We start from the raw sequence: 52,983 nt of genomic DNA, 5'->3' as shown, positions 1-52,983 counted from the left end.
CGTGGCAGGGCCACAAGAACCGCCGGCCCCCGTCGCAGGAGCCGGGCACGGACTACCCGTGCGCCTACGGGTCGAGCATCGTCGCCCCCTTCGACGGCACCGTCGCCGAAGTGAAGACCTCGAGCAGTGGGGCAACCGGCCGATTCGTCACGATCGACTTCGTCGACGGACGCCGCGCCCGCGCACTGCACCTTTCCCGGGTGCTGGTCAGCGCCGGGCAGAAGGTCACGCGCGGCCAGGAGATCGCGAAGTCCGGTGCCTCGGCGAACGGGCGCGACTGGGGCGTCGGCGCTCACGTGCATGAGACGCTCTTCCCCTCACACCGGTACGTGTTCGGGCCGAACGGGACGCTCGACTTCGAGCGGTACGTCGGCGCCGGCGGATCCGCATCGTTCGTCCAGGTCGTCGCCGACCGGCAAAACTATCTCAACGCGGCGCGGGGTGAGCGGCTCGTCGTCGACGGGCTGTTCGGCGCGGCCACCCGCGACGCGATCAAGCGCTACCAGACGTACCTCAAGAGCCGCGGCTGGTACACCGGCGCGATCGATGGCGACTGGGGTGCAGGCACGCAGGCCGGGCACGACAACGCGTACGCCGAGTGGGTGCGCGCCACGCAGGCGCCGCCCGCACCGCAGTTCCACACGGCGACCGTCGCGGACATCGCATCCCTGCCGAACACCCGCGGCCTGCAGAAGATCGCCCGGCTCTACGGCTACAAGGGCGCCTTCGACAACCAGTTCGGGGCCAGTTCGCGGGCGGGCATGCAGGCGTTCCTGAACCACAACTACGGTGGGTCGCTCGCCGCCTGGCTCCGCGCCAAGTGGGGCTACGTCGGCAACGACCAGTGGGGGCCGGTCATGGCCGCCGCTGCGACCCGCGCCGACACCGCGAACTGGGCGGCGCTCTGATGCGCCGCGGCAACATCCAGCACGGGCGGAAGCGGCGGATGCCGTGGAGCGTGCGCGCGCCGATCATCATCCTTGCTCTTCTGATCCCGGTCCTGGTCTGGGAGCTGACGCTGTTCGGGGGTGCCTGATGGGTCGACTGTGGCGTGCGTCGATCTGGCACCCGGATGCCATCCCGCCTGACGAGTGGAAGTACCGCTCGCTGAAGCGCATCTGGCTCCCGGTGTATGACCTGATCGCGATCGGCGCGGGAATCTGGGCTGCCCTGTTCGGATCTCCCGTGCTCCACGAGCTCTTCGACGAGCCACTCATCGACACCATGGGGATCCTCCTCGCGGTCGTGTCGACGGTCTGCCTGCTGGGCGTCGCGTTCCCGCGGCTCTGGCAGTGGGAGATCTGCGGGAAGGCGCTGCTCGTCGGGCTCCTCGCGGCCTACGCGGGGGCGGTGGTGCTGTTCCGCGCGAACCCCACCGCGTCCGCAGGCTTCGTCGCCTTCATCATCGTTCTCGCGCTGCCTCTCCCGATCTTCCGCCTGGCGCTGCTGGGTGAGGAGATCAAGGAGCGGCGAGAGGAGGGCGCCTGAATGGATGCGCAGACGATCATCGCCATCATCGGCGCCGCTGCGCTCGTGTTCGGCGGCATTCTGACCTTCCTCGCCACCCGCGGAAAGACGAAGACCGACGCGAAGACGGCCCTCGACGCACGCATCGACGCACGTGTGAGCGAGCAGCTCGAAGGCGCATGGACCGAGATCACCACGCTGAAGGCCGACGTGGCGACGCTCACCGAGAAAGACCGCCTCAAGTCCTCCGCGTTCGCGCGCATCCTGCGCGCCATCGCCCGCCAGTGGCCCACCGACCACGGCCCCGACCTCGACCCGTCCGACATCGCACTGATCGAAGACACCATCCCGCCGACGTGGCTGCGCCGGCCCCGCACCACCATCGAAGGAGAACCCACCCCATGAACAAGATTTGGTTCCCGCTGCAGCGGGCCATCCGCACTGCTGTGCAGGTGATCGTCGGCGGCGCGGCCGTGCTCGCGACGGTCGTGATCGTCGCGCCACAGATCATCGACGCCGTCGCCGACGTCGTGCCCGGCCCCGTCATCGCCTGGGCGACCGCCGCGATCGCGACCCTCGCCGCGGTCAGCGCCGCGATCGCGCGCGTGATGGCGATCCCCACCGTCGACGAGTGGCTCCGCAAGTTCGGCGCCGGCTCCGCACCCACCGGCGCAGTCGCCTTCCGCGGCCCTGACGGAAACGCCACCGGCCTCACCCGTCGACAGTGGCGCGCGATGCTCGACGGCGCAGACACCGGCACCGACGACGCTGCACAGCTCCGCAACGCGATCTCTGACCACAACGGTCGCATCGGACTCTGAAACGAAGAACCCCCACCCGGCTTCGGTCGGGTGGGGGTTCTTCGTCGTTTCAGGCGGTTCGGACGTAGAGCATCTGCCAGCCTTCCGGGACTTGCGCCTCGAGCGCGGCCATGTCGGCGGCTTCGATCTCCCGGAAGCCGTCGCGGCGTTCGAACTTCCCCTCGACGGAGCGCACGGACTCACCGGTCTTCATCGTGGGCTTGGCGGACACGAGGTCCCACCCATCAGGTGCCTGTGCGTGGAGCTGTGCACGGACGTCCGCGATGTCTTCGCCTTCGAGCGTGATGGCGTGCTTCTCGACGGGGCGGATGAGTCCAATGAGCATCAGGCCAGCCTAGGACGCGGCGCTGCTGTGCAGGAGCACGCCGGGCGTCGTGTGGTGGGGTGCTACGCGGCGGCGTTGCCCGAGTGCGATCGCATCCGCCATGTCGAGAGGGAGGGCGCGGAGCGCCTCCGTGAGCGTGCTCGTGTACTCGTCTTCGTAGTAGCCGATCCAGCTACCAGCCTCGGCCGCGAGGAGATCCAGGCGGTCTCCGGCTGTGGCGTAGAGCTCGGCGATCACCGGGTCCGGGTCGTCGGTGTAACGGTTCCTTGACATGACGGTGCTGATGTCGATGCTGAGTATGACGTCGGGGTGCAGGCCTCGTGAGGGCATGGCCGGGTGTTCCTTCCCCCGGCCGAGAGGTTCGATTCTATGTCGCGGCATCCGACATCGCTGTCGGTGGTCGGTGGCAGGATCGGTGACCGTGACGCCTGCTGACATCCTCGCCTTCGAAGCTGCCCACCCTGTTCACACGCCCTCGAAGGAGGAGCGGATCCGCCGAGAGCTCGGCATCACCCCGACGCGCTACGTCGTGTTGCTCGGGCGCGCTGCTGCCTCGGCCGACGGGATCAGGGCGGACGCGATCACTGCTCGACGCGTCCGCGATCGGGCGACGACGCGCGCTGCCGAGCGGGTGCGCAGGACTGCGGCCTGATCCGCAGAACCGCCTCGTGGATCCATGGTTTAGTCATGGTTTTGAAGACGTACATACCTGTACCTGGATGTACCGCTTCGACGGAAATCACGCGAAAGGTGCATGCAAGTACAGGCACGTACAAGGCATCCTTCAAACGGGGGTTACGGGTTCGAGTCCCGTAGTCGGCTCCGCACACGAAGGCCTGCACCCCTTGGAAACACTGGGGATGCGGGCCTTTGTCGTATCTAGGCGAGGAGTGCCGCCCACGATTTGCCCACACTCTGCGCCGGGCTGCGGCCTCGAGGTTCGCAGAGACGGAGCTTGGGGAATTGCGAAGGACGTCGGTGAGCCTAGAGTCGCGGTGTGACAATGACGGTGCCGTTTACTTCACTCCCCCTCTCGCAATCTGACGTCTCATATGGCTACGGACCCGATTCGGTTCCGCGTCCTGGAGTCGCTCCTGGTGTAGTAGAGGAACTACTGCTCGAGAACAGCGAACGGTTCCCTGGCACTCAGCGGAAGATCTGGATACATTCCCCCGCTGGCCACTCGCGAGACATGTCCAGTGCTGTGATGTTCTTCAACGACGGCTGGTGGTACCTAGATCCAGAGGCAGCGGTGCGGGCTGCGATCGCTCTGGACAACCTTGCCGCGGACGGCTCAGTGCCGCCGATGATCAGCGTTTTCGTGGACCCTGGGACGATCGACGTAGACGGGGCGGTCACACCGCTGGCGTATCGTTGGCTCCGTGCAGCCCCGACGTGAACCCCGAGGATGGGTGGTTTCTCTGCCCCTCCTGCTCGGCATTCCTGTCGGCAGTCTTCTCGGCATGGGGATCGGCGCTGCTGCCGGCGACCCGGGCCTCGGTGCCGCGATCGGGTGCCCTGCGGGCTTGATGATCGGCTTGATCTGGACCATCATCTGGGAGCAGTTGCGCCGCCGCGAGAGGGTCTGACGCCTCTACGCCTTCCTGCTTCACCGACACCACGGATTGGCGTCGCGTCGGCACGCGAGCACGTCGTCGGCGTGCGTACGCTGCGAGGGGAGAAGCGACGAGCAGTCTCCGGAATGGCCTAGCTGATTCCCAGGCCGTAGGTGAACCAGACCATCATCCCGAGGGCGAAGAACAGCACGGGGCCGCCGATCAGCAGACACAGTGTGACGATCGCGGGGCGCTTGCGCTCGCGACGCACCAACGAAGCAATCGCGAGACCAGCCCCGATGAGGTACGAGCCGACGCCGAGCACTCGGGCGGCGACGGAGGCGAACGCACCGCCGACCAGTCCGCCGCTGAAGGTGAAGAACAGGACCAGCGCCCACATCGCGACGACCGTGATGAGCGCGGCACGTCCCAGTCGGGGTCGTGGTCCCAGCGGCTTCAAGGGGAGGTCGACCATGCGCTCACACTATCAACGTGTTCGGAAGGTGACGGTGGCCGCTTCGATCTCCTCGCGGAGGCCTTCCAGGGCGATCACGTCGTCTTCTGATCCTGGATGGGGCGCCATGAACCACCGCGCATACTCCTCGATCTCCACCAGCCGCCACTCCAGGTCGAAGAGCTCGAGCAGGTCCGTATCGACCGTGAAATCCGTTCGCACGCTCTCCGGTAGATCGCGAAGGTCTCTTTCCGGAGGAGCGATGGCGAGCGTCTCCCAGTCGACGAGACGCAGCTCGTGATCGTCGAGGAACTGGTTCGCATGGTGGGGTTCCCCGTGGGTGGGCACCCAGCGGTCGCGTCGGCTGCGTGCGTGGGCGATCAGCTCGGCATACCGCTTCTCCCAGTCGTGGAGGTCGGCACGAGCACCGGAGATCGTTCGGTGGGCATCGCTGGACAGGGGGCCGGCCGTCCACGGCGCGGCGAGTCGGGTCGACAGTCGTTCGGCGAATCCGGGTGCGACCCGGGGGAACCACTTCGGCGCGCTGGGAGGCACCGGGCTTCGATGCAGTTCCGCTAGTAGGGCGGCGACCCGGTGCGCATGAGGCGAAGCGCACGCTTCCGTCTCGTCCGGTGACCGTCCCTCCAGCCATGGCGTCACGCTCAGCAGCCCGCTGCCCGTAGACACCGCGACCTCTCCTGAGCGGGTGAGACGGGGGAGGACTGCGCCGCCGAAGCCCCCTTCGGCGAGCTCGAGGACACCTCGATAGGCAGCCCGGATCAGCGGCGCGGTGCGAAACCCCGATGGCACGTCGAGCGTGGCGAACAGCACCGGGCCGGACGATCCGTCGATGCGCCAGTGGTGGGCACCGAAGCCGACCGGAAGGTATGTCGCCTGCGCGGCATCGGGCGCCCATGTCGACCGGACCGCCTGAAGCACCTCGTCGGCGCTCGGGCCCTCCGGCGGTGTGTGCATCCTGTCATCCTGCCACGGGCGGATTCAGAACAATCGTGAGTGCCGGAAGCATCAGCGATGGCGAAGGGCTCCTCCGAAAGCGTCCGATCGCGCAAGGCCAGGTTCGCGCCTCGCGGCGGATGTCGCAACGATCAGCACGCGTTCCGTGGAGGGCGGGACCTACGGCGTATCGAGGACTTCATCGATCAGGCTGATGCCGCCCGTCGAGCTCGCCGAGTGCATCAGGTCCTGAATCCACTTCGGGTTCAGTTGCGGAGCCTCCGGATCTTCGAACGTGAAGCGGAGCGGAATCGAGGGGTGCAGCCAGATCGTGGAACGTCCGGCCCGCTCACCCTCGGGATGCCGCCAGGACAGTGTGAAGCTCTCGTTGCGACGGAGCTTCGTGGCGATGACGACCTTCAGGTGTGCGAGTGCACGGTCTTCGATATGGATCTCGTCGCCGTTGCCGTACTGGATCGTTCCCATATCAGAACACTATCCGGACCCGGCAGTGGCCGACGGGTGGGTGACCGCGCGAGAGCGGCGAGAGCATTCCGATGTATCGCGCTAGGCGGTGATATGTTACTAGGCATACGGTTTCCTGGTGGATTCAAGGCGGGTCGCACCAGGTCGAAGACGGCGCAGGTGGCCGACTCCCCGCCAGCGGCCACCTGCGCTTCCCACCTCGCGCGGGGTCTCGGAGCACCCTGGAGGAGCACAGTATGAGCAGCTCGCCCGACATCGCAATGGCCACGCCGGCGTGGCAGCACGACTATCCGTACACCACGAAGCTCTCGCGAACGGCGTACGAACGCGAGAAGCGGTTGCTGCAGATCGAGCTCCTCAAGCTCCAAGCCCACATCAAGCAGTCGTCGGAGCGCGTGCTCATTCTCTTCGAAGGGCGCGATGCCGCGGGGAAGGGCGGCGCGATCAAGCGGTTCATGGAGCACCTGAATCCACGGGGCGCGCGGGTCGTCGCGCTCGACAAACCCACGGATACCGAGCGGACGCAGTGGTACTTCCAGCGGTATGTCGCGCATCTTCCGTCCGGTGGCGAGATCGTGCTGATGGACCGATCCTGGTACAACAGAGCCGGGGTCGAACGGGTCATGGGCTACTGCTCGTCCGTCGAGTACGACGAGTTCATGCAGACGGCGCCGGAATTCGAGCGGATGCTGGTCGGCTCCGGCATCCGGCTCATCAAGCTCTGGTTCTCGGTAGGGGAGGCAGAGCAGCGGCGCCGCTTCACGCGTCGCAGCGAGGATCCGGTCAAGCAGTGGAAGCTCAGCCCCACCGACCTCGCGAGCGTCGATCGTTGGGCTGACTACACGGCGGCGAAGGAGGCGATGTTCTTCCACACGGACACGCCGGCTCACCCGTGGATCGTCATCAAGTCGAACGACAAGAAGCGCGCGCGGCTCGAAGCGATGCGATGCGTCCTCGCGCGCTTCGACTATCCGGGCAAGGACCCGATGATCGCCCATGCTCCGGACGCGCGGCTCGTCGGTCGCCCTTCGCAGATCTACGACGAAGGCGAGACGCCGAACTAGAGCGCGGGAAGTCGAAATGCGACGTCATGCGGGAATGCCGGGGGCGCGACCCGCGGTTGTGTTCGACATGACTCGTATCGGCACCAGTGACCTTGATGTCCTCCCGCTCGCGCTCGGCGGCAATGTGTTCGGCTGGACGGCCGATCGCGACGCCTCCTTCGCGGTTCTCGACGCTTTCGTGGACGGGGGCGGCGACTTCATCGACACCGCCGATTCCTACAGCTCCTGGGTGCCCGGCAACGAGGGCGGGGAGAGCGAGACGATCGTGGGGGAGTGGCTGGCCTCCCGCAAGCCTTCCGGAGTCGTCGTCGCGACCAAGGTGAGCCAGCACCCGCAGTTCCGCGGACTCGCCGCGTCGAACGTGCGCAGGGCCGCCGAGGCCTCGCTCGCCCGCCTGGGCGTCGAGGAGATCGACCTCTATTACGCGCATTTCGATGACGAGAGCGTTCCGCTGGAGGAGACGGTCGGCGCATTCGGTCAGCTCGTGGAAGACGGTCTCGTGCGGCACGTGGCCATCTCGAACTATTCTGCCGAGCGCATCCGGGAATGGGTCGAGATCGCTCATCGCATCGATACAGCGCTGCCCGTGGCGGTGCAGCCGCACTACAACCTCGTGCATCGGAACGACGTCGAAGACACGATCATCCCCGTCGCCGAGGAGTTCGAGCTCGGACTCATCCCGTACTACTCGCTGGCGAGCGGATTCCTGACCGGCAAATACCGGTCCACGGATGCCGAGGGGCAGAGCTCGCCGCGAGCCCAGGGGGCTGCGAAGTACGCCACGCCCGCGGGGCTGCGGATCATCGATGCGCTCGAGGAGATCGGTCATGCCCACGGCGCTTCCGTCGCGGCGACCTCGCTCGCCTGGCTCCGCGCGCAGCCCACGGTGGTCGCGCCGATCGCGAGCGCCCGGACGATCGAGCAGGTCCCCGATCTACTCGCCGGTGCCCGTCTCGAACTCTCTGCCGATGAGGTGCAGACACTCGATCGCGTCTCGGAATGGACCCCCGCGCGAGCGTGACGCCGCGGAGCTAGTCTCCGACCACGCCGAGTCGATGCGCCACGATCACCGCGTGGATGCGATCGCGGGCGCCGAGTTTCGCCAGGACCCGACCGACATGGGTCTTCACCGTGGACTCTCCCACGTACAGCGTCTGGGCGATCTCGGCGTTGGTCAGGCCGCGCCCGATCGCGACGAAGACGTCGCGCTCCCGGTCGGTGAGCGACGCGAGCGCCGCCGTCTCCGCCGCGGCCGGGCCGGAGGAAGGACTCTCGAGCCGAGGGCTCACGTGCTCCAGCAGCATCCTCGTGATCCGCGGAGAGAGTGCGGCGTCGCCGCGGTGCACGGCGCGCACCGCGGAGATCATCTCGTGGCGCTGCGCATCCTTCAGAAGGAAACCGCTCGCACCCGCACGGATCGCGCCGAACGCGTACTCGTCGAGATCGAAGGTGGTCAGCACGAGCACCTTGGTCTGGGGACGATCGCGGATGATCGCTTCGGTGGCGGCGATCCCGTCCAGCTCCGGCATCCGGATGTCCATGAGAACCAGATCGGGGGCGAGGACGGCGCTCTGGGCGATGGCGGCTCTCCCGTCACCGGCCTCTCCGACCACGACGATGTCGTCCTCGGCCTCGAGCACCATCCGGAAGCCGACGCGGATCAGCTCCTGATCGTCGACCAGGAGCACTCGTATCGCCTGTGTCATCGCTTGTTCTCCCTGGTCGCGTCGAACGGAGTGGGGGCGCTTCCCCTCGAGGGGAGCACCGCGCGGAGTATCCATCGCCCGCCATCGGCCGGCGCGGAGCGCAGTGTGCCGTGCACGTGGGCGGCGCGCTCGGACAGTCCGCGCACCCCGAAGCCATCCGATCCGATCTCGCCCGAGATGCCGTCGTTCACGATCTCGATCGTCACCGTCTGGGGCGTGTATTCCAGACGCACCGTGATCGTGCTCGCCGTCGGCGCATGGCGCATGGCGTTCGTGACGCCTTCCTGCACGATGCGTCCGATCGCATGGGCGACAGCGGGGGAGACATCGGACTGTCCGACGACCGTCAGCAGGGCCGGATATCCGGCCCGTTGTGCGGCTTCGACCGTATCGCGGGGCGGCACGGGCTGCAGCGGAGCCAGTGGCAACGGCGACTCGTCGTCTCGGAGCACTCCCAGCATCGACCGCATCTCGGTGAGTGCCGACCTGGCGGTGTCGGCGACCGAGGTCACAGCCTTGCGGGCCTGCTCGCGGTCGGGGGTCGCCGCCGCCCCCTCGGACAGAGCGACGATCACGGTCAGGGAGTGCGAGACGATGTCGTGCATCTCGCGAGCGATGCGGGCGCGCTCAGAGGCGGCGGCGAGCTGGGCCTGTTGATCGCGCTCGATCAGCAGCTGACGGGAGCGGTCGATGACGGCAGCGAGGTAGCGTTTGCGTTCGCCGACGTTCACCCCGACGAGCGTGCCGATCAGGCCGAGAGCGACATAGCTGAGTGCGGTGTCGAGTCCGATCTGCTGAGCCGTCGCACCGGTCAGCGTGGATGAGCGGACGAGCATGAGCAACCCGGTCAGGCTGAGGAACCAGGCGGCACCGATCCCGTAGAACACCCACGCCGTGCGCGATGACTTGTACACCGCCAGGCCGTAGCAGGCGACGAGAAGGAGGACGACGCCACCAGACAGGCCGGTGAACAGGCCGACCGTCCCCAGGACGACCGACGCGATGAAGGGGCCCATCGGTGCCCGTCGGCGCCACAGGAGCGTGCTGCATCCGGCGACGACCATCGTCAGGCTCGCGACATTGAGTGCGATGTACGTGGCTTCGGGCATCGTCGAATTCGAGATGGCCGAGGCCGGAGAGAGCGAGAGGACGAGACAGAGCAGGGTGAGAAGCACGTCGGCGAGGAACGGATGGCGCGCCCAGAACCGCCGGAACAGTCCTGGGGCACGCGGAAGCCGCAGCTCCTCGTCCTCACGGATCGAGTCACTGCGGCTTCGCGTTCTGCTCACAGAGCGACTTTACGCGTCACGGGTGCGCAGCACGCCCCAGGCAGCGAGCGCCCCACCCGCGACCCAGCAGGCGAGGGTCAGGAATGCCACGGGAGCGTCGAGCGCTGCACCGGCGCCGGGCATGATCGCGCTGCGCGCGGCTGCATCCGGGAGGTAGGCAGCGGCCTCCAGGACCCAGGCCCACGCCTCACCGCCGAGGGAGAAGAAGTTCGTCACGATCGGAAGGACGAACAGGACGCCGATGGTCGCGGCGATCGCGCCGGCCCCGGAGCGCAGGATGAACCCGAACGAGACGCCGATCAGGGCGAAGACGGCCATGGACAGGGACGCCACCACGACCGGCAGGATCGACGCCGTAGGATCCGACCAGTCGATTCCCTGATCGCGCGGCGCGACGATGATCGAGACGGCGACCGCGGAGACGAAGAAGATCACCAGCGACGAGACGAACAGGAACAGTGCGAGCACGATCGACTTCGCCGCCAGCACCGAACCGCGGATCGGGTTGGCCGTGAGAGTCGAGCGGATCATTCCCGTCGAGTACTCGCCGGTGACCGAGATCGCGCCGATGATGCCGGCGAGAAGCATGGTGAACTGGATCGGCATGACGACGGCCTGGATCGGGTCGAAGTCCGGCACGTCGACCGCGAAGGCGATGAGCACGGCGATCCCGACGGTGAGGGCGGCGGCGACGCCGATCGACCACCATGTCGAGCGCAGAGTGGCGAGCTTGATCCACTCGCCGCGCAGCGCGCGCACGAACGTCAGCCGTCGACCGGTGTCGACGCGCGGACGCGTGGCGGCGGGAGCCTGTGTCGTGGTCATGAGATCTCCTTGGTGCGGTACTCGACGGAGTCGCCGGTGAGTGCGAGGTAGGCGTCTTCGAGCGAACCGGTCGTCGGTGTGAGCTCGTGCAGCGCGATGCCGCGTTCGGCCGCGAGGTCGCCGATGCGTGCAGCGGGCAGCCCGACGATGTCGAGCAGATCGGGGGCAGAGCTCACGATCTCGACGTCCGGACCGCCGACGGCGGCAGCCAGGTCGGTCGGCCGCGGCGTGCGCACCCGCACGGTGTTCCGCGTCCAGGAGCGCACCAGCTCGGCCAGCGGAGCATCCGCGAGCACTCGGCCTCGGCCCATCACGATGACATGATCGGCGGTCTGCGCCATCTCGCTCATCAGATGGCTCGAGAGGAGCACGGTGCGTCCCTCGGACGCCGCGTGACGGACGAACTGGCGGACCCAGCGGACGCCCTCGGGATCGAGTCCGTTCACGGGCTCATCGAGGATCAGCGTGTGCGGGTCGCCGAGCAGAGCCGACGCGATGCCGAGGCGCTGGCCCATGCCGAGTGAGAAACCTCCCGCGCGCTTGCGGGCCACGGATCCGATGCCCGCGAGGTCGATGACCTCGTCGACGCGGGACGAGGGGATTCCGTGGGTCGCGGCCATCGCGCGGAGGTGGTTGCGTGCGGTGCGGCCGGTGTGGACCGCCTTCGCGTCGAGAAGCACGCCGACCTCGGTGAGCGGTGCGCGGAGCTTGCGGTACTCGCGTCCGGCGATGGTGGCGCGCCCGGACGTCGGGCGGTCGAGGCCGACGATCATCCGCATCGTGGTCGACTTCCCGGCACCGTTGGGGCCGAGGAAGCCGGTGACGCTGCCCGGCTTCACCGTGAACGACACGTCATCGACGGCCGTCTTGTCTCCGAACCTCTTCGTGAGGCCTTCTGCTGTGATCATGGGGTCAACGTTACGGAGCGACCCCGGCGTCGCGCGTCCTCCTCAGGTACACATCTGCGAGCACGACGTCCGACCGGCGACGGATATCCGCGGCTCAGGCCCGCGGACGGGCCCGCACGCGCGAGGCCATCTCATCGGAGGCGAGGATGGCCTCGTCGATGATCTCTCGCGACGCCGGTGCCGTCAGCCAGTCGTGACTCAACGAGGCGGGGACCAGCAGCGGCATCCGATCGTGCAGATCCACGAGGTGCGCGGGGGCCGGGCGCATCACGATCGAGTAGCACGTGAACCACTCACCGTCGGCGGTGCGGCCACGTTGCGTGACCGCCGCCATGCCGAACAGGGTGCCGTCGTCGATGATGAACTCGTTCCACTGCCGCGACGGCTTCTGCATCTCGTACCAGCTCGTCGCGGGGACGATCGCGCGCGCCTTGGCCCCGCCCGGACGCTCCTGCAGACGCTCGGAGCGGGTGTTGATGGACGGGAACTTCGCGGGCTCGCCGTTCACCAGGAAGCCCCACCACGCAGGTTCCAGGGTCGGTGCGGCATCGGGCTGCACGACCAGGGGATTGAGGTTTCTCAGGTTCTTGCCGGTCGGGCGGACGGTCTCGCCCGCGTTCTCCTGTGCCCACGCACGCAGGCCCTCGAGGACCGCGTCGTCGGCCGCGGCGAGGAGTTCCGCATCGGTGAACCGGGGATCGAGACCATAGCTCGCGCACATGCCGCCAGCGTAGCCCCGGGGGCCGACATCCGTCCCGCGCGGGAGGCCGCAGCCACTCGGATAGGGTCGACAGGTGCCAGAGCCCCGTCGTCTTCCTGCCCCCGTCGCCCTGGGCGGAGCTGTGGCGATCGGCGTCATGACAGCGGTCCAGGCGCGGATCAACGGCGTGCTCGGTGTGCGCGTCGACGACGGGATCGTCGCCGGACTCATCTCCTTCTCCGTCGGACTCGTGGCACTGGCGATCGTGATCTCGTGCCTCCCGTCGGCCCGTCGAGGAGCAGCGCGGCTGTGGAGCGGTATCCGACAGCACACGATTCCGTTCTGGATGCTCCTCGGTGGCGCCTGCGGCGCGCTCACGGTGTCCACGCAGGGGATCACCGCCGGAGTGCTCGGCGTCTCGCTTTTCACCGTCGGGGTTGTGGCCGGGCAGACCCTGCACGGCCTGGTGCTCGATCGGATCGGGTTCGGTCCGGCCGGCGTCGTCGCGGTCACTCCGGGCCGCGTCCTCGGCGGCCTGCTCGCGCTCGCCGCCGTCGGCATCTCGCTCTCGGGCGACGTGCTGGCTTCCGCGCCGTTGTGGATGCTGCTGCTGCCGTTCGCGGCCGGTGTCGGCATCGCGTGGCAGGCGGCGACCAACGGGCGTCTCGCGCAGCGGGTGCGATCCCCGCTCGCCGCGACCCTGATGAGCTTCATCGCCGGCACCGTGGTCCTCGCGCTGGCGACAGGCGTGAGCGTCGCGTTCCGCGGTGCGCCCGATGCGTTGCCCGTCGAACCCTGGCTCTACTTCGGCGGCTTCCTCGGCGCCGCCTACATCCTCCTCGGCGCGTTCATCGTGGCGCAGACCGGCGTGCTGCTGATGGGGCTGGGATCCGTGCTCGGGCAGCTGGTGACCTCGGTCGTCATCGACCTCATGTGGCCGCCTGCGGCAGGGCCCGCGCTCTGGCAGGTGCTCGCGATGGTCGTCGTCGCGGTGGCGTCGGTCGTCGTCGCCGTGCCGTGGCGTCGACGGCGCTGACGACCTACTTCTTCGCCTTCTTCGCGCCGGCCTTGGGCATGCGGGTGACGAGCTTGCGTGCGTCCACGGCTTTGCGACGGCCCGGCTTCTTCCCCTCGGGCTTCGCGCCCACGTAGAGCCAGCCGAGGAGTTCCTCGTTCTTGCCGAGACCATGGGCCTTCGCGACGGCCTTGGTGCGCGTGTGATGGCCGGTGCGCCAGATGACACCCCACCCGGCCTCGTCGAGGAGCAGGCTCAGCGTGTGCGCGACACCGGACGCGACGGCCTCCTGCTCCCATCGCGGTACCTTCTCGCTCTTCTGGTAGCTGGCGACGACGGCGATGAGCAGCGGTGCGCGCAGCGGCTTCGACGACGGCGAGGAATCGCCCTGCGCCTTGGCGATGGCAGCGCCGAGCACCTCGCGATCGGCGCCGCGCAGTTCGATCAGCCGCCACGGGCGCAGCGACGAGTGATCGGCGACGCGGCCGGCCGCGGCGACGAGCGTGAGCAATTCATCGCGGGTGGGCGCCGTGTCTCCGACCTTCGACCAGGACTGACGTGAGCGGACGGCGTCGAGGGCACTCACGAGGCGTCGGGGGTGAAGTTCAGCGCGATCGAGTTCATGCAGTAGCGGTCCCCGGTCGGAGTCCCGAACCCGTCGGGGAAGACATGGCCCAGGTGCGAGCCGCAGTTGGCGCATCGCACCTCGGTGCGCACCATCCCGAGGCTGTCGTCTTCGATCAGCTCGACCGCGTCGGGGCGGACCGACTCGTAGAAGCTCGGCCATCCGCATCCGGAATCGAACTTCGTCCCGCTCTTGAAGAGCTCGGCGTCGCACGCACCGCAGGTGTAGAGCCCCGCGCGCTCCTCGTCGAGCAGTTCACCGGTCCAGGCCCGTTCGGTCGCGGCCTGACGCAGCACGGCGTACTGCTCCTCACCGAGCTCCTCGCGCCATTCGTCTTCGGTCTTGTCCACGCTGTACGACATGTGTCCTCCTGAGTCGCCTCCATTCTCCCTCGTGCGACGAGGTCACGGGTGCTCCGGGTCAGAATGGACGGATGACGGATGCTGTGCAGGAGCGCTACGCACGATTCGCCCGTGACGAGGCGCCAGGCCGCAGCGCGCTCTACGCGGAGTGGGCGGCCGGGGTGGCAGCCGACGGCGAGGTGCGAGACATCCTGCAGCGGATCCCCGAGACGCGGAGGCAGCCGCCCCTCGTGTTCGCCGTGACGCGCATGCTCGGCGCCACGTCGTCCGGCTATCCGGTCTGGCGTCGCTTCGTGATCCGGAACGCGGAGGCCGTGGTCGCGGAGTGCGCGAACCGGAGCCTGCAGACGAACGAGCCGCTCCGACTCGCTGCGCTGCTTCCGGGGCTGTCCGAGATCGAGGGGCCGATCGCGCTGCTCGAGCTCGGGGCGTCTGCCGGGCTCTGCCTCTATCCCGACCGGTACTCGTATCGGTTCGTGGGCGAGGACGGCTCCCTTCGCCTCGCGGTCGATCCCGTGGACGGCCCGTCGACCGTCGTGCTGGAGAGTCGAGTGATCGGCCCGCTGCCGCCGCTGCGGATCCCCGAGGTCGTGTGGAGGGCCGGCATCGATCTGGCACCGCTCGATGCCGCGGACGAACAGGATCGACGGTGGCTGCGCGGCCTCGTGTGGCCGGGGGAGACCGGGCGCGAAGAGCGTATCGATGCCGCTCTCGACATCGCGGCGTCGGATCCGCCTCTTCTCGTGGCGGGCGACGCCCTCGCGCACCTCGAGGCCGTCGCCGCCGCAGCGCCGCAGGACGCCACGCTCGTGGTCACGACTCCCGGCGTTCTGGTGCACATTCCGCGAGCGGAGCGGAGCGCGCTCGTCGAGAGGATCATGCGCCTCCAGGCTCGTTGGATCACGATCGATCCGCCGGGTGCGCTCGATGTCTGGGAGCCGGCGGTTGATGCGAACGGCGGGGAGGGGTTCGTCGTCGCGATCGACGGACGTGTGCGTTCCGCAGCGGATCCGCTCGGGCGCTGGTGGGAGTGGCGCGCGGCCGTCCCGCCGGATGCGTCCTAACCTGGATCCATGCTCGGAGACCTCACGGAGCGCGATCGCGCGATCCTCGCCCTGGAGGCCGCATGGCCGCGCCACGGCGGGGCGAAGGAAGAGGTCATCCGGGTCCAGCTCGGCATGAGCGCCGCCCGCTACTACCAGCTCCTCGGGCGGCTAATCGAGTCGGACGTCGCGCTGGAGTACGACCCGATGCTGGTGCGCAGGCTGCGCCGGATCCGCGACACGCGAGCACGGAGGCGGTCGGCGCGCACGCCGGGTTTCGTCGGCTGAGACCGTCGGGTCGAGCCGAGGCGGTGGTTCCGCCCGCGCCGCGGAACGGATTGACAGGAACGTGCCGCTAGCATCGAGGGGTGTCCAAGCCCTCCCGTGATCGCTTCGATGACGTTCCCCGTTCCTCCGGACGTGTCGGAGCGCACCGCGCCGAAGCCCCGGGAATGAACGGCTGGGTCGTGCTCCTGTGGTCGTTCGTCGCCGCACTCGTGCTCATCATCGCCGGAATCTTCGGCTCGCTCGTCGTCATGGGGCGCATCTCGCTCTTCCCCGAGACGGCGCCGAGCGTCGTGCCGACGCCGGTGGAGACCGGGGTGGTCGACACCAACTACTCCGTCATGATCCTGAATGCGACGCCCGAGGAGGGCCTCGACGCCCAGATGAGCGACACCCTCGTCAACAACGGCTGGGCCGCTGACACCGTCTTCGCGAGCGACAGCGAGAGCGAGGACTTCGCCACGACGACGGTGTACTACGTCGATGCCGAGGACGAACTCGCCGCGATCGGCCTCGCTGGCGTGATCGGCGGTGCGGAAGTGCGCCAGAGCGACTTCTACGCCGAGCTCAACGACACCGGAGCCAAGCAGCTGACGATCGTGATCGGCCTCGACCGAACCGCGTCAGCGCCCGAGACGTCGGATGAGGCTCCCGCCTCCTGACGACGGTGTGCGCCGCGTGTCGGGCGGCTTGCACTCGAAGGTGTCGAGTGCCAGAATGGCGTTAGCACTCTCATACTCTGAGTGCTAAACCCAACGTCTACGTCCAGGAGGGACGAAAAAACTCATGGCAAAGATCATTGCTTTCGATGAGGAGGCCCGCCGCGGCCTCGAGCGCGGCCTCAACATCCTGGCCGACGCGGTCAAGGTGACCCTCGGCCCGCGCGGTCGCAACGTCGTCCTCGAGAAGAAGTGGGGCGCCCCCACGATCACGAACGACGGTGTCTCCATCGCCAAGGAGATCGAGCTGGACGACCCGTACGAGAAGATCGGCGCGGAGCTCGTCAAGGAGGTCGCCAAGAAGACCGACGACGTCGCGGGCGATGGCACCACCACCGCCACGGTGCTCGCTCAGGCACTGGTCCGCGAGGGTCTGCGCAACGTCGCAGCCGGCGCCGACCCGATCTCGCTCAAGCGCGGCATCGAGAAGGCCGTCGCCGCGATCACCGAGGAGCTGCTCGCCAGCGCCAAGGAGATCGACTCGAAGGAGCAGATCGCCGCCACGGCATCCATCTCCGCTGCTGACCCCGCGATCGGCGAGCTCATCGCCGAGGCGATCGACAAGGTCGGCAAGGAAGGTGTCGTCACCGTCGAGGAGTCGCAGACGTTCGGCACCGAGCTGGAGCTCACCGAGGGCATGCGCTTCGACAAGGGCTACCTGAACCCGTACTTCGTCACGGACCCGGAGCGCCAGGAAGCCGTCTTCGAGGACCCGTACATCCTCATCGCGAACCAGAAGGTCTCGAACATCAAGGACCTTCTGCCCATCGTCGACAAGGTGATCCAGGACGGCAAGGAGCTCGTCATTATCGCCGAGGACGTCGAGGGTGAAGCCCTCGCGACGCTCGTGCTGAACAAGCTCAAGGGCATCTTCAAGTCGGTCGCCGTCAAGGCTCCCGGCTTCGGCGACCGTCGCAAGGCGCAGCTGCAGGACATCGCGATCCTCACCGGTGGTCAGGTCATCACCGAAGAGGTCGGCCTCAAGCTGGAGAACGCCACGCTCGACCTGCTGGGTCGTGCACGCAAGGTGATCGTCACCAAGGACGAGACCACGATCGTCGAGGGTGCCGGCGAGGCAGACCAGATCGAGGGTCGCGTCACGCAGATCCGTCGCGAGATCGAGAACACCGACAGCGACTACGACCGCGAGAAGCTGCAGGAGCGCCTGGCGAAGCTCGCCGGTGGCGTCGCCGTCATCAAGGCCGGCGCAGCGACCGAAGTCGAGCTCAAGGAGCGCAAGCACCGCATCGAGGACGCCGTTCGCAACGCGAAAGCAGCCGTCGAGGAGGGCATCGTCCCCGGTGGTGGCGTCGCGCTGATCCAGTCCGGCACGAAGGCCCTCGACAGCCTGTCGCTGACGGGTGACGAGGCGACCGGCGCGAACATCGTGCGCGTCGCGATCGAAGCTCCGCTCAAGCAGATCGCGCTGAACGCCGGTCTCGAGCCGGGCGTCGTCGCGAACAAGGTCTCCGAGCTCCCCGCCGGTCAGGGCCTCAACGCGGCCACGGGCGAGTACGTCGACATGTTCGGCGCAGGCATCATCGACCCGGCCAAGGTGACCCGCTCGGCGCTGCAGAACGCAGCCTCGATCGCGGCTCTCTTCCTCACCACCGAGGTCGTCGTGGCTGACAAGCCCGAGAAGGCTGCTGCTCCCATGGGTGACCCGTCGGGTGGCATGGACTTCTGATCCAGCCCTCATGAAAGAACGCCCCCGGCTTCGGCCGGGGGCGTTCTGCGTTCCGCGGGCCGAGGATCACATCTCGGAGACCAGGGACCGCTCAGCGGAACAGACTGGCCGAGTACTGATCGGCGTCGGCGTACTGGGAGGCGACCGAGCCGAGTGAGGTGCCGATCGAGTCGAGCACCTGCTCGACGTGGAGCTGGGCACCCTGCCACTGCTCGGCGCAGTTCTGGAAGGCATTGGACGCGGTGCCGACCCAGGACGACTGCAGCTGCCGGAGCTGGGCCATGAGCGTCGCCGACTCGCTCTGGAGCCGCTCGATGGTGGCGCGCGTGGCGCCGTGGGCCGCCTGAACGGCTTCGGTGTCGACGGTGAAGACAGACATGGAACTCCTTCTGTTGTGGAGTTTCGACGCTAGGCTCACGATCGACCCGGCACCCGGTTCTTCTTCACCGTCCGCCGGTCTCTGTGCAGAACCGGCGAGGCCTAGCAGTCGTGCAGGGCGCTCAGGGCAGCTCGAGCCGATCGAGCGGCTGCGTGTCCTCGAGAAGGTGCGCGGGCGTGGCGCGCGCAGGCGCCAGCGGGAGGGTCACCGTGAAAGTCGCTCCCCCACCGGGTGTCTCCGAGACGTCGACGCCACCGTGCAGGGCCTTCATGATCGATGCGACGATCGCGAGACCGAGTCCCGACCCCCCGGTCTCCCGGGCGCGCGAGGTGTCGGCGCGCCAGAAGCGTTCGAAGATCTGCTCACGGATCTGCGGGGGGATGCCCTCACCATGATCGACGATCGAAATGCTCCCGGTGCCGCTGACCCGATCCGAATCGACGACGATCTCGATCGGCCCGTCTTCGGGGGAGAAGCGGCGTGCGTTGCCCAGAAGGTTGGTGACGACCTGTCGCACCTTGTTCTCCTCACCGAGCACGATCGGCGGGGTGCGGACGGGGAGGTCGGGCACTTCGGTGAAGTCGATGGCCGGAGCCTCCTCCTGCGACTGCCGGGGGCGTCGACGAAGCCGCGAGAGGGGCGTGCGTGACAGGCCGCGCGGGGCGGGCGGAGTCGGCGGCTCCTGCGGAGCGCTCTCTCGCAGGGGGATCGTGGCCTTGTTGGATGCGGTGCGGTCGATGACAGTCACCGTCCGTCCAGGGGCTGCGGCCCGCAGATCGAGGGCGGCGTCCCGCGCGATCGGTCGCAGATCGAGCGGGATGATCTCGGGCTCGCGTTCTTCGTCGAGGCGGGCGAGCGCCAGGAGGTCTTCCACCAGGACGCCCATTCGGATGGCTTCCTTCTCGATGCGCTCCATCGCCCGCGCCGTGTCCTCCTCGCCCTTGATCGCGCCCATCCGGTAGAGCTCCGCATAACCGCGAACGCTCACCAGCGGCGTGCGCAGCTCGTGGCTCGCGTCGCCGATGAATCGCCGCATGTGCTGCACGGTGCGATCGCGCTGCGCGAGGGAACGGTCGACACGATCGAGCATGGTGTTGATCGCGGTGTTCAGGCGGCCGACCTCCGTGGTGGGCTCGAGGTCGGTCAGTCGCTGGCGGAAGTCGCCGGCTGCGATCGACATCGCCGTGGCTTCGACCTGCCCGAGTCGTCGGAAGGTGAGAGTGACGAGTCCCCGTGTCAGCAGAGCGGCGATCAGGATCGTGATCAGGGCGATCGTGATGTAGATCCCGAAGTACTGACTGATGATGCGATCCGCCGGAGCCAGGGGCAGCGCGACCATCTGGACCCGCAGGATACCGCCGTCCGAGTTCACCACGGCGACGGCGGCGTGGAACACCTCGCCGTCCGCGCCCGGCAGCTCGAGGATCTTGTCGGCGCTGGCGTTCGCCTCCGCGAGCGAGTACTCGGGTGGGAACAGCGGCGCCTTGCTCGAGGTGCCTCGTGCGGTCGCGCGGAGCGCGCCCGCGGCATCGTAGATCGCGAAGGAGAAGTCCCGAGGCTGCTCCTCGCGGGGCGTGTACGTCGTGACGCCGTCGACGGTGTCGGTGTCGAAGTAGCGCTCGGCGAGGTCGCTCGACACCAGCGCGGGGAGCTGCGCGTCGATGTTCTCGACGAGGGCGGAGCGCAGGATCGGCACGGTGCCGATTCCTGCGACGAGAAGGCCGAGAGCCAGCACGGCCACGGTGACCCCCGTGACCTTCGCCCGCAGGCTGATGCGACGCCACCAGCTGGTGACCGCATCGGGCTTGTGCGCCATGCGGTCCTCCCTGATACGGCGATCACGCCGTGCGGCGGCGTGCGTGGTGATGCGCTGGTCGTCAGACCGTCTTGCCGACCTTCAGCATGTAGCCGAAGCCGCGCTTGGTCTGGATGAGCGACTCCTCCGTGTGCGGGTCGATCTTGCGACGCAGGTAGGAGATGTAGCTCTCGACGATGCCCGCATCGCCGTTGAAGTCGTACTCCCACACGTGGTCGAGGATCTGTGCCTTCGACAGCACGCGGTTCGGATTGAGCATCAGGTACCGCAGCAGTTTGAACTCGGTCGGACTCAGCTCGATCGGCTCCTTGCCCACGTGGACGTCATGCGTGTCCTGGTCCATGGAGAGTTCGCCGGCACGGATGATCGACTCCTCGTCGGCCTGCATCGTGCGGCGGAGGATCGCCTGCGCTCTGGCGACGATCTCGTCGAGGCTGAACGGCTTCGTGACATAGTCGTCGCCGCCGGCGTTGAGGCCCTCGATCTTGTCCTCGGTGCCGTCCTTCGCCGTCAGGAACAGGATCGGAGCAGTGAACCCGGCGCCGCGAAGGCGCTTGGTCACGCTGAACCCGTTCATGTCCGGGAGCATGACGTCCAGGATGATGAGGTCCGGCTCCTCTTCGAGGACGGCCGAGATCGTGGCGGCGCCGTTGGCGACCGTCTTCACCTGGAATCCGGCGAAGCTGAGACCCGTGGAGAGCAGGTCGCGGATGTTGGGTTCGTCATCGACGACCAGGATGCGCGGAGCAGTCATGTCCCCATTATGGTGACTCCGGCCATGTGGATGCTGACTATTGTGCGGAACGGCGCGGAGACGCCTCCTTCACGGCGCGTCGCGGTGGCTCGGTGGGCTCCGGAGATCGACGTCGTCCCGTGGTCGGATGCGCCGCACAGGTCGAGCGGGGAGGATCGATGCATGAGTTCGAACGAGGACGACATCGCCGCCCCCGCATCCGCCTCCTTGCTGGAGCCTTCGCCGCCTGCAGAGCACCTCGCCTACCACCGCCTGGCGCGGCTGAGGCCGCGGTATCGCTGGTGGCGGATGCTGCTGACGGGGCTCGTCGGCGTCGCGCTCTACATCGCCATCCTGATGCTGATCATCGTGCCGCTGATCGTCCTGTCGATGTTCGTCCCCGGCCTGGGCGCCGAGATGCAGGTCCTCCTCGCGACGCTGCAGTACTTCGATCTCGATCGGCCGTGGCTCCTCGTCGCGATGGTGCTTCCGCTGATCCTGATGATCCCCGCACTGCTGCTGGCATCGCGCATCATCGAAGGGCCCGGGGTGGGACTGCTGTCTTCCGTCACGGGGCGCCTGCGGATGGCCTGGCTCGGCAAGAGCCTGCTGCTGGGGGCCGCGGTGTTCGCGGTCTACTACGCGGTCGTGTTCGGCTGGTCGGCTCTCACAGGTGACGCGATCGTCGTGGACTTCACGCATCCGGGAATCTGGGTCATGGTGCTGCTCGTGCTGGTGCTGATCCCCTTCCAGGCCGCTGCCGAGGAGTACGTCTTCCGCGGGTACCTGATGCAACTCGTCGGCGGATGGCTGCGCCATCCGGCATTCGCGATCCTGCTTCCCGTGCCACTGTTCGTGCTCGGCCACGGGTATGACGTCTGGGGAGCGGCCAGCGTGGGCATGTTCGCGATCGTCGCCGCTTGGCTGACGTGGCGGACCGGCGGGCTCGAGGCGGCCATCTCCCTGCACATCGTCAACAACGTGCTCATCTTCCTGCTCGGCTCCGTGGCGCTGGTCGACGCCAACGCCACCTCGGGAACTCCCGTCGACCTGCTCGCGTCAGGGCTCGCGATGATCGTGTACGCCGTGCTGGCCGATCGCTGGGCAGGGAAGCTCGGGATCGCGCGGACGGCGGGCATCGCGCCTCGCGCGGCATCCTTCACCGCCGGCCGGAACGGAACCCATCAGTTGGATCGCGTTCTGCGCGGCTGAGCCGCTCGGCGTCGATCGTCGTGCGGTCAGGCGGCGATCGCGTCGGAGTCCATGATCGTGTAGCTGTACCCCTGCTCGGCCAGGAAGCGCTGGCGATTCTGGGCGTAGTCCTGGTCGATCGTGTCGCGCGCGACGAGCGTGTAGAAGCTCGCGGTGTGTCCCGACTGCTTCGGGCGGAGAAGACGGCCCAGGCGCTGCGCCTCCTCTTGGCGCGAACCGAAGGATCCGGACACCTGGATGGCGACCGAGGCCTCCGGCAGATCGATCGAGAAGTTCGCCACCTTCGAGACCACGAGCAGCGAGATGTCGCCTTCTCGGAACGCGCGGTACAGCTCCTCACGCTCGTCGACAGGGGTCGCGCCGGTGATCTGGGGCGCGTTCAGCGCCTCGGACAGCGACTCGAGTTGATCGAGATACTGTCCGATCACGAGGATGCGCTCGCCCTCGTGCTTCGCGATGAGCTCGCGTACGGCCTGGACCTTGGCGGGCGCGGACGCTGCCAGCCGATACCGCTCGTCGTCCGTCGCTGCGGCGTACTCGAGCCGGTCGCTCGGCGGAAGATCGACGCGCACCTCGTAGCAGGCGGCGGGGGAGATGAATCCCTGCGCTTCGATCTGCTTCCAGGGAGCATCGAAGCGCTTGGGGCCGATGAGGCTGAAGACGTCGCCCTCGCGTCCGTCCTCGCGCACGAGGGTCGCCGTGAGGCCGATCCGGCGGCGGGCCTGCAGGTCGGCGGTGAGCTTGAAGACCGGAGCCGGCAGCAGGTGGACCTCGTCGTAGACGATGAGCCCCCAGTCGAGCGCGTCGAGCAGCGCCAGGTGCGCATACTCGCCCTTACGCTTCGCGGTCAGGATCTGATACGTCGCGATCGTCACCGGCTTGACCTCCTTGGCCTGGCCGGAGTACTCGCCGATCTCCTCGGCGGTCAGACTGGTGCGCTTGAGCAGCTCGTCGCGCCACTGCCGAGCCGAGACGGTGTTCGTGACGAGGATCAGTGTCGTGGTCTTGGTCGCCGCCATCGCGCCGGCGCCGACGATCGTCTTGCCCGCCCCACAGGGAAGCACCACGACGCCCGAGCCGTCCTTCGAGAACGCGTCGACCGCATCCTGCTGGTACGGCCGGATGTGCCAGCCGTCCTCGGCGAGGTCGATCTCGTGCGGAGTGCCCGGGGTATACCCGGCGAGGTCTTCGGCGGGCCACCCGATCTTCAGAAGCTCCTGTTTGATCTGTCCTCGGGCCCAGGCGTCGACGACGAACGTCTCCGGAGTGGGGTGCCCGATGAGCAGCGGCTGGATGCGCTTGTTGTTCGCGACCTGCGCCAGCACGGCAGGGTCGGACGAGCGCAGGATCAGAGTTCCCTCGTCATCGCGTTCGATGACCAGACGCCCGTAGCGGTTCACCGTCTCGCGCAGATCGACCGACACCGAGGGTGGAACGGGGAAGCGCGACCAGCGGTCGAGCGTCTCGAGCATGTCCTCGGCGGTGTGGCCTGCGGCCCGCGCGTTCCACAGGCCGAGCCGAGTGATCCGGTACGTGTGGATGTGTTCGGGCGCACGCTCCAGCTCGGCGAAGATCGCGAGTTCGTGGCGGGCGCTCTCGGCGTCGGCATGGGCGACTTCGAGCAGCACGGTGCGATCGCTCTGGACGATCAGGGGGCCATCAGACATAGCTCACCAGTTTACCGCTCGCGGAGCGCACCGGGCCTACGGCGCGACGATCGTCGCGGCGAGGATGCTGGACACCGGGAGCGTCCGTTCCACATCGGCCGCGCGGTCGCGTCCACGGAGTCTGCCACCGCCGATGCCGGTCGCTTCGAGCAGCAGCTCTCTCTTCGAGCCGTCCGGCATGCCGACGGTGACCTGCAGGACGGACTTCGCACGCACAGCCGCCTCGAGCTCGCGGTCGAGCCATGCGGCGTCGGCATCCGGCCCCTGGTGAGAACGGAGGCGCGCGATCAGCGGCATCACGTCTGTGGACTCGATACTGGGCATCGGAGCCGGAGGCGCGGGGTGGCGCTCTCGCACGAGGAGGGTGCCGTCCGCGCCGACGAGAGTCGCCGGGTACCGTGCGTCGGTGAGCGCCCAGTACACCGTCTCGCGGCTGACGCGGGTGGTGAGCGACTCGACGTGATTGGTGAGGGCGAGGGGGCGCAGCGATTGGTCGACCGCCATCGCGTCGATGATGTGGGGGTCGGAGCTCTCGATCCGTGTGCGCCCCGTCTCCTCATCGGTCGAGACGCGGACCAGGCCGTGTCGTTGCGCGGTCTGCGAGATCAGATAGCCGAGGGGCTGGGGAATGCCCGTGAGCGAGACGGTCGTCAGGAAGTCGAGGATCGACTGCTCCGTCTCGCCCGCGACGAAGGCATGTGCCACGGATTCGGAGGTGAAACGGTACGACGATGCCTGGGCGGCGGATTCGCGGGCAGCGATCGCGCGCAGCCGTACATCCAATGCGGGCTCCAGTGGTCCGGGGGCGATCGCCGTGAGGTCGTTCTGCAGGAAGATGCGGTCGACCTCGGCGGGCAGCAGTCGAACCAGCTCAGCGGGATCGGCGGGGCCTCCCCGGCGCAGACCTGCGGCCCAGTCGGGTTCGGTCCCGTCCTCTGCGATCAGTCCGAGCAGGCGAGCGGACTCCTGCAGGGCGCCGGAGCGCTCCGCCCACGCCGGATCCCAGGGGTGCGCGGAGGGCCATGCCTCGGGAGGGATCCATCCGCCGGTCTCCGAACGGATACCGCGAGGGAGGGCGTCACGGAAGGCTGTCGCCAGCAGCGCCCATCGGTCGGCGGCGGAGGAGCGCAGCCAGTCCTCTGCCGTCTGGCTCGACCGCAATCGGCGGTCCGCGGCGACGGCGAGGCCGGCCTGGAGAGCGATCGCGGCGAGAGCGTCGACGATGTCCACCGGTACGCCCGCGTCGGCGAGCTGGCGCTTCTCGCCGGCGCTGATCCCGCCCCCGGTGAGCAGCGCGAACGGGCTCTCCCTGGCGATGAGGAGCAGGTCGGCCAGCACGGCCACTGTCGTGAAGGCACGCTCGGCTGCATGCGCCGATGCGGTCTCCGAAGACCGGGGCGCCGGCTCCGGCGCGGGAGCGGCGGATGCGGAGCGTCCCGCGAGCGCGGTCACCACCGGCGGATAGGGTGTTCCGTCCGGACGCAGGAGAGCGAGTGCCGTCAACCGCTCCTCCTCGGGCCCGGCTCCGTGGCCGGATGCCGCCGCGAGCAGCGCCATCGCCTCGGACGCGGTCAGCGTCGGAAGCACTCGAGTCAACGACGCCGGGTCGAGCAGAGCCTCCGCGGCATCGAAGAAGTCCTGCCATGGGGCATCCGCTCGTACGCCTCGGGCGCCGAGAAGGAGGCGGAGGTCGTCATCGCTCGCCGCCGCCAGCCAATCCGCCAGCGGTCGCGCGTGAGTGCTCATGGCCGATGCCTCAGGAACGCGAAGACGCGCGGCCCTTTCGAATGAAACTCATCGTCAGGAGCGCGATGATCATGAGGAAGGCGACCGGCAGCCCCCAGTACGGGATCGCCGCGATGACAGGCCAGGCACCTTCGCCGAAGGCGGCTTGACCCATTCCGAGCGCGGTGCCGATGATGATGGCGAAGAAGCAGACCACGGATGCCGCGGCTATTCCGAGCGCGGTGAACGCCAGGATACGATCCACCCGGCGGATGGGAACCTCCGGTTCGGAATTCTGCGTGCTCATCCGCCTCAGCCTACTCGCACCGTGACCTTCGGTTCCGCGCGCCCCGCGACCGGTAGGCTGGAGACACGCGCATGAGCGCGTCCACTGTTCTGCATTTCGATCCCAGCGAGGTTCTCCCATGCCCACCGGCAAGGTCAGGTTCTACGACGAAGACAAGGGTTTCGGCTTCATCGCCAGCGATGACGGCCAGGACGTCTTCCTGCACGCCTCTGCGATGCCCGCGGGCGCCGCTGTGAAGGCGGGTGCGCGCGTGGAGTTCGGCGTGGCCGACGGGAAGCGCGGCCTGCAGGCGCTTTCGGTGCGCGTGCTCGAAGCGCCGCCCAGCCTCTCCAAGGCCAAGCGCAAGCCGGCCGACGACATGGCGATCATCGTCGAAGACCTCGTGAAGCTCCTCGACGGCATCGGCGGGGATCTGCGCCGTGGGCGCTACCCCTCCTCCGGACACGGCCGCAAGATCGCGGCCGTCCTGCGCAAGGTCGCTGATGACCTCGAAGCCTGACGCCGACGCGCGTCTCCTCGACGCCCACGATCTCGCGCTCGCCGCACTGCACGAGATCACTCCGGCGTCCACCGTCGGACCCGCTGCGGGATACCTCGCGGAAGAGGACGGTTCGGTCTCGCTGCGATTCGAGAACCGGCTCGCCGGCTATCCCGGGTGGTACTGGACCGTGACGGTCGCGCGAGTGGACGACGAAGAGCCGACAGTGCTCGAAGTCGAGCTGCTTCCGGGGGACGGTGCGCTCCTCGCGCCCGAGTGGGTGCCGTGGGCGGAGCGTCTGGCCGAGTACCGGGCGCATCAGCTGGAGCTCACCGAGGCGGCAGCCGCAGCCGATGGCGCGACGAGCGACGCCGATGCTCTCGACGATCTCCTAGACGACGATGACGACGATGACGACGATCTCGACGACGGCGAAGCGGACATCCTGCACGCCGGCGACCTCGACGGCGTGGACATCGACGAGCTCGACGACGACGCGGACGACGACGACGCGGACGACGAGGACGACGAGGACGCGGACGACGAGGACGCGGAAGACGACGACTCGGAAGACGACGACGCCGACGTCCTGGATGCGGACGCCGGCGAGGTCGACGAGGAGGAGTGACCCCGAGCGCTCAGACGCTCAGGTTCTCCAGCACGTAGTCGATCGATCGCGTCAGCTGACGCACGTCGTCCGGCTCGATCGAGACGAACGTCGCCACGCGCAGCTGGTTGCGTCCGAGCTTGCGGTAGGGCTCCGTGTCGACGATGCCGTTCGCCCGCAGGGTCTTCGCGATCGCCGTGGCGTCGATGCTGTCATCGAAGTCGATGGTCGCGACCACGGGGGAGCGGTGCGCGGCTTCGGCGACGAACGGCGTCGCGACGGCAGATGCCTCGGCCCAGTCGTAGAGCACCGAGGAGGATTCCGCCGTCCCGGCCGCAGCCCAGGCGAGACCGCCGTTGTCGAGGATCCATTCGAGCTGGCTGTCCAGCAGCTGCAGCGTCACGAGCGCCGGAGTGTTGAGCGTCTGGTTGAGCCGCGAGTTGTCGACCGCATTCTTCAGGCTCAGGAACTCGGGGATGTAGCGTCCGGATGCCGCGATGCGCTCGATGCGCTCGATCGCGGCGGGTGAGACCGCGGCGAACCACAGGCCTCCGTCCGAGCCGAGGTTCTTCTGCGGCGCGAAGTAATAGACGTCGGCCTGGGCCGCGTCGAACTCGATGCCGCCGGCGGCGCTCGTCGCATCGATGACGGTCAGTGCGCCGTCAGCGGCCACACGCTGGATGGGGGCCGCGACACCGGTCGACGTCTCGTTGTGGGGCCACGCGTACACGTCGACGCCCTCCACGATCTCTGCGACGGTGAGGGAGCCGGGCTCGGCCTTGCGCACGTCGGGTGCCTCGAGCCAGGGAGCGCCGGCGGAAGCGGCGAACTTGCCTCCGAACTCGCCGAACACGAGGTTCTGGCTGCGCTTCTCGATGAGGCCGAAGGCCGCGGCGTCCCAGAAAGCCGTGGATCCGCCGTTGCCCAGGATGATCTCGTACCCCTCCGGCACGCGGAACAGCGCGGCGAGCCGTTCGCGGATGCTGCCGACCAGGTTCTTCACCGGGGCCTGGCGGTGCGAAGTCCCCAGGATCGTCGCCCCCGAGGCGATGAGCGCCTCGAGCTGCGCGGGGCGCACCTTCGAGGGGCCGCAGCCGAAGCGGCCGTCAGTGGGCAGGAGGTCACGGGGAATCTCGATCGCCATGCGTCGATTCTAGGGGGCGCTCCGCATATCGTCCGACCGGCGTCGGCCTGATGTCCGTCCGGGAATGTAGGCTTGCCTAAGAACCTCGGAGGGCCTGCACATGACCGATCTGATCGACACCACGGAGATGTATCTCCGCACCATCCTCGAACTCGAGGAGGAGAACATCGTGCCGCTGCGCGCGCGTATCTCCGAGCGTCTCGGCCACTCCGGTCCGACCGTCTCGCAGACCGTCGGGCGCATGGAGCGTGACGGTCTCGTCATCGTCTCCGAAGACCGCACGCTCGAGCTGACCGAGGCCGGCCGTCGCAAGGCCGTCGACGTGATGCGCAAGCACCGTCTCGCCGAACGCCTGCTGTCCGACGTGATCGGTCTCGACTGGGCGTTCGTGCACGAAGAGGCCTGCCGCTGGGAGCACGTGATGAGCGAGCAGGTGGAGCGTCGTCTGGTCGAATTGCTCGGACACCCCACGGAGTCGCCGTACGGCAACCCGATCCCGGGCCTCGACCAGCTCGGAGATCTGCCGGCCCGCACCTTCGACGAGGGCGTCATCGGTCTCGTCCAGCGTTTGAACGCGGCGGGCGAGCCCGTCGAGGGCACGGTCCGTCGCCTCGCCGAGCCTGCTCAGGTCGACCCCGAGCTGCTCGAGCAGCTGCGCGACGCGGGAGTGGTTCCGGGCGCGCACGGTGACTTCCGGTTCAGCGAGGGCTATGTCCTCATCCAGATGGACGGCAAGGAAGATGGGCTCGAGCTGCCCGTCGAGCTGGCGTCGCACATCTTCCTGGTGGGCGAACCCGCCTGATCCGGTGCGGGATCCGGCGTGCGATCAGCGCACGTCGACGCCCTTCCGGAGGCTTCTGCGACGATTGTCAGTTTCCCAGGGTGACATGATCGTTATCTTCCGGTAACCTCGGTCAGGTCGCCAGCGAAGAAGCCCGCTGGAGATGAATCCGCGAAGATCGCCTTCCAGGCTCGTCGTCTTCACGGCAAGAACGCACAAAGTACCCGAGCTACATTCGTGCCACGAGAGCAGAGTGCCGACGAGCCAGCGCTACCCGAAAGCGCGAGGGCCCAGGAGGACCACGTTTTGGCCGCAGACATCGAACCGCCCGCGAAGAAGACATCTGAAGACCGAGTACCAGCCCGCCGGACAGGCGCGCGAGTGAATGCTCGAACGGCCGTCAAGCCACTCCGATCCATCGCCATCTTCGGGGCCGTCGGTGCACTGGTCGCAGGCATCGCCCTCCCGGCGTTCGCCTCGTCGAAGCCGTCCGAGGCCGCTCCCACGACGCTGCAGCAGCTGGCCGCGGTCGATGCGCAGTCGCTGGTCGTCGCCTCGCAGGCGACCGCCGCCCCGTTGAGCCGGGGCACGTTCAGCGCCACGACGCCCGAGGAGATCGCGAAGAAGAAGGCCGAAGAGGCTGCGGCTGCACGTGCTGCCGCTGCCGCCGCGACCACGGCGTCGACGTCGTCCCGTTTCAACACCGCGGGGTATGCACTCACCTCACCGGGCTCCGGTGAGGTCCGTTACCCGCTTCCCATGGGCTCCTGGAACGTCAGCCGCACGGTCGGCGGCGCTCACAACGGCGCTGACATGCTCGCCCCCGCCGGCACCCCGATCTACGCGGCCGCCGCCGGCGTCGTGCGCGCCTCTGCCGAGAGCATCGGTGGCTACGGCGTCTGCGTCATGCTCGACAGTGTCGTCGGTGGACAGCGCGTGCAGACCACGTACGGCCACATGCTGTACAACTCCCGCCAGGTTCAGGTCGGCCAGACCGTCGCCGCCGGACAGCTGATCGGCTATGTCGGCAGCACGGGCCGCTCGACCGCCAACCACCTCCACTTCGAGGTCTGGATCAACGGCGGCCTGGTCGAGCCGATGTCCTGGCTCTCGGTCAACGCCGGCTGATTCCCGGACACGCCTCCGTCCATTCACCCGCCGTTTCGCCCTGCGCTCAGCGAGATGGGTTAGCCTGATCCCGTTGTCGTACAGGTGGGAGAGGCTGATGGAGCGAATACCGAGCATCCGAACCATGGATGCCCTCGGTCGTCACGTCCTTCTGCATAGCCCGCAGGGATGCCACGGCGTTGCCGTGCGCGAAAGGCGCTGTCTTTAGACGGCGCCTTTTTTCATCCCCGCGATCGCTCTGCCTCCTGCACGACCTCGTGTGAGTCGAGAGTGCCGGGAAGCCGTCCCGGCGGATCGAGAGGATGACGAATGCGCACACTGGTCCTGAATGCCGGATACGAGCCGCTCGCGATCGTGTCGTTCAAACGAGCCCTGGTGCTCGTCATGAACGACAAGGCGACCGTGATCGAACGTGTGGAGGAAGACCCCGTCTGGGGCACCCACGGCGTCTACGACCGCCCGGCGGTCATCATCCTGGCCCGATACGTCCGGGTGCCGACGAGCAGACGTGTGCCGGTCACGCGTCGAGGAGTCCTCCGCCGCGACAACCACCGTTGCGGTTACTGCGGGAAGGCGGCATCGACGATCGACCACGTGCTGCCGCGTTCGCGCGGGGGAGCCGATTCCTGGGAGAACCTCGTCGCCTGCTGTCTGCGCTGCAACAACGTCAAGAGCGATCGCACCCCGCAGGAGATGCGGTGGCAGCTGCGTTTCACCCCACGCCCCCCGCACGGCACGGCGTGGACCGTGCGTGGAACCGAGCGCAGTGACCCGCGATGGGAGCCCTATCTGGCACTGGCCGCGTGACGGACATCATCGCGGAAGCACGTCGTGCCCTCGCGTCCTCCATCGGTCCCTCCACGCGCCGCGAGGTGGCGGAGGCGAGGAACGATCCGGGAGGGGCGCGCGGAGCCTCCGACCGACGGGGCCCGCTGACCAGGGCCTGAGACGTCGAAGAGGGGCCACCCTCCGGGCGGCCCCTCTTCGACGTCGTGCCCTCGACAGGATTCGAACCTGCGACCTGCCCTTTAGGAGAGGGCTGCTCTATCCCCTGAGCTACGAGGGCGTGCGTCCAGTCTAGGCGACCGGCCGCACGCCGCCGTGTTTCAGTCCTCCCCGCGCCGCCACAGTTTCGACGGCCACCAGATCGCCTTGCCGATGTCGTACGTCAGAGCCGGGACGAGAAGCGAACGGACGACGAAGGTGTCGAGCAGCACCCCGAAAGCGACGATGAACGCCAACTGCACGAGGAACAGGATCGGGATGACCGACAACGCGGCGAACGTCGCCGCGAGAACGAGGCCCGCGGAGGTGATGACCCCGCCCGTGATCAACAGTCCGCGCAGGATCCCCTCCCTCGTGCCGTGCGCCTTCGATTCCTCTCGGACGCGCGTCATCAGGAAGATGTTGTAGTCGATGCCGAGCGCGACGAGGAACACGAATCCGAACAGCGGAACGGCCGGATCGGCCCCGGGGAAGTCGAAGATCCCGTTGAAGACGAGCGCCGACACACCCATGGCTGTGCCGAAGGACAGAACGGTCGTCAGGATCAGCAGAACAGGCGCGAGGATCGAGCGCAGCAGCAGCATCAGGATGAACATGATCACGACGAGGATGACGGGAATGATGAGATTCCGGTCGTGGATGGAGGCGTCGTTGGTGTCGATCGAGGTCGCGGTCACGCCGCCGACGAGGGCGTCCAGGTCGTCGAGGTCGCCACGGAGCTCTCGCACCGTGGCAGCTGCGGCCTCGGAGTCTGCGGCATCCGTCAGCGTTCCCTGCAGCAGAACGTCGCCGTCGACCGTGGTGGGGTCGGGCGCTGGCGTGCCGGGAGGGCCGACCGCGGTGATCCCGTCTTCGGTCACGGGAGCCGCGCCACTGGGAGAGTCGGCGGCCGTCACCGAGACGGCGTCGATGCCATCGTTCTGGAGCATGACGTTCGCGGCATCCTGCAGATGCTGTTCGTCGACCACCACGTAGGCCGGGCTGCCGGAGCCTCCCGGGAAGTGCTCGCCCAACGCCACCTGGCCGTCGCGCGCCTCGGAAGCGCCGAGGACCAGATCGGATTGAGGTACGCCGTCCGCATCGAGCTGGGTGATCCCGGCGGCTCCGGCGAGGAGGACGAGAGTCGTCACGATCCAGATCACACGCGGACGCCGCTTGATGAGACGCGCGAGGCGCGCCCACAATCCGGTCGTGCGCATACCGTGCTCCGCAGCGACGACCTCGGGTTCGAAACGCGGACGGCGCGGCCAGAACACCGCGCGGCCGAAAAGCAGCAGCAGCGAAGGCAGCAGCGTCAGTGCCGAGAGCATCGCGAACACGATCCCGATCGCCGCCACCGGCCCCAGCGTGCTGTTCGACTTCAGATCGCTCAGCAACAGGCACAGGAGACCGGCGATCACGGTGCCGCCCGAGGCGACGATGGGTTCGACGGAGCCCTTCCAGGCGGCGATGACAGCGGTGCCCTTGTCCTGTGCGACCCGCAGCTCCTCACGGAATCGGGCGACGAAGAGCAGGGCATAGTCGGTGGCGGCGCCGATCACGAGGATGAAGAGGATGCCCTGCGTCTGCCCGCTGAGCAGCAGCACCTCGAATTTCGCGAGCCACCACACGACGAGCAGGGCGACGCAGAGGGCGAACAGACTCGTCGAGAGCACGACGATGGGCAGCAGGAACGAGCGGTACACGAGCACGAGGATGACCAGCACGGCGAGGAGCGCGACACCCAGGAGCAGGCCGTCGATGCCGGCGAAACCGGCCACCAGATCGGCGCTGAACCCTGCGGGCCCCGTGATGTAGACCGAGATGTGGTCGGGAACGGCGGCACGCAGCTCATCGCCGAGAGCGGCTGTCGCATCGGCGAGCTCGGCATCGCCGTCGATCGGGATGAACGCCTGAACCGCCCGCCCGTCGTCAGAAGGGAGGGCCGGGGATACGTCGTCCCCGACCCCCTCGACGTTCGGGGCATCCGCGACGGCATCCGAGATCGCGTCGAGCTCTGCGTCGGTGAGCTCGTCTTCGGAGGTGAACACGGCGATGGCCGGGATGGAATCGCTGTCGTTGAACTCGCCGAGCAGCTGCTGCACCTGGGTCGCGTCCGCCGACTCGGGGAGGTAGGTGGTCTGCTCGTTGGATGACACCTCGTCGACCTTGCCGAAGAGCGGCCCGCCGAGGGAGGCGCCCACCAGCCACACGAGGATCAGAGCCACGGGGAGGAAGACGCGCACCCACGAGTGGCGTCGCGAACGCTCCCTGATCGGCGGAGTCGGCGTGGGGTCGGGGCGGGACATCGGGTTCCTTTCGGCGGAGATGGTTCGGAGGTCAGGCGACCCACGCGAGGATGAGGATCATCGTCGCGAGGAAACCGGCGAAGTAGTTCAGGGCGATGAACCGTCGCCATGCACGGTTGGTGGAGGCAGAGGTCTCGTCCGTGACGTTCCACCACGGGGCCGCGTTCACGACATACGGAAGCGCGAGCGCCGCAGCGAGCGGCCCCGGCCACGGCGTCAGGAGCATCGCCGCGCCCGCGATCACCCACAGGGAGAGCGACAGGCGTACCGTCGCGCGAGCGCCGATGACGGTCGCGACCGATGAGATCTCCGCCTCGCGGTCCGGGGCGATGTCCTGCACGGCTCCGAAAGCGTGGGCGGCCATGCCCCAGAGGAAGAACGCGGTGAGCGTGAGGACCGTGCCGGAGGTGACCGGCGCCTCCGCCAGGGCGAGTCCGACGATCGCCGGGCTCACGAAGTGGGTGCTCGAGGTGACGGAGTCGAGGAAAGGGCGCTCTTTGAAACGGAGGATCGGCGCCGAGTACGCGATCACCGCGAACACGCTCACCGCCAGCCAGAACCAGGACGTCGGATTTCCGACGATCACGAGGTAGACGAGGAAGGGAAGATTCGTCGCGGCCGCCGCCCACAGCGTCGCCCGGTGGATGCGAGGGGCGAGGAGCGCGCCCTCGATCCCGCCCTTGCGAGGATTCGCCAGGTCCGACGCGTAGTCGAACACGTCGTTGATGCCGTACATCGCCAGGTTGTAGGGGATGAGGAAATACAGGGTCCCGATCACGAAGGTGGCGTCGAGTTCTCGTGTGCTGAGAAGGTAGGCCGCAGCGAACGGGAACGCCGTGTTGATCCAGCTGATCGGTCGCGACGACAGCACGATCTGCGCGAAGTCCGCCCCGAAGGAGCGCGAGGGGGCCGAGCCGGCACTCACCGGGAATCCTCGTCGTCGTCGGGCCGTGGGTCGCGCGCTCGCCGTCGTGATCGCAGCGCCGTCCACACGGCCGGGAGGAGCAGCGCGCCCGCGAGCGGGTACGCGAAGTCCTCGATGGGAGCCAGACCGATGTGCACGCCGAGCAGCGGATCCTGCGCGTAGTGGAACAGTCCGCTCCCGATCATCGCGGTGTCGAACACGGCGGTGAGGATGAACAGCACCACGACGGTCAGCAGTACGGCGGATGGCATGGGACCGCGTCGACGGCTGGCGACGGACAGGACGACGCCTCCGATCACCGCCACGAGGAGGAAGCACGCGGCGAGCTGCGGGTAGGTCATGACCGACCGCCCTTCGTGCGGCGCCGCTCCCTGAGCCGGCCGAGGATGCGCGCTGTCCCGGTGTAGATGACCATCGTGCACACCACGAGGAAGAGCAGGAACACCGGCTCTTCGATGGGCAGCTCGGGCGCGAACACCAGTCCCGTCGCGATCGCGGCATCGCCACGTAGGAAGATGCCGTTGGCGATGCCCGCCACGTCCCACACGAGGAAGAACACGAGTCCGATCGCCGTCACGACCAGGGCCGACACCGGATCCCGCCAGAAGAACAGGCGGAACCGCCGATCCAGAAGCAGCATGCAGCCCAGCGACACCAGGAGGGCGGTGAGGTACAGGGCGCCCATCAGGACCGCTCCGTTTCGACGGCAGAATGCCGAGGCACCGGGAGCGGGCCGGGAGAGTGATCACCGCGGATGCGCTTGAGGACGAGCTCCGCGCTGATGAGGCACATCGGGACCCCGACGCCGGGAGCGGTGGTGGCGCCGGCGTAGAAGAGGCCCCGCACCCGCTTGGACGCGTTCTGTGCGCGGAACATGGCGCTCTGGGAGAGGATGTGGGCGGGCCCCAGCATCCCTCCCCGCCAGGAGCGATAGTCGTCGCGAAAGTCCGCCGGCCCCTTCGTCTCGCGCAGGACGATGCGTTCGCGGAGATCGGGGATCCGTGCCCAGGTCGAGATCTGGTCGATCGCGGCGTCGGCGGCGCGCTCGACCTCGGGTGATCCGGCACCCTCCGAGCCTCCGTGGCCGAGATCGACGTCCGCCGGGACCGGGACCAGCACGAAGAGGTTCTCGTGGCGGGCCGGCGCGACCTCGGCATCTGTCGCGCTCGGGCGGCAGACATAGATCGATGCCGGAACGGGGACGGACGGCGAGGGGCCGAAGATCGCGTCGAAGTTCGCGTCCCAGTCGTCGGTGAAGAACAGAGAGTGGTGAGGGAGTTCGGGGAGCGCCCCGCGCACACCGAGCATCACGAGCACGCCGCCGGGCCCGCTGGTACGTCGGGCCCACCAGGACTCGGGGTACGACTGGAGCGATCGCGGAAGCAGCGCGGTCTCGGTGTGATGTAGATCTGCGGCGGAGACAACGATGTCGGCGCTCTCGACGTGCGTGTCACCCGTGGCGTCGAGCCAGCCGACGCCGGTCACGTGGGTGCGACCGTTCCCATCCTGTGTACGGATGCCCGTGACGTCGGCCCCGGTCACGATGCGAACCCCGGCGCCGAGGGCGAGCGCTTCGATCCTTTCGATCACGCGCCAGAACCCGCCCTGAGGGTAGCTCACGCCTTGATCGAGGTCGAGCGCGCTCATCAGGTGATACATCGCCGGGGCCGTCCGCGGGTCGGTGCCGAGGAAGACCGCCGGGTAGCCCAGGATCTGGCGGACGACCGGGTGGCGGAAGCGGCGCGCCGCGAAGGACTGCAACCGTGTGCCGAGCAGCGTGGAGAGGCGGGGCAGCGCACGCAGCACCTCGGGAGTGAGCAGCGACCGCATCCTGGTGAACGGGTTGTAGAGGAAGTACTTCTGCGCCATGACGCCGGCGTGCCGCGCGGAATCGAGATAGGCGTCGAGTGCATCCGTGGAGTCCGGCTCGAGACCTTCGAAGAGTCGGGTGACCTGGTCTCGACCCGCGGGGACCGTGACCGGAGCCTGCGTCGCAACCGACGACTTCGGGGAGCCGAAGACCCGATATCCGGGGTCGAGCAGAGTGAGTTCGAGCTGTTCCGCGGTCGTGGTCCCCATCATCGCGAAGAAGTGGTCGAAGACCTCCGGCATCAGGTACCACGAGGGGCCGGAGTCGAAGCGGAAACCGTCGCGTTCGATCGTTCCGGCTCGCCCACCGACACGGTCGTTCTTCTCGAGGACGATGACCTCGTGCCCATCTCGCGCGAGCAGGCCCGCCGTCGCCAGCCCCGCGACACCCGCTCCGATCACCACCACCCGGCTCATCGGTCGCGTTCCATCGCGGTGACGACGACCGCGCGAGCGGCGAGTGCGGCCTTGACCGGATCCGGCACCCGAACGCGTCGGCGGTAGAGCTCATCGACGGGGGTCTTCGCCACGCGCCGAGTGAGCGAGGAGAAGAGGGCGTGGGCGCTGCGGACGGCGGCGCGGGCGTCCTTGGGCAGGAGGGGGATCGCCACGGCAGCATCCGCCAGCTGCCGGAGAACCGTGTCGACCCAGTCATCCCGCTGGCTGTCGGTCAGGCGATCCGATCCGCCGAGGTACCCGCGGTGCAGACGATCCGTGTCATCCGCGAGATCGCGCAGGAAGTTCACGTTCTGGAACGCGGCACCGAGCTGGCGTGCCCCGCGTCGGAGGGTCACGAGGTCGTCGTCGGTGTGATCCGTGCCGCGGAGGAACACCTGCAGACACATGAGTCCGACGACCTCGGCTGAGCCGTAGACGTAGGCCGCATGGGCCTCGGCGTCGTAGGCGGCGAAGCCGGAATTGCCCGCGATGTCGGCGCGCATCGAGTCGAAGAAGGGCTGGGTCAGGTCCTCGTCGATGCCGCATTCCCGTGCGGTGCGAGCGAACGCGTGCAGGATCAGATCGCTGCTGTACCCGCTGCGCATCGAGCGGTGGGTCTCGGCGACGTACGAGTCGAGGGCCGCGGACTGGGCAGTGCTGTCGAGGCCGGCTTCCGCCGCCACCCCGTCGACGATCTCGTCGGCGATGCGCACCATCGCGTAGATGTTCCGCACATGCTGCCGATGGCGGTCACCGAGAAGGCGCGTCGCGAGACCGAACGACGTCGAGTAGGTGCGGATGACGTCGGTGGTGGCGATCTCCGCTGTGCGGTTGAACCGGCGCAGCGCTGTGTCCTCGGACCGATCAGCGGGGTTCGCGGTCATCGGACGCGGCTTTCGACACGGCAGGCGAGCGCCCGAATGGTCTGCCCGGCCGCTGCCGGCAGGGAGCCGTCGGACTCCGCGTCGACCAGCATGGCCGACACGGTGTCGAGATGCTCCTGCACCAGGCCGCGCACGAAGCTCTCGGCGCCGCAGTCGCGCAGCCTGTCGCGGGTCTCTGCGCCCTCCGTCGTGCTCAGATCCGCGCGGCCGAAGTGCAGATCGATGGCCTCCCACTGGCTCGTCATGCGGGCATACGCGATGATCGCGGTCTCTTTGCCTTCTCGGAGATCGGAGAAGGCGTCCTTCCCGTGCTCATCCGGGTCGCCGAACACCGACAGCAGGTCATCCTGCAGCTGATACGCGAGACCGAGGTGCCGACCGATGGACGTGAGTCGCTCCTCGGTGGCAGGGGAGGACCCCGCGAGAACCGCAGCGGCGCGCAGGGGGAGGACGAAGGAGTAGGTCGACGTCTTGTCGGCGCTCGTCGACAGGATCGTGCGGAGATCGGGTGCGATGATCCCGTCGCTCAATGCGACATCGGCGTGCTCCCCGGCCACCGTCTCGAAGATCGTCTGCTCCAGCAGGGCGAGCAGGCGCTCCCTGGCCTCGGGGCCGATGTCCGCGCGCGCGAATCCCAGTACCGCGGACGACAGCAGCAGGTCGCCGAGGAGGATCGCGCTCGAACGGGCCCAGTGCAGAGCGGGTTCCACCGGCTCGCCGGGTCGTCGTGCGGCGAGCGCTCCGATCAGGTTCGGTCCGCGCCGTCGGATCAGATCCCCGTCGATCACATCGTCGTGGAGGAGGAACGAGAAGTGGAGGAGCTCGACGTGGGCGGCGACGTCGACCGCGCAGCGTGTCTCCTCCGTCGAGAGCGGCTCCGGGGCGAGCGCTTGCACGAGCTCCATGAGCAGCCGCGGGCGTATTAGCTTTCCGCCGAGGGCATGTGCCTCCGCCGCCTCCCACAGCCCGACGAATTCGCGCCCGTACGGGGCGGCCGCCGCGCGTCGTTCCGCGAAGCGCTGTCGTAACGCCTCTTCGATCTGTGTCCCGAGGGATTCCTCCGTCGTCGTCGCCCCCACGGTCAGACCTCGCCGAGCTGTCGCAGGAGGGGGAGCTGCTCGACCAGCCAGGGGCTGAAGGCGAACGGCGTGTGTGTGACGGCCGCGATCAGAGCGTCGACGTCGACCCAGATCCACTCGGAGACCTCGTCGGGGTTGGCCGTGGGCTGGCCGTCGATGACAGCGACGTGCACCGGACAGATCTCGTTCTCGACGATGCCGCTGGCGTCGACAGCCCGGTAGCGATACGCGGGGAGAGCGAGGCGGACGTCGGAGACGTCGATGCCGAGCTCGTCGAGGCCGTGTCGCCGCACGGCGTCGGGCATCCGCTCATCCGGCCGGGGGTGTCCGCAGAAGCTGTTCGTCCAGACGCCGGGCCAGGTGCGCTTCACCAGTGCCCGCCGCGTGAGGAGGAGTCGGCCGGCGGGGTCGAGGACGTAGCACGAGAACGCGAGGTGCAGCGGGGTGTCGCTCGTGTGGACTTCGCTCTTGGGAAGCGTGCCGACAGCGGTCCCGTCTTCGGCGAGGAGGGTCACGTCATCCATGGCATCTCCTTGACCTCAGCCCTCGAAATTTAGCTAACTTAGTGAGTAATCAACTTAGCATGAAACTGTTGGTGTGTAACATGATCGCATGGACACGGAGCCCGGCACCACCCCGCGCTCGGGCGCGGAGGCACCGCTCCCTCCAGTCGAGGCGACGGGGAGCCGGTCGGGCGCGACTCCGGACGGGTTGACCCACGCGGCGATCTACGACGTGGAAGCCAGCGATCCACGAAGCACGTTGATCGATCGGACGGGTGTTCCCCCGGAGGAGCTGAAGCAGATCGCCCGGCTCATGGAGTCTCTCGCCGGCCTCCGCGAAGCGGAGCAGACGCTCTCCCAGGCGTCCCGGCGGTACATGCGTCTGAACGAGACGGACATGCGCGCGCTGCACTACCTCATCGTCTGCGCGAACCGGAACCTGGTGGCGACGCCGGGGGGCATCGCCCATCATCTCGGCGTCTCGACCGCGGCCACCACGAAGCTCCTCGACCGCCTGGAACAGGGCGGTCACATCACCCGGGCACCGCACCCGACAGATCGTCGGGCGCTCCACATCAGCATCACTCCGGAGACCCGCCTCGCGGCGATGGAGACCGTCGGGCGTCAGCAGGCCAAGCGCTTCTACGCCGCTGCCCGGCTGTCGCCCGCCGAGAGAGATGTGGTCATCCGGTTCCTCGTGGACATGACGCAGGAGATCACTCTGCGCGACGAGCCCTGGCTGCAGGAGACGGCGGGCTAGCTCGCTGCGGGAAAGCGGTTCAGGCGCAGATCAATGCGCCGCGTTGTAGGCATCCACGATCGGAGCGGGAATGCGACCGCGCTCCGAAAGGGTGTAACCGTTCTCGTTCGCCCACGCGCGGATCGCCGCGACCTCGGGATTGCGCGCCGGACGCTTGCGGGGTGCAGACGCACGAACAGTCTGCGAAGAGCCGGCCCGTCGCCCTGCGGAGATATAGGGCTCGAGCGCCTTTCGCAATTCATCCGCGTGCGCCGAATTCAGGTCGATCTCGTAGGAGGCGCTATTGAGCGAGAAATGAACGGTCTCGCCTTCGCCGACCTCCAGGACGCTGCCATCGATGTCGTCGACCAGCTGGTGCACAATTCTTCTCGCCATGAAGGGGACTTTACTCTCCGAGAGGAAATGCGACAAGACGACAGGAGGGCGTGACGTCACAATTCACTTCGGCGCCGGTCAGGGAAGGAGACCGGCGCGACGTGCACGGGTGACGGCGGCATGGCGAGTGGAGGCATCCAGCTTCGACATCGCGGTGCCCAGATAGGCCTTGACCGTGCCCTCGCGCAAGCCGAGTTGCGCGGCGATCTCCGCGTTGGTCGATCCGAGTGCGGCGCAGGCGAGCACATCGGTCTCCCGAGGAGAAAGATGGATCGTCGGCACCGAACCCGTCGTGGTCGGTGCCGCATCGCCCGCCAGCGTCATCAACCGGCGCTCGACCTGCGCGATGCGGGCGCGGATGTCGGCGTCATCGACCGAGGCCGCGATGCTACGCAGCTCCGCGAAGCTCTCGCGCAGCTCTTCGCGCTGCGGAGGAGCGACGGCATCGCCCCCGAGTGGGGTCGTCTGCAATCGTCGCTGAACCTCGTCTCGGATGCGCAGCTCGTCGGCGACGGACTGTGCCACCTGCATGGCAGGGGCGGTGGTGACTCCGCCGACCTGCTCCTCGTCCCACCCGCCCGCGTAGAGGACTCCCCGGGACCGTCCCTGCACGATGATCGGCAGCGCGAGCAGCGTGCGCAGGCCCTCACCGAGGACGAACACGTCGTAGTCGTGCGTGATCTGCTGGGACGACCCGTAGTCGCTCGTCATCCGGGGGCGGAGCTCCATCATCGCCCGTCCGCCCAGTCCGCGTTCAGGGCGTACTCGCAGACCGTCGAGCGATCGTGTGCGGGCGCCGACGATGCTGGTCACGCTCACGACGCCCTCTTCGATGAGCCCGCCGAATGCGACAGGGAAGCGCGTGCGCCTGGCGAGCTCGCGCACGGCATTGGCGACGAGTTCTGCCTCGGTTTCGCGGGGGGTGACTGAGCTCACGACTACCTACTTCCGGGGGTGACGATGCAGTTCCCCGTTTCGTAGCGTCGACCCTACCATTCGCACGATCGAGTCGTGCGGGTAACCGGACATGTGGCAAGGAGGCCCCATGAGCGACCAGACGCACGCAGATTCCCACGGCGCGATCGACTACATCGCCGTCGAGCAGTCGCCGAGATTCCTGACTTTGAAACGCACCCAGCGATCGTTCATCTTCCCGCTCGCCGCGTTCTTCCTCGTCTGGTATTTCGTCTATGTGCTTCTGGCGGCTTTCGCCCCCGAATTCATGGGCCAGCGAGTGTGGGGCGACATCACCATCGGACTTCTCCTCGGTCTCGGACAGTTCGTGACGACATTCGGGATCACGATGGCGTACGTCTCTTTCGCCAATAGAAAACTGGATCCGCTCGCGACCGAGATCCGCGAAGAGCTCGAGAAGGCGCAGGGCGCGGCATGAACGGAATTCGCCTGGCTGCGGATCAGGCCGCGCTCGAGATAAACCCCGTCTTCAACATCTCGATCTTCCTGGCGTTCGTCGCGGTGACGCTCTTCATCGTGATCAGGGCCAGCCGCAACAACAAGACCGCGGCCGACTACTACGCGGCCGGACGATCCTTCACAGGTCCGCAGAACGGATTCGCGATCGCCGGCGACTACCTCTCCGCCGCCTCTTTTCTCGGCATCTGCGGCGCGATCGCGATCAACGGGTATGACGGCTTCCTCTACTCGATCGGATTCCTGGTCGCGTGGCTGGTCGCTCTGCTCCTGGTCGCGGAGCTGATGCGCAACACCGGCAAGTTCACGATGGCGGATGTGCTGTCGTTCCGCCTCAATCAGCGTCCGGTGCGGATGGCCGCTGCGATCACCACGTTGGCGGTGTGCTTCTTCTATCTGCTGGCGCAGATGGCGGGGGCCGGCGGGCTGGTGTCGCTGCTGCTCGGCATCGACGGCCGGGTCGGTCAGTCGATCGTCATCGCCGTCGTCGGGGTGCTCATGATCGTGTACGTGCTGATCGGAGGGATGAAGGGGACGACCTGGGTGCAGATCGTCAAGGCGTTCCTTCTCATCGGCGGAGCCCTGGGGATGACGGTATGGGTGCTCGCGATCAACGGGTTCAGTCTCAACACGCTTCTCGAGGCGGCCGTCGCCAACTCCGACAAGGGGGATGCGATCCTGGCTCCGGGGCTGCAGTACGGGGCGAACCCCTGGGACTTCCTGTCCCTGGGGATGGCCCTCGTGCTGGGCACCGCGGGGCTGCCCCACGTGCTCATGCGCTTCTACACGGTGCCGACCGCGAAAGAGGCACGCCGCTCGGTCGTCTGGGCGATCTGGCTCATCGGCGGCTTCTATCTGCTCACGCTGGTGCTCGGCTACGGCGCCGGAGCGCTCGTCGGGGCCGACGTCATCGCGGCCGCTCCGGGCGGCGTCAACTCCGCGGCGCCGCTGCTGGCGCTCCGCCTCGGCGGACCGGTGCTGCTCGGCTTCATCTCGGCGGTGGCCTTCGCGACCATCCTCGCCGTGGTCGCCGGCCTCACGATCACCGCGGCGGCATCCTTCGCGCATGACATCTATGCGAACGTGATTCAGAAGGGGCGCAAGGACGTCGAGGGCAAGCCGGTCGAAGCCGACCCGAACGGGGAAGTGCGCGTCGCTCGTCGCACCGTCATCGTGATCGGCATCCTGGCGATCCTCGGCGGCATCGGAGCGCAGGGGCAGAACATCGCCTTCCTGGTCGCCTTGGCGTTCGCGGTCGCCGCCTCGGCGAACCTCCCCACCATCCTGTATTCGCTGTTCTGGCGACGGTTCACGACCCGTGGTGCGGTGTGGAGCATGTACGGCGGACTGGGCTCGGCGATCCTGCTGATCATCCTCTCGCCGGTCTTCTCGGGGACGCCGACGTCGATGATCCCCGGGATCGACATCGCGATATGGCCGCTCAACAACCCCGGCATCATCTCGATCCCGCTCGGCTTCCTGCTCGGATGGCTCGGCACGATCACCAGCACTCGGAAGGAGTCCCCACAGCTCGCTGCGGAGATGGAGGTGCGCTCGCTCACGGGCTTCGGTGCCGAGAAGGCCGTCGAGCACTGAGGTGTCGTCATCGGACCGAGCATGATGCGTGGGCCCGGCGGCCTACTCGCCGGGCCCACGCATCGCTCGGGACGGCTCAGCCCGCCTCGAGGTCGAGGAGGAACCGCTTGCGCTCGGGGTGCGCGCCGTAGTGCCCCGCGCTGCCGTCGGATCGCACGACGCGATGGACCGGCACGATGATCGAGAACGGCGTGATCCGGCACGCTGTGCCGACGGCGCGTGCGGCACCGGGGTGCCCGGCGAGGACCGCGACCTCCCCGTAGCTCATCGTCTCTCCCCACTCGATCGTGCAGATCGTCTGCAGGGCGTTCAAGGCGAATCCGTCGACGAGTCGCCAGTCGAGTCGGAGATGTTCCTCGAAACGCACCGGCTCGCCATCGAAGTACTCGGCGAGGAGATGTGCCAGCTCGTCTGCGGCCCCCGGGTCGGGTTCGGGTACGGCCCGAAGCTGTCGAGAGATTCCTTCGAGAAGCCAGGGCACGTGAGGATCTTCGGACTCGGAGAGGTCGAATCGCACGATGCCCTCGTCGGAGAACACCGCGAGGGCATCGCCGAACGGGGTCGGAGCGAAGTCGTAGCGGAAGGTCATGCCCCTATCCTGACCGGGGTGACCGACCACGCGGCGCGTGCCTGCCGAGGAGAGTGGAGAACGCGAGCAGCGCGAGCACAGGGGAGGAGGAGTGCGGAAGGCCGTGAAACGGCGGGAATTCGGCGGAAACCCGCCTGGGATACGTCATCTCCGGGGGTCGCGCGCCTAGGGTGTCATTGTGTGGCGACGTGAAAGCAAGTCTGCGGAGGACACAGCGGTGGAGACTGCTGTGTCGATCGGCGATCTGCGCGTCACCGACACCGGCATCCAGATCGCGCACGCTGCCGAAGCCGAACGCAGTCGGCTGAGGGCCGAGGCCGCCGATCTCGGAGGCCCGTCGCCCCTGGTCAGCTTCCGGGACGGCCAGGAGTCGGGCATCGACATCTCGAAGGCGCATCCCGGCAGCCTGCCGCAGTTCATCACCGGCAAGTCGACGCTCCTCTCGAACCTCTTCCGCGACGAGGTGGGTCTGCGCACCGCGCGACTGGCCGCGGAGCGCATCACCGCCAAGAACACCGAGTTGCGCACCGTGCGCGGGATCGAGGCGGTGCATCTCGCCGTCGGCGTCGCCCGGTGGCGCATCGGGGGAGCGGAGTTCGCCGCACCGGTACTGCTGCGCCCGCTGGCGATCCGGCGCCACCACTCGGATTTCGAGCTCAAGCTCCAGGGAACGTTCGAGGTGAACCCGGAGCTCGCCCGCATCGCGCGCGATCACTTCGGGCTCTCCATCGATGCCGCGGCGCTCGCCGCCCTCGCCTATGACGGCGGCGTCTTCAAGCCGCAGCCCGTGATCGACAGCCTCCGTGCCATGACGCGGTCGATCGACACGTTCTCCGTCGAACCCCGACTGGTGGTCTCGACGTTCGCGGATGTCTCCGGCGTCATGTCCCGCGATGCGGGCAGCCTCGACCATCCGATGCTGAATGCCCTCGCCGGCCATGTGGGGGACCGCGAGCGGGTGACCGCGCCTCGAGCCGTGCCGCACCACATCGGCCCCGACGACCGCGCTCCCGCATCGGACAACCTCCTCCTCGACGCGGATGCCGAGCAGGAGGCGGTCCTCGCCCGCATCGCAGCGGGGCACTCGCTCACGGTGGCGACGCTCCCGGGAACCGGCGGAACGCAAACCGTGATCAATGCGCTCGGAGAGCTGGTGCGCGGTGGCAAGCGCGTGCTCGTGGTGTCGGCGCGCCGGTCGACCCTCGACGGGGTGCGCCACCGGCTTGCCGGAATCGGGTTGGACAGCCTGGCGATCTCCCCGGCGAGTGTGCGGCGCGACCTGGTCAGGGCGATCGGTCGGAACGAGAAGGCCACGGCTCCCAAGGTCAGCGACGTCGACGATGCGCTCGTGCGCCTGCGCACCGTGCTCCGTGACTACCGTCAGGCGCTCAGCGCCCCCGTCGCGGGGATGGACGCCTCGGTTCTCGACGCGACCCGCCAGCTCACCAGACTCGCGTCTCTCAAGGTCCCGCCTTCCACGACGGCGCGCCTCGGACCGGATGCGCTGCGTCGCCTCGCCGCCGACCGGACGGAGGCCGCAGAGGCGCTCGCGCAGGCGGCGCGTCTCGGGGAGTTCCGCTTCGGACCGGATGACTCCCCCTGGTACGGCGTGACCTTCGCCAGCACCGAGGCGGCGAGGGCCGCGCACGAGCTTGCCGGCCGATTGCACTCCCAGAGCGTCCCCGCCCTCCTCGAACGCGGCTACGAGCTGATCGCCCAGACGCACATGCGGCCGTTCTCGACCATCGATGAGCTCGGCGAATACCTGCGACTGCTGCAGGGGATCCGAGACTCCCTCGATCGCTTCAGCCCGACGGTGTTCGAGCGTCCCCTGGGGGAACTCATCCAGGCGCACGGTTCGCGCCGCGATGCCCCAGGTCTCTCCGGGGCGAACAGGCGGCGGCTGCGTCGACTCGCCAAGGAGTACGTCCGTCCGGGTGTCCACGTCACCGAGATGCATGAGGCCCTGCTCCGGATCCAGGCGCAGCGCACCCAGTGGCAGCGCTGTGTCGAGGCCGGTGTCGCGCCGGAGATCCCGCTCGGTCTCGCCGACGTGTATGTCTCCTGGCAGCGGGTCGAAGCCGAGCTCGCCGAACTCGATGTGGCGCTGGGACGCCGCGAGCCTCTGGCATCGCTCCCCGTCGCGCGTCTCGTGCGCACACTCGCCGGACTCGCCGCGAAGTCGGATGTCTTCGAGAACCTCGTGGAGCGCGCCCAGCTGCGTGACCGTCTCGCTCTCCTCGGGCTGGAGCCTCTTCTCGCTGAGCTGTCGGTCCGCCATGTGTCCGAGTCGCAGGTGGGGGAGGAGCTGGAGTTCGCCTGGTGGCAGTCGCTCCTCGAACGCGCCCTGCAGGACAACCGCGCGCTTCTCGGTGCGAACACCGCGGTCGTGGATCGCCTCGAGCGGGACTTCCGACTCGTCGACGAGGCCCACGCCGCCATGGCAGGACCGCTGCTGGCGTGGCAGCTCGCCAACCAGTGGCGGATCGCCATCGTGGACGAGCCGGTGCAGTCGCAGCATCTGCGCCGCGCGCTGACCCAGCCGTCGACGACGACCGCGCAGGTCGTCAGTGCGGCACCGGCACTCGTCGACGTGCTCGGACCGGTCTGGATCTCGTCGCCGTACCTCGTGCCGGAGATCCCGGATTCCGTGGAGTTCGACACGGTGCTCCTGGTCGATGCCGCGGCGATCAACCTGGCGGAGGCGGCACCGGCGATCCGTCGAGCGCGCCAGATCGTGGCGTTCGGCGATCCCGTCACCCAGCGGCCGACTCCTTTCCGCATCGCGGTCGACCCGGATGAGTCGTGGGAGGCGGAAGTGCCCTTCGATGATGTCTCCGCGTTCGAGCGTCTGTCCGAGCTCCTGCCCGTGATGACACTGACCCGCAGCTACCGAGCGGGCGGCGAGGATCTGGCCGAGCTCATCAACGACGCCTTCTACGGCGGCGAGATCGTGTCGCTGCCGTGGGCTGGCTCGTATCTCGGGCGCGGAAGCCTCACGGTCGACTACGTGGAAGGCGGCACGGGAACTCCCGATCCCGTCTCCGGCGCCGTCGAGAGCCCCGATGCCGAGGTCGCCCGCGTGGTCACCCTCGTGGTCGAGCATGCCGTGCATCGGCCGGCCGAGTCGCTCATGGTCGTGACGGCCAGTGCCCGCCACGCCGAGAGGGTGCGCGCCGCGGTCACCTCGGCCTTCGCGGGCCGGTCCGACGTCGCCGACTTCGTCGGTCGCGACACGGCGGAGCCCTTCGCCGTCCTCACCCTCGAAGAGTCGGTGGCGGAGAGCCGAGACCGCGTCATCTTCTCGCTCGGATTCGGCCTCACCAAGCACGGTCGCGTCCTGAGCGATTTCGGGGATCTCTCCACGCCCGACGGAGAGCGTCTGCTCACCGTGGGGATGACGAGGGCACGGCGTTCGATGGTCATCGTCTCGTCGATCCGCCCCTCGTCCTTCGACGACGGGCGCCTCGAGCACGGAGCCGCGACCCTGATGTCGATCCTCGGCGGACTCGCCGCTCGCAGCAGGGATGCCCGGCTGGAGGATCTCGCCGATCCGCTGACCCTCGCTCTCGCACGGGAGCTGCGGCGCCTCGGAGCATCCGTCGACGTCGACTACCGCGGTCTGCTTCCCCTCGTCGCGCAGTACGGCGGCAAGGCCGTCGTCATCGAGTCCGACCCGGAGTCCCGGGGCGAGTCCCTGCGGGAGACGCTGCGGCTGCGACCCCATGTGCTGCGTCGTCTGGGCTGGCACTACGTACGTGTGCATGCGTTCGATCTGTACAGCGATCCGGCCACGGCGGCGACGCGCATCGCCGCGGTCCTGGGCATCTCCGACTCGGCTCCCCGCGCCGAGAACGACACCCAGCCGATAGACATCGTCGACACGCAGAATGACTGACGGATCCGACGCGACGCCGCGCCAGCGGGTGGTGCGGGTGCCCGGCTCTCGGCGTGCGCGTCTGACGCCGGTTCCCGGGAGCGATCCGGAGCCGGAGTCCGGCCCCGTCGAGGCGTCGCCTCCGCCCGTGCGCCCCCGGGGAGCCAAAGGGCCGAACGACGAGCAGCTGATCCAGGACGTGCCGCCTCACTATTGAGGTCCCGTCCGCCCGCCGGCCTCCTTCCGACCGGGAGGCACGAACGAGAGACGCACGCCCCCTCCGAAGAGGGAACGTGCGTCTCGAATGCGTGTCGAGCGGTCAGGCGCCGCGCTGAGCCTTGAGCAGGTCGCGGATCTCGACGAGCAGCTCGGCTTCGCTCGCGGCGGCCGGCTCCTCCTCCGGCTCTTCCGCCGGAGTGCCCTTGCGTGCTTCGACGTGCGCCTTGAAGGTGTTCATCGGCAGGACGAAGACGAAGTAGACGACAGCCGCGACGGCGAGGAAGCTGATGATCGCCGTGATCAGGTCGCCGATCGGGAACACGACCGTCTCGCCGTAGATGCTCTGCACCGGGATGCCGAAGTTTCCGGCGGCATCCGCTTTGAGGAAGAGCGAGATGAGCGGGTTGATGATGCTGTTGACGACTGCCGTCACGATCGCGGTGAACGCGGTGCCGATGACGACGGCGACGGCCAGGTCGATGACGTTGCCGCGGAGCAGGAAGTCCTTGAAACCTTTGAGCATGGGATCCCCCAACAGATCAGCGCCTCAGGAAGAGGCCGGAGTCGACGCAGCCGCCGGTTTGGCGCTCGTCGTCGATTCCGTCTTCGATGATGCCGAAGCATCCGACGATCCACCGGATTTGGCGCGCGAGTCCGTGCGATAGAAGCCGGAGCCGTTGAAGGTGACGCCGATCGAGCCGTACTGCTTGCGCAATGCGCCACCGCACTCCGGGCATACCGTGAGCGCGTCGTCGGCGAAGCTCTGCACGGCGTCGAACTTGTGCCCGCACGTCGTGCAGGCATAGGCGTAGGTGGGCATGGGGTTCCTTGCAGATCAGCGTCGCGGGGGCGACAGGGTGAGGGTCTGCGACGGGGTGACGACGCCGTTCACCGGCTGGTCGTGCACCTCTCGCGGAAGTTCGTCGAGTACCTCGGAATCATAGATGACGGCGTAGACAGGCGGGCACTTCTCCATCGAGCCGATCGTCTTGTCGAAGTAGCCGCGGCCCCAGCCCATGCGCATCCCGGTGCGGTCGACAGCGGCAGCGGGGACGATCATCAGATCCACGTCGTTGACGGCGATCGGACCGAGGACCTCGCCGGTCGGCTCCGGGAGGCCGAACAGTCCTTCCGAGATCTCGTCGCCGTCGGTCGCCACCGCCCAGTCCAGGAGCCCGTCGGCGCGAGTGACCGGGAGGAGCACGCGGATGCCCCGACGCACGGCCCTCGTCACGAAGTCACGGGTGCCCGGCTCGGTGGTGGTGGAGAGGAAGCACGAGATCGAGCGCGCATCGAGCTCGTCGACCAGAGCGTCGAGACGCTCGCCGATCGCCGCCGCTGCAGCCTCGCGCTGCGGGTCGGAGAGAAGCTGGCGTCGTTCGCGGAGCTCGGCGCGGAGTGCGCGTTTCGCGTGTTCGACGTCGTTCGCCATGGCTCCGAGTCTACGGCGATGCTCACCGCTAGGCTGGGAGGATGGTTGACCATAAGATCAAGGCCGTCATTCCCGCGGCGGGGCTGGGGACGCGCTTCCTGCCCGCGACGAAGGCGATGCCGAAAGAGATGCTGCCTGTCGTCGACAAGCCGGCGATCCAGTACGTCGTCGAAGAGGCGGCGGATGCCGGTATCGACGACATCCTCGTCATCATCGGCCGCAACAAGAACGCCATCTCCAACCACTTCGACTCCGTTCCGGAGCTCGAGGTGAAGCTCATGGAGAAGGGCGACACGGGGCGGCTCGAGCGTGTGATGAAGTCGAGCGACCTCGCCGACATCCACTTCGTCCGTCAGGGCGAGCCGAAGGGGCTCGGGCACGCGGTGCTGCGCGCCCGCACCCATGTGGGAGACAGCTCGTTCGCCGTCCTCCTCGGCGACGACCTCATCGACGAACGCGATCCGCTCCTGACCGAGATGATCGCCGAGCACGAACGCTCCGGCGCTGCGGTGATCGCGTTGATGGAGGTCGATCCCGCCAACATCCACATGTACGGCGCCGCAGCCGTCGAGTCGATCGAGGGGTCCGACGCGGTCCGGGTGACCGGCCTCGTCGAGAAGCCCGCGCAGGAGGATGCGCCCTCGAACCTCGCGATCATCGGGCGCTACGTGCTCCCGGCGTCGGTGTTCGAGATCCTCGAGCGCACCGAGCCCGGCAAGGGCGGCGAGATCCAACTGACCGACGCGCTCGAGGAGATGGCCACCGATCCCGACGGCCCCGGCGTCGTCGGCGTCGTCTTCGGCGGCCGTCGCTACGATACGGGCGATCGCGTGGACTACATCAAGGCGATCGTGCAGCTCGCGTCGGACCGGGACGATCTCGGTCCCGAGCTGCGCCCCTGGCTCAAGGAGTTCGCGGAACGCCTCTAGGCGACTCCGCGGGCGTCGGTGCGGCATGGATCTGGCGGCAGGAATGCGACACGGACCCATCGAACTGCGGCTCGTCCGTGCGAAGGATGCCCGGCCGCTGCAGCACGAGCTGCTGGCGAACAGGTCCTGGCTCCAACCATGGGAGGCGACGGTCCCGTACGGGTCGGTCTCGTTCGACATGCGACTCAGCATCCGTCGTCTTCTCCAGCAGTACCGCGACGGCTCGGGCTACCCGTTCGTCATGGAGTACGACGGCGAGATCGCCGGGCAGCTCAACGTCTGGGGGGTCGCTCGGGGCTCGCTGTGCTCGGCGACGATCGGATACTGGGTGAGCGAGCGCTTCGCCGGCCGGGGGATCACCCCGACGGCGGTCGCGCTCGCCACCGATGCCTGCTTCACGGAGTACGGGCTCCATCGGATGGAGATCTGCATCCGCCCGGAGAACGTGGCGAGCCTGCGTGTCGTGCAGAAGCTCGGCTTCCGCTACGAGGGGCTGCGTCGTCGCTACATCCACATCGATGGGGACTGGCGTGATCACTATGCGTTCGCGCTCACGAGGGAAGACGTCCCCCAGGGTGTGCTCGCACGATGGCTCAGCGGTCAGGTTCCGACCGAGGCCGCGACCGTGCCGCCGTCCGACCGAATCGCCCACTGAGGCGCCTCCACGGGTGAGTATCCGCAGGGAGTCGTCGCGACACGCGCCCTCCTGTACGGCGCTGTCCCCTCTCAGCCCTTAGCGTGGTGAACATGGACGGGCCGGTGCTGAGCGGGGGAGTGATCGTGCTCGTCGCCGTGCTCCTCTGGATGCTCTATCTGCTTCCGTCGTGGCGGGGGCGATTTCAGTACAACGCCTCCGAGCGCAACGCCGTTCGTCTGAACCAGGCCCTGCGCGTTCTCGCCGAGACGAGTGAGACCCCGGGCGAAGTGCGCTTCGAATTGAACGCGCGCACCGCCCTCGCGCAGCAGAAGCTGGCGAAACGGGTGCAGTCCGAGCGGGAGGCCGCTGAACTCGAGAGTCTTCGTGAGGAACTCGCCGCGACCAGGGCCGACCCCGTGATCCGTCGTGCACGAGCGCGCAGAAGGGTCCGCGTGGCGGCGACCACCACGGTGCTGCTCGGGTTCGTCGCCGCAGGCTTCGGTGTGTGGCAGCTTCTCGCCGTCGGGAGCTCGCTGCTGCTCTGGATCGGCGGAGTCATGGTCGTGATCGCCGGCATCACGCTGCAGAGAATGGCGGCCGTCGCGACCAGAGTCGCCCGTGCCACCCACGTGGTCACCCGTGCGTCGACGCCGCGTGTCGCCCCCGAGCTGCATGACCAGGGGCCGGCGACGTGGACGCCTCGTCCACTGCCGGAGCCGTTGGTGTCTGTGTCGGGGTCGCGTGCGCAGGCTGCGCAGGCCCAGATCGAGGCGCAGGAGCAGCGTCGGAAGGCAGCAAGGCTCGCCGAGCTGCGTGAGCGGGCCGAGCAGATGGCCCCCGAAGCCCCGGTCGCTCTGCCGGCCGCCTCATCGCCGTACGCGCGGATGGGATTCGTCGACGACGCCGAGATCGAGGCGCACGTGCGCGATCTGCTCTCGCGCCGCGCTGCGGGCTGACCGGCCGCGACGCGAACAGCTCTTCCGCCGTGATAGCGTAGATGTCGTTCACGGGCCTATGGCGCAGTTGGTAGCGCGCCTCGTTCGCATCGAGGAGGTCAGGGGTTCGAATCCCCTTAGGTCCACAGAACAGAAGAGCCCCGGTGAGAACCGGGGCTCTTCTCTTTTCCCTCTTCGTTCGTCTCCTCGCCGCGTTCCGGGCTGCGCGTCATCGCCGACAAGCGGTCGAACGGCGCGGGTAGGGCGTCCGGCATGACCGGAGCCGCCGACGCCGACGACGATCAGACCCTGATCGCGCAGGGAGAAGCGCTGCGCGCTGGCGATGCCGACACTGCCTACGCACGTCTGGAACGTGCTGCAGAGCAGGGGAGCGGGGAGGCGATGCCGAAGCGAGCTGCCCACCTCGGGATCCTGGCATTGAACGCCGGAGAGGAAGCGGAGGCGGACTCCTGGCTCGAGGCTTCCGCGAACGGCGGTCTCTCCGAGGCCTTGTTCACGAGGGGGCCTCGAGCGGAGGAGAGGGGAGACCTGGGAGTGCGCGAAAGTGGTTCCGTGCCGCAGCCGAGGCCGGCGACGAGGCCGCGCCGTCCCGGTCGGCCACGCTCCCGCACGGAAAAACGGGCGACACGCCCGGCGGTCAGCCCTGATTTGCCGGATCCCCGGGATCCGCGTAACTTATTACTTGTTCGCCCCAAACGGTTGAGCGGAGGTCCTCGGACCGGCTCCCGTCAAGTAACGAACACCTCCCGAATCCGAAACACTCACAGAGTGAACAGGATGAAGGTGCTGATCCGTTCCCACGGTCAGGCCGAAGAAACTCGGACTTGACAACGGAAGCGAGATCGGTAAGATAGAGAAGTTGCCCTGCGGGCCTGGCTGTGATGGCTGGGTCGTGGGAGCATCCGATCCTTGAGAACTCAACA

62 protein-coding genes and 2 tRNA genes (1 of these 64 only partly in view) are annotated in these 52,983 nt (G+C 68.0%); 30 read left to right on the top strand and 34 right to left on the bottom strand.

Translation table 11 applies throughout. The annotated features are described in order from the left end of the window. The 5 genes in view from CQ042_RS11080 to CQ042_RS11065 are tightly spaced (each overlapping or abutting the next) and all read left to right on the top strand, a layout consistent with a single transcriptional unit that may run on beyond the window. A protein-coding gene (locus CQ042_RS11080) for a peptidoglycan DD-metalloendopeptidase family protein (protein ID WP_105670540.1) crosses the window boundary here: on the top strand, positions 1-908 show its 3' portion. The gene continues 58 nt to the left of window position 1, outside the view; only the last 908 of its 966 coding nucleotides appear in the window; the start codon falls outside the window, past its left edge; it ends in the stop codon at positions 906-908. Beyond that, entirely contained in the window at positions 908-1,036 is a 129-nt protein-coding gene (locus tag CQ042_RS20705) for a hypothetical protein (protein WP_258132231.1), read from the top strand. Before CQ042_RS11080 ends, CQ042_RS20705 begins: the two co-directional genes overlap by 1 nt. Then, positions 1,036-1,488, top strand: a complete 453-nt coding sequence (locus CQ042_RS11075; protein ID WP_046748378.1) for a hypothetical protein — start codon at positions 1,036-1,038, stop codon at positions 1,486-1,488. Before CQ042_RS20705 ends, CQ042_RS11075 begins: the two co-directional genes overlap by 1 nt. Beyond that, on the top strand, positions 1,489-1,872 hold the full coding sequence (locus CQ042_RS11070) for a hypothetical protein (RefSeq protein ID WP_105670539.1): 384 nt from the start codon (positions 1,489-1,491) through the stop codon (positions 1,870-1,872). Further along, positions 1,869-2,288: a hypothetical protein gene (locus CQ042_RS11065; RefSeq protein WP_105670538.1), complete on the top strand. Its 420-nt coding sequence runs from the start codon at positions 1,869-1,871 to the stop codon at positions 2,286-2,288. The genes CQ042_RS11070 and CQ042_RS11065 overlap by 4 nt, the downstream gene beginning before the upstream one ends. Positions 2,289-2,337: 49 nt before the next feature. On the opposite strand, the gene CQ042_RS11060 is transcribed toward CQ042_RS11065, so the two are convergent. Next, positions 2,338-2,613 carry a hypothetical protein gene (locus CQ042_RS11060; RefSeq protein ID WP_105670537.1) on the bottom strand — a complete coding sequence of 92 codons (276 nt, stop codon included), beginning with the start codon at positions 2,611-2,613 and terminating at the stop codon, positions 2,338-2,340. Between the two features lie 9 nt (positions 2,614-2,622). Continuing rightward, positions 2,623-2,943, bottom strand: a complete 321-nt coding sequence (locus tag CQ042_RS11055) for a hypothetical protein (protein WP_181157541.1) — start codon at positions 2,941-2,943, stop codon at positions 2,623-2,625. A 91-nt stretch (positions 2,944-3,034) separates the two neighbouring features. Here CQ042_RS11055 and CQ042_RS20470 point away from each other — a divergent pair, with 91 nt between their 5' ends. The 3 genes from CQ042_RS20470 (at position 3,035) to CQ042_RS20465 (ending at position 4,202) form a co-directional block, all read left to right on the top strand. After that, on the top strand, positions 3,035-3,265 hold the full coding sequence (locus CQ042_RS20470; RefSeq protein WP_181157540.1) for a DUF3263 domain-containing protein: 231 nt from the start codon (positions 3,035-3,037) through the stop codon (positions 3,263-3,265). 555 nt (positions 3,266-3,820) lie between these two features. Next, positions 3,821-4,012, top strand: a complete 192-nt coding sequence (locus CQ042_RS11045) for a hypothetical protein (protein WP_146115380.1) — start codon at positions 3,821-3,823, stop codon at positions 4,010-4,012. A gap of 13 nt (positions 4,013-4,025) precedes the next feature. Then, positions 4,026-4,202 (top strand): hypothetical protein, encoded by a 177-nt coding sequence (locus CQ042_RS20465; protein ID WP_181157539.1) that lies wholly within the window; start codon positions 4,026-4,028, stop codon positions 4,200-4,202. Positions 4,203-4,320: 118 nt separating this feature from the next. On the opposite strand, the gene CQ042_RS11035 is transcribed toward CQ042_RS20465, so the two are convergent. From CQ042_RS11035 to CQ042_RS11025, 3 genes are all read right to left on the bottom strand, one after another. Next, positions 4,321-4,644 (bottom strand): hypothetical protein, encoded by a 324-nt coding sequence (locus tag CQ042_RS11035; RefSeq protein ID WP_105670533.1) that lies wholly within the window; start codon positions 4,642-4,644, stop codon positions 4,321-4,323. A gap of 12 nt (positions 4,645-4,656) precedes the next feature. After that, positions 4,657-5,598, bottom strand: a complete 942-nt coding sequence (locus CQ042_RS11030; RefSeq protein WP_105670532.1) for a phosphotransferase — start codon at positions 5,596-5,598, stop codon at positions 4,657-4,659. A gap of 159 nt (positions 5,599-5,757) precedes the next feature. Further along, the gene (locus tag CQ042_RS11025) at positions 5,758-6,063 is read right to left on the bottom strand and encodes a hypothetical protein (protein WP_105670531.1); all 306 of its coding nucleotides are present in this window, start codon (positions 6,061-6,063) and stop codon (positions 5,758-5,760) included. A 185-nt stretch (positions 6,064-6,248) separates the two neighbouring features. Between CQ042_RS11025 and ppk2 the strand changes: the two genes are divergently transcribed. Both ppk2 and CQ042_RS11015 read left to right on the top strand, forming a co-directional pair. Beyond that, entirely contained in the window at positions 6,249-7,127 is an 879-nt protein-coding gene (gene ppk2 / locus CQ042_RS11020) for a polyphosphate kinase 2 (protein ID WP_374954468.1), read from the top strand. 67 nt (positions 7,128-7,194) lie between these two features. Continuing rightward, a complete protein-coding gene (locus CQ042_RS11015) occupies positions 7,195-8,148 on the top strand; it encodes an aldo/keto reductase (protein WP_105670619.1) in 954 nt (317 codons plus the stop codon). Between the two features lie 10 nt (positions 8,149-8,158). Here CQ042_RS11015 and CQ042_RS11010 read toward each other — a convergent pair whose 3' ends face one another. From CQ042_RS11010 to CQ042_RS10990, 5 genes are all read right to left on the bottom strand, one after another. After that, positions 8,159-8,833 carry a response regulator transcription factor gene (locus tag CQ042_RS11010; protein ID WP_105670529.1) on the bottom strand — a complete coding sequence of 225 codons (675 nt, stop codon included), beginning with the start codon at positions 8,831-8,833 and terminating at the stop codon, positions 8,159-8,161. Next, the gene (locus tag CQ042_RS11005) at positions 8,830-10,122 is read right to left on the bottom strand and encodes a sensor histidine kinase (protein ID WP_105670528.1); all 1,293 of its coding nucleotides are present in this window, start codon (positions 10,120-10,122) and stop codon (positions 8,830-8,832) included. The genes CQ042_RS11010 and CQ042_RS11005 overlap by 4 nt, the downstream gene beginning before the upstream one ends. A 9-nt stretch (positions 10,123-10,131) precedes the next feature. Continuing rightward, the gene (locus tag CQ042_RS11000) at positions 10,132-10,947 is read right to left on the bottom strand and encodes an ABC transporter permease (RefSeq protein ID WP_105670527.1); all 816 of its coding nucleotides are present in this window, start codon (positions 10,945-10,947) and stop codon (positions 10,132-10,134) included. Then, positions 10,944-11,855 (bottom strand): ABC transporter ATP-binding protein, encoded by a 912-nt coding sequence (locus tag CQ042_RS10995; protein WP_105670526.1) that lies wholly within the window; start codon positions 11,853-11,855, stop codon positions 10,944-10,946. The genes CQ042_RS11000 and CQ042_RS10995 overlap by 4 nt, the downstream gene beginning before the upstream one ends. A 94-nt stretch (positions 11,856-11,949) precedes the next feature. After that, positions 11,950-12,576 carry an SOS response-associated peptidase family protein gene (locus tag CQ042_RS10990; protein WP_105670525.1) on the bottom strand — a complete coding sequence of 209 codons (627 nt, stop codon included), beginning with the start codon at positions 12,574-12,576 and terminating at the stop codon, positions 11,950-11,952. Between the two features lie 73 nt (positions 12,577-12,649). On the opposite strand from CQ042_RS10990, the gene CQ042_RS10985 reads away from it, so the two are divergent. Beyond that, positions 12,650-13,591 carry a DMT family transporter gene (locus CQ042_RS10985; RefSeq protein WP_105670524.1) on the top strand — a complete coding sequence of 314 codons (942 nt, stop codon included), beginning with the start codon at positions 12,650-12,652 and terminating at the stop codon, positions 13,589-13,591. Positions 13,592-13,595: 4 nt separating this feature from the next. On the opposite strand, the gene CQ042_RS10980 is transcribed toward CQ042_RS10985, so the two are convergent. Continuing rightward, entirely contained in the window at positions 13,596-14,156 is a 561-nt protein-coding gene (locus tag CQ042_RS10980; protein WP_105670523.1) for a nitroreductase family protein, read from the bottom strand. After that, positions 14,153-14,557: a peptide-methionine (R)-S-oxide reductase MsrB gene (msrB, locus tag CQ042_RS10975; protein WP_105670522.1), complete on the bottom strand. Its 405-nt coding sequence runs from the start codon at positions 14,555-14,557 to the stop codon at positions 14,153-14,155. The genes CQ042_RS10980 and msrB overlap by 4 nt, the downstream gene beginning before the upstream one ends. 71 nt (positions 14,558-14,628) lie before the next feature. On the opposite strand from msrB, the gene CQ042_RS10970 reads away from it, so the two are divergent. The 4 genes from CQ042_RS10970 to groL all read left to right on the top strand — a co-directional run bounded on the left by CQ042_RS10970 (position 14,629) and on the right by groL (position 18,291). Next, positions 14,629-15,621, top strand: coding sequence for a DUF2332 domain-containing protein (locus CQ042_RS10970; protein WP_105670521.1), 993 nt, complete (start codon positions 14,629-14,631; stop codon positions 15,619-15,621). A gap of 9 nt (positions 15,622-15,630) precedes the next feature. Next, the gene (locus CQ042_RS10965) at positions 15,631-15,888 is read left to right on the top strand and encodes a DUF3263 domain-containing protein (protein ID WP_105670520.1); all 258 of its coding nucleotides are present in this window, start codon (positions 15,631-15,633) and stop codon (positions 15,886-15,888) included. A gap of 80 nt (positions 15,889-15,968) precedes the next feature. Next, positions 15,969-16,547 carry a LytR C-terminal domain-containing protein gene (locus CQ042_RS10960; protein ID WP_308736981.1) on the top strand — a complete coding sequence of 193 codons (579 nt, stop codon included), beginning with the start codon at positions 15,969-15,971 and terminating at the stop codon, positions 16,545-16,547. 124 nt (positions 16,548-16,671) lie between these two features. After that, complete coding sequence (groL, locus tag CQ042_RS10955) at positions 16,672-18,291, top strand: chaperonin GroEL (RefSeq protein WP_105670519.1); 1,620 nt, start codon at positions 16,672-16,674, stop codon at positions 18,289-18,291. A 91-nt stretch (positions 18,292-18,382) separates the two neighbouring features. Here the strand turns inward: groL and CQ042_RS10950 are convergent, their stop codons facing one another. From CQ042_RS10950 to CQ042_RS10940, 3 genes are all read right to left on the bottom strand, one after another. Continuing rightward, positions 18,383-18,670 (bottom strand): WXG100 family type VII secretion target, encoded by a 288-nt coding sequence (locus CQ042_RS10950; protein WP_105670518.1) that lies wholly within the window; start codon positions 18,668-18,670, stop codon positions 18,383-18,385. Between the two features lie 121 nt (positions 18,671-18,791). After that, complete coding sequence (locus CQ042_RS10945) at positions 18,792-20,486, bottom strand: cell wall metabolism sensor histidine kinase WalK (RefSeq protein ID WP_105670517.1); 1,695 nt, start codon at positions 20,484-20,486, stop codon at positions 18,792-18,794. A gap of 61 nt (positions 20,487-20,547) precedes the next feature. Continuing rightward, positions 20,548-21,240, bottom strand: a complete 693-nt coding sequence (locus CQ042_RS10940) for a response regulator transcription factor (protein WP_021199050.1) — start codon at positions 21,238-21,240, stop codon at positions 20,548-20,550. Between the two features lie 162 nt (positions 21,241-21,402). On the opposite strand from CQ042_RS10940, the gene CQ042_RS10935 reads away from it, so the two are divergent. After that, a complete protein-coding gene (locus CQ042_RS10935) occupies positions 21,403-22,431 on the top strand; it encodes a CPBP family intramembrane glutamic endopeptidase (RefSeq protein ID WP_181157538.1) in 1,029 nt (342 codons plus the stop codon). Between the two features lie 26 nt (positions 22,432-22,457). On the opposite strand, the gene CQ042_RS10930 is transcribed toward CQ042_RS10935, so the two are convergent. Genes CQ042_RS10930 through CQ042_RS10920 form a run of 3 tightly spaced genes read right to left on the bottom strand, consistent with a single transcriptional unit; the run spans position 22,458 to position 26,130 of the window. After that, entirely contained in the window at positions 22,458-24,098 is a 1,641-nt protein-coding gene (locus CQ042_RS10930) for a DNA repair helicase XPB (RefSeq protein ID WP_105670515.1), read from the bottom strand. 36 nt (positions 24,099-24,134) lie between these two features. After that, positions 24,135-25,844: a helicase-associated domain-containing protein gene (locus CQ042_RS10925; RefSeq protein WP_105670514.1), complete on the bottom strand. Its 1,710-nt coding sequence runs from the start codon at positions 25,842-25,844 to the stop codon at positions 24,135-24,137. A gap of 10 nt (positions 25,845-25,854) precedes the next feature. After that, positions 25,855-26,130: a multidrug ABC transporter ATPase gene (locus tag CQ042_RS10920; protein ID WP_105670513.1), complete on the bottom strand. Its 276-nt coding sequence runs from the start codon at positions 26,128-26,130 to the stop codon at positions 25,855-25,857. A 118-nt stretch (positions 26,131-26,248) separates the two neighbouring features. Here CQ042_RS10920 and CQ042_RS10915 point away from each other — a divergent pair, with 118 nt between their 5' ends. Next, positions 26,249-26,629, top strand: coding sequence for a cold-shock protein (locus CQ042_RS10915; RefSeq protein ID WP_047522525.1), 381 nt, complete (start codon positions 26,249-26,251; stop codon positions 26,627-26,629). Next, complete coding sequence (locus CQ042_RS10910) at positions 26,613-27,236, top strand: DUF3027 domain-containing protein (RefSeq protein ID WP_105670512.1); 624 nt, start codon at positions 26,613-26,615, stop codon at positions 27,234-27,236. The genes CQ042_RS10915 and CQ042_RS10910 overlap by 17 nt, the downstream gene beginning before the upstream one ends. Positions 27,237-27,246: 10 nt before the next feature. Here the strand turns inward: CQ042_RS10910 and serC are convergent, their stop codons facing one another. Next, entirely contained in the window at positions 27,247-28,359 is a 1,113-nt protein-coding gene (gene serC, locus CQ042_RS10905; RefSeq protein ID WP_105670511.1) for a phosphoserine transaminase, read from the bottom strand. A 100-nt stretch (positions 28,360-28,459) separates the two neighbouring features. On the opposite strand from serC, the gene CQ042_RS10900 reads away from it, so the two are divergent. From CQ042_RS10900 to CQ042_RS10890, 3 genes are all read left to right on the top strand, one after another. Continuing rightward, a complete protein-coding gene (locus CQ042_RS10900) occupies positions 28,460-29,161 on the top strand; it encodes a metal-dependent transcriptional regulator (RefSeq protein WP_105670510.1) in 702 nt (233 codons plus the stop codon). Positions 29,162-29,521: 360 nt separating this feature from the next. Next, positions 29,522-30,268: a M23 family metallopeptidase gene (locus CQ042_RS10895; protein ID WP_105670509.1), complete on the top strand. Its 747-nt coding sequence runs from the start codon at positions 29,522-29,524 to the stop codon at positions 30,266-30,268. A 309-nt stretch (positions 30,269-30,577) separates the two neighbouring features. Beyond that, entirely contained in the window at positions 30,578-31,075 is a 498-nt protein-coding gene (locus CQ042_RS10890; RefSeq protein ID WP_029258662.1) for an HNH endonuclease, read from the top strand. Between the two features lie 186 nt (positions 31,076-31,261). Here CQ042_RS10890 and CQ042_RS10885 read toward each other — a convergent pair. The 9 genes from CQ042_RS10885 to idi form a co-directional block, all read right to left on the bottom strand. Next, positions 31,262-31,334: transfer RNA gene (locus CQ042_RS10885), tRNA-Arg, on the bottom strand. Between the two features lie 40 nt (positions 31,335-31,374). Next, positions 31,375-33,561, bottom strand: coding sequence for an MMPL family transporter (locus CQ042_RS10880; RefSeq protein WP_105670508.1), 2,187 nt, complete (start codon positions 33,559-33,561; stop codon positions 31,375-31,377). 31 nt (positions 33,562-33,592) lie between these two features. After that, on the bottom strand, positions 33,593-34,486 hold the full coding sequence (locus CQ042_RS10875; protein WP_105670507.1) for a prenyltransferase: 894 nt from the start codon (positions 34,484-34,486) through the stop codon (positions 33,593-33,595). Beyond that, a complete protein-coding gene (locus tag CQ042_RS10870; RefSeq protein ID WP_105670506.1) occupies positions 34,483-34,827 on the bottom strand; it encodes a lycopene cyclase domain-containing protein in 345 nt (114 codons plus the stop codon). Before CQ042_RS10870 ends, CQ042_RS10875 begins: the two co-directional genes overlap by 4 nt. Next, a complete protein-coding gene (locus tag CQ042_RS10865; RefSeq protein WP_105670505.1) occupies positions 34,824-35,171 on the bottom strand; it encodes a lycopene cyclase domain-containing protein in 348 nt (115 codons plus the stop codon). The genes CQ042_RS10870 and CQ042_RS10865 overlap by 4 nt, the downstream gene beginning before the upstream one ends. Continuing rightward, on the bottom strand, positions 35,171-36,772 hold the full coding sequence (gene crtI, locus CQ042_RS10860) for a phytoene desaturase family protein (RefSeq protein ID WP_105670504.1): 1,602 nt from the start codon (positions 36,770-36,772) through the stop codon (positions 35,171-35,173). Before crtI ends, CQ042_RS10865 begins: the two co-directional genes overlap by 1 nt. After that, a complete protein-coding gene (locus tag CQ042_RS10855; RefSeq protein WP_105670503.1) occupies positions 36,769-37,677 on the bottom strand; it encodes a squalene/phytoene synthase family protein in 909 nt (302 codons plus the stop codon). Before CQ042_RS10855 ends, crtI begins: the two co-directional genes overlap by 4 nt. After that, the gene (locus tag CQ042_RS10850) at positions 37,674-38,756 is read right to left on the bottom strand and encodes a polyprenyl synthetase family protein (protein ID WP_105670502.1); all 1,083 of its coding nucleotides are present in this window, start codon (positions 38,754-38,756) and stop codon (positions 37,674-37,676) included. The genes CQ042_RS10855 and CQ042_RS10850 overlap by 4 nt, the downstream gene beginning before the upstream one ends. Positions 38,757-38,758: 2 nt before the next feature. Then, positions 38,759-39,280, bottom strand: coding sequence for an isopentenyl-diphosphate Delta-isomerase (idi, locus tag CQ042_RS10845; protein ID WP_105670501.1), 522 nt, complete (start codon positions 39,278-39,280; stop codon positions 38,759-38,761). An 88-nt stretch (positions 39,281-39,368) separates the two neighbouring features. Between idi and CQ042_RS10840 the strand changes: the two genes are divergently transcribed. After that, complete coding sequence (locus tag CQ042_RS10840) at positions 39,369-40,019, top strand: MarR family winged helix-turn-helix transcriptional regulator (protein WP_105670500.1); 651 nt, start codon at positions 39,369-39,371, stop codon at positions 40,017-40,019. Positions 40,020-40,049: 30 nt separating this feature from the next. Here the strand turns inward: CQ042_RS10840 and CQ042_RS10835 are convergent, their stop codons facing one another. Together CQ042_RS10835 and CQ042_RS10830 are read right to left on the bottom strand one after the other, a co-directional pair. After that, positions 40,050-40,394, bottom strand: a complete 345-nt coding sequence (locus CQ042_RS10835) for an Lsr2 family protein (protein ID WP_105670499.1) — start codon at positions 40,392-40,394, stop codon at positions 40,050-40,052. A 78-nt stretch (positions 40,395-40,472) separates the two neighbouring features. Continuing rightward, on the bottom strand, positions 40,473-41,330 hold the full coding sequence (locus CQ042_RS10830) for a LuxR C-terminal-related transcriptional regulator (protein WP_105670498.1): 858 nt from the start codon (positions 41,328-41,330) through the stop codon (positions 40,473-40,475). Between the two features lie 109 nt (positions 41,331-41,439). On the opposite strand from CQ042_RS10830, the gene CQ042_RS10825 reads away from it, so the two are divergent. Both CQ042_RS10825 and CQ042_RS10820 read left to right on the top strand, forming a co-directional pair. Then, positions 41,440-41,787, top strand: coding sequence for a DUF485 domain-containing protein (locus CQ042_RS10825; RefSeq protein ID WP_105670497.1), 348 nt, complete (start codon positions 41,440-41,442; stop codon positions 41,785-41,787). Beyond that, positions 41,784-43,421 carry a cation acetate symporter gene (locus CQ042_RS10820; RefSeq protein WP_105670496.1) on the top strand — a complete coding sequence of 546 codons (1,638 nt, stop codon included), beginning with the start codon at positions 41,784-41,786 and terminating at the stop codon, positions 43,419-43,421. The genes CQ042_RS10825 and CQ042_RS10820 overlap by 4 nt, the downstream gene beginning before the upstream one ends. Before the next feature lie 76 nt (positions 43,422-43,497). Here CQ042_RS10820 and CQ042_RS10815 read toward each other — a convergent pair whose 3' ends face one another. Beyond that, positions 43,498-44,010 (bottom strand): methylated-DNA--[protein]-cysteine S-methyltransferase, encoded by a 513-nt coding sequence (locus CQ042_RS10815; protein ID WP_105670495.1) that lies wholly within the window; start codon positions 44,008-44,010, stop codon positions 43,498-43,500. 217 nt (positions 44,011-44,227) lie between these two features. Between CQ042_RS10815 and CQ042_RS10810 the strand changes: the two genes are divergently transcribed. Both CQ042_RS10810 and CQ042_RS10805 read left to right on the top strand, forming a co-directional pair. After that, on the top strand, positions 44,228-47,908 hold the full coding sequence (locus tag CQ042_RS10810; protein ID WP_105670494.1) for an ATP-binding protein: 3,681 nt from the start codon (positions 44,228-44,230) through the stop codon (positions 47,906-47,908). Beyond that, positions 47,901-48,104, top strand: a complete 204-nt coding sequence (locus CQ042_RS10805) for a hypothetical protein (RefSeq protein ID WP_105670493.1) — start codon at positions 47,901-47,903, stop codon at positions 48,102-48,104. Before CQ042_RS10810 ends, CQ042_RS10805 begins: the two co-directional genes overlap by 8 nt. A 102-nt stretch (positions 48,105-48,206) precedes the next feature. On the opposite strand, the gene mscL is transcribed toward CQ042_RS10805, so the two are convergent. From mscL to CQ042_RS10790, 3 genes are read right to left on the bottom strand one after another with little or no spacing between them, the layout of a single operon-like run. Then, complete coding sequence (mscL, locus tag CQ042_RS10800; protein WP_105670492.1) at positions 48,207-48,629, bottom strand: large conductance mechanosensitive channel protein MscL; 423 nt, start codon at positions 48,627-48,629, stop codon at positions 48,207-48,209. Between the two features lie 24 nt (positions 48,630-48,653). Then, positions 48,654-48,926 carry an FmdB family zinc ribbon protein gene (locus tag CQ042_RS10795; RefSeq protein ID WP_105670491.1) on the bottom strand — a complete coding sequence of 91 codons (273 nt, stop codon included), beginning with the start codon at positions 48,924-48,926 and terminating at the stop codon, positions 48,654-48,656. A 15-nt stretch (positions 48,927-48,941) separates the two neighbouring features. Beyond that, positions 48,942-49,538 (bottom strand): 5-formyltetrahydrofolate cyclo-ligase, encoded by a 597-nt coding sequence (locus CQ042_RS10790; RefSeq protein WP_105670490.1) that lies wholly within the window; start codon positions 49,536-49,538, stop codon positions 48,942-48,944. Between the two features lie 41 nt (positions 49,539-49,579). Here CQ042_RS10790 and galU point away from each other — a divergent pair, with 41 nt between their 5' ends. The 4 genes from galU to CQ042_RS10770 all read left to right on the top strand — a co-directional run bounded on the left by galU (position 49,580) and on the right by CQ042_RS10770 (position 52,185). Continuing rightward, positions 49,580-50,467, top strand: a complete 888-nt coding sequence (gene galU / locus CQ042_RS10785; protein ID WP_105670489.1) for a UTP--glucose-1-phosphate uridylyltransferase GalU — start codon at positions 49,580-49,582, stop codon at positions 50,465-50,467. Between the two features lie 43 nt (positions 50,468-50,510). Next, a complete protein-coding gene (locus tag CQ042_RS10780; protein ID WP_105670488.1) occupies positions 50,511-51,122 on the top strand; it encodes a GNAT family N-acetyltransferase in 612 nt (203 codons plus the stop codon). A gap of 92 nt (positions 51,123-51,214) precedes the next feature. Continuing rightward, the gene (locus CQ042_RS10775) at positions 51,215-52,060 is read left to right on the top strand and encodes a hypothetical protein (protein WP_105670487.1); all 846 of its coding nucleotides are present in this window, start codon (positions 51,215-51,217) and stop codon (positions 52,058-52,060) included. 52 nt (positions 52,061-52,112) lie between these two features. Further along, positions 52,113-52,185: transfer RNA gene (locus CQ042_RS10770), tRNA-Ala, on the top strand. The last annotated feature ends 798 nt before the right edge of the window (positions 52,186-52,983 follow it).

Source organism: Microbacterium sp. MYb62 (assembly GCF_002979475.1).
Taxonomy (GTDB): domain Bacteria; phylum Actinomycetota; class Actinomycetes; order Actinomycetales; family Microbacteriaceae; genus Microbacterium.
The sequence above is the reverse complement of the archived record's forward strand: the minus strand, read 5'-3'. Positions and strand labels throughout refer to the sequence as shown.

What these genes read in the sequence shown, in the direction of transcription:
- CQ042_RS10970 (WP_105670521.1), top strand. Translation starts at nt 14,629, where the DNA reads ATGACGGATGCTGTGCAGGAGCGCTACGCACGATTCGCCCGTGACGAG.
- CQ042_RS10815 (WP_105670495.1), bottom strand. Translation starts at nt 44,010, where the DNA reads ATGACCTTCCGCTACGACTTCGCTCCGACCCCGTTCGGCGATGCCCTC.
- mscL (WP_105670492.1), bottom strand. Translation starts at nt 48,629, where the DNA reads ATGCTCAAAGGTTTCAAGGACTTCCTGCTCCGCGGCAACGTCATCGAC.
- CQ042_RS10820 (WP_105670496.1), top strand. Translation starts at nt 41,784, where the DNA reads ATGAACGGAATTCGCCTGGCTGCGGATCAGGCCGCGCTCGAGATAAAC.
- CQ042_RS10795 (WP_105670491.1), bottom strand. Translation starts at nt 48,926, where the DNA reads ATGCCCACCTACGCCTATGCCTGCACGACGTGCGGGCACAAGTTCGAC.
- galU (WP_105670489.1), top strand. Translation starts at nt 49,580, where the DNA reads ATGGTTGACCATAAGATCAAGGCCGTCATTCCCGCGGCGGGGCTGGGG.
- CQ042_RS11055 (WP_181157541.1), bottom strand. Translation starts at nt 2,943, where the DNA reads ATGCCCTCACGAGGCCTGCACCCCGACGTCATACTCAGCATCGACATC.
- serC (WP_105670511.1), bottom strand. Translation starts at nt 28,359, where the DNA reads ATGGCGATCGAGATTCCCCGTGACCTCCTGCCCACTGACGGCCGCTTC.
- CQ042_RS11035 (WP_105670533.1), bottom strand. Translation starts at nt 4,644, where the DNA reads ATGGTCGACCTCCCCTTGAAGCCGCTGGGACCACGACCCCGACTGGGA.
- CQ042_RS11010 (WP_105670529.1), bottom strand. Translation starts at nt 8,833, where the DNA reads ATGACACAGGCGATACGAGTGCTCCTGGTCGACGATCAGGAGCTGATC.
- CQ042_RS11030 (WP_105670532.1), bottom strand. Translation starts at nt 5,598, where the DNA reads ATGCACACACCGCCGGAGGGCCCGAGCGCCGACGAGGTGCTTCAGGCG.
- CQ042_RS11015 (WP_105670619.1), top strand. Translation starts at nt 7,195, where the DNA reads ATGACTCGTATCGGCACCAGTGACCTTGATGTCCTCCCGCTCGCGCTC.
- CQ042_RS10995 (WP_105670526.1), bottom strand. Translation starts at nt 11,855, where the DNA reads ATGATCACAGCAGAAGGCCTCACGAAGAGGTTCGGAGACAAGACGGCC.
- CQ042_RS10865 (WP_105670505.1), bottom strand. Translation starts at nt 35,171, where the DNA reads ATGGGCGCCCTGTACCTCACCGCCCTCCTGGTGTCGCTGGGCTGCATG.
- CQ042_RS11000 (WP_105670527.1), bottom strand. Translation starts at nt 10,947, where the DNA reads ATGACCACGACACAGGCTCCCGCCGCCACGCGTCCGCGCGTCGACACC.
- CQ042_RS11045 (WP_146115380.1), top strand. Translation starts at nt 3,821, where the DNA reads ATGTTCTTCAACGACGGCTGGTGGTACCTAGATCCAGAGGCAGCGGTG.
- CQ042_RS10900 (WP_105670510.1), top strand. Translation starts at nt 28,460, where the DNA reads ATGACCGATCTGATCGACACCACGGAGATGTATCTCCGCACCATCCTC.
- CQ042_RS10930 (WP_105670515.1), bottom strand. Translation starts at nt 24,098, where the DNA reads ATGTCTGATGGCCCCCTGATCGTCCAGAGCGATCGCACCGTGCTGCTC.
- CQ042_RS10780 (WP_105670488.1), top strand. Translation starts at nt 50,511, where the DNA reads ATGCGACACGGACCCATCGAACTGCGGCTCGTCCGTGCGAAGGATGCC.
- CQ042_RS10915 (WP_047522525.1), top strand. Translation starts at nt 26,249, where the DNA reads ATGCCCACCGGCAAGGTCAGGTTCTACGACGAAGACAAGGGTTTCGGC.
- CQ042_RS10965 (WP_105670520.1), top strand. Translation starts at nt 15,631, where the DNA reads ATGCTCGGAGACCTCACGGAGCGCGATCGCGCGATCCTCGCCCTGGAG.
- CQ042_RS11065 (WP_105670538.1), top strand. Translation starts at nt 1,869, where the DNA reads ATGAACAAGATTTGGTTCCCGCTGCAGCGGGCCATCCGCACTGCTGTG.
- CQ042_RS10880 (WP_105670508.1), bottom strand. Translation starts at nt 33,561, where the DNA reads ATGTCCCGCCCCGACCCCACGCCGACTCCGCCGATCAGGGAGCGTTCG.
- CQ042_RS11075 (WP_046748378.1), top strand. Translation starts at nt 1,036, where the DNA reads ATGGGTCGACTGTGGCGTGCGTCGATCTGGCACCCGGATGCCATCCCG.
- crtI (WP_105670504.1), bottom strand. Translation starts at nt 36,772, where the DNA reads ATGAGCCGGGTGGTGGTGATCGGAGCGGGTGTCGCGGGGCTGGCGACG.
- CQ042_RS10990 (WP_105670525.1), bottom strand. Translation starts at nt 12,576, where the DNA reads ATGTGCGCGAGCTATGGTCTCGATCCCCGGTTCACCGATGCGGAACTC.
- CQ042_RS10945 (WP_105670517.1), bottom strand. Translation starts at nt 20,486, where the DNA reads ATGGCGCACAAGCCCGATGCGGTCACCAGCTGGTGGCGTCGCATCAGC.
- CQ042_RS10935 (WP_181157538.1), top strand. Translation starts at nt 21,403, where the DNA reads ATGAGTTCGAACGAGGACGACATCGCCGCCCCCGCATCCGCCTCCTTG.
- CQ042_RS10920 (WP_105670513.1), bottom strand. Translation starts at nt 26,130, where the DNA reads ATGAGCACGCAGAATTCCGAACCGGAGGTTCCCATCCGCCGGGTGGAT.
- CQ042_RS10825 (WP_105670497.1), top strand. Translation starts at nt 41,440, where the DNA reads ATGAGCGACCAGACGCACGCAGATTCCCACGGCGCGATCGACTACATC.
- CQ042_RS10790 (WP_105670490.1), bottom strand. Translation starts at nt 49,538, where the DNA reads ATGGCGAACGACGTCGAACACGCGAAACGCGCACTCCGCGCCGAGCTC.
- CQ042_RS10950 (WP_105670518.1), bottom strand. Translation starts at nt 18,670, where the DNA reads ATGTCTGTCTTCACCGTCGACACCGAAGCCGTTCAGGCGGCCCACGGC.
- CQ042_RS10910 (WP_105670512.1), top strand. Translation starts at nt 26,613, where the DNA reads ATGACCTCGAAGCCTGACGCCGACGCGCGTCTCCTCGACGCCCACGAT.
- CQ042_RS10775 (WP_105670487.1), top strand. Translation starts at nt 51,215, where the DNA reads ATGGACGGGCCGGTGCTGAGCGGGGGAGTGATCGTGCTCGTCGCCGTG.
- CQ042_RS11070 (WP_105670539.1), top strand. Translation starts at nt 1,489, where the DNA reads ATGGATGCGCAGACGATCATCGCCATCATCGGCGCCGCTGCGCTCGTG.
- CQ042_RS10940 (WP_021199050.1), bottom strand. Translation starts at nt 21,240, where the DNA reads ATGACTGCTCCGCGCATCCTGGTCGTCGATGACGAACCCAACATCCGC.
- CQ042_RS20705 (WP_258132231.1), top strand. Translation starts at nt 908, where the DNA reads ATGCGCCGCGGCAACATCCAGCACGGGCGGAAGCGGCGGATGCCGTGG.
- CQ042_RS11025 (WP_105670531.1), bottom strand. Translation starts at nt 6,063, where the DNA reads ATGGGAACGATCCAGTACGGCAACGGCGACGAGATCCATATCGAAGAC.
- idi (WP_105670501.1), bottom strand. Translation starts at nt 39,280, where the DNA reads ATGGATGACGTGACCCTCCTCGCCGAAGACGGGACCGCTGTCGGCACG.
- CQ042_RS10870 (WP_105670506.1), bottom strand. Translation starts at nt 34,827, where the DNA reads ATGACCTACCCGCAGCTCGCCGCGTGCTTCCTCCTCGTGGCGGTGATC.
- CQ042_RS10840 (WP_105670500.1), top strand. Translation starts at nt 39,369, where the DNA reads ATGGACACGGAGCCCGGCACCACCCCGCGCTCGGGCGCGGAGGCACCG.
- CQ042_RS10835 (WP_105670499.1), bottom strand. Translation starts at nt 40,394, where the DNA reads ATGGCGAGAAGAATTGTGCACCAGCTGGTCGACGACATCGATGGCAGC.
- CQ042_RS10855 (WP_105670503.1), bottom strand. Translation starts at nt 37,677, where the DNA reads ATGACCGCGAACCCCGCTGATCGGTCCGAGGACACAGCGCTGCGCCGG.
- CQ042_RS11060 (WP_105670537.1), bottom strand. Translation starts at nt 2,613, where the DNA reads ATGCTCATTGGACTCATCCGCCCCGTCGAGAAGCACGCCATCACGCTC.
- CQ042_RS10890 (WP_029258662.1), top strand. Translation starts at nt 30,578, where the DNA reads ATGCGCACACTGGTCCTGAATGCCGGATACGAGCCGCTCGCGATCGTG.
- CQ042_RS10925 (WP_105670514.1), bottom strand. Translation starts at nt 25,844, where the DNA reads ATGAGCACTCACGCGCGACCGCTGGCGGATTGGCTGGCGGCGGCGAGC.
- groL (WP_105670519.1), top strand. Translation starts at nt 16,672, where the DNA reads ATGGCAAAGATCATTGCTTTCGATGAGGAGGCCCGCCGCGGCCTCGAG.
- CQ042_RS10805 (WP_105670493.1), top strand. Translation starts at nt 47,901, where the DNA reads ATGACTGACGGATCCGACGCGACGCCGCGCCAGCGGGTGGTGCGGGTG.
- msrB (WP_105670522.1), bottom strand. Translation starts at nt 14,557, where the DNA reads ATGTCGTACAGCGTGGACAAGACCGAAGACGAATGGCGCGAGGAGCTC.